This window comes from Amycolatopsis sp. NPDC052450, assembly GCF_044547565.1.
GTDB lineage: Bacteria > Actinomycetota > Actinomycetes > Mycobacteriales > Pseudonocardiaceae > Amycolatopsis.
In genome coordinates this window covers 1-56208 of the sequence record NZ_JBIUAQ010000025.1, presented here as the reverse complement: position 1 = coordinate 56208, position 56208 = coordinate 1, and the positions used below count along the sequence as shown (strand labels likewise).

55 protein-coding genes and 1 pseudogene (1 of these 56 only partly in view) are annotated in these 56208 nt (G+C 68.6%); 30 read left to right on the top strand and 26 right to left on the bottom strand.

Annotated elements, in window-relative coordinates; genetic code table 11:
- A protein-coding gene (locus tag ACIHAO_RS31615) for a hypothetical protein (protein ID WP_396564007.1) crosses the window boundary here: on the bottom strand, window positions 1–760 show its beginning. It extends 1535 nt beyond the left edge of the window; the window shows 760 of its 2295 coding nt (coding positions 1–760); it begins with the start codon at window positions 758–760; its stop codon lies beyond the left edge, outside the window.
- A gap of 92 nt (window positions 761–852) precedes the next feature.
- Between ACIHAO_RS31615 and ahcY the strand changes: the two genes are divergently transcribed.
- Window positions 853–2325 carry an adenosylhomocysteinase gene (ahcY, locus tag ACIHAO_RS31610; protein ID WP_396564005.1) on the top strand — a complete coding sequence of 491 codons (1473 nt, stop codon included), beginning with the start codon at window positions 853–855 and terminating at the stop codon, window positions 2323–2325.
- Window positions 2326–2388: 63 nt separating this feature from the next.
- Here the strand turns inward: ahcY and ACIHAO_RS31605 are convergent, their stop codons facing one another.
- Window positions 2389–3426, bottom strand: coding sequence for a hypothetical protein (locus tag ACIHAO_RS31605; RefSeq protein ID WP_396564003.1), 1038 nt, complete (start codon window positions 3424–3426; stop codon window positions 2389–2391).
- Window positions 3427–3676: 250 nt separating this feature from the next.
- On the opposite strand from ACIHAO_RS31605, the gene ACIHAO_RS31600 reads away from it, so the two are divergent.
- The 3 genes from ACIHAO_RS31600 to ACIHAO_RS31590 all read left to right on the top strand — a co-directional run bounded on the left by ACIHAO_RS31600 (window position 3677) and on the right by ACIHAO_RS31590 (window position 5727).
- A complete protein-coding gene (locus ACIHAO_RS31600) occupies window positions 3677–4246 on the top strand; it encodes a papain-like cysteine protease family protein (RefSeq protein WP_396564121.1) in 570 nt (189 codons plus the stop codon).
- Window positions 4243–5010 carry a hypothetical protein gene (locus ACIHAO_RS31595; RefSeq protein ID WP_396564001.1) on the top strand — a complete coding sequence of 256 codons (768 nt, stop codon included), beginning with the start codon at window positions 4243–4245 and terminating at the stop codon, window positions 5008–5010. The genes ACIHAO_RS31600 and ACIHAO_RS31595 overlap by 4 nt, the downstream gene beginning before the upstream one ends.
- 84 nt (window positions 5011–5094) lie before the next feature.
- Window positions 5095–5727, top strand: coding sequence for a dTMP kinase (locus ACIHAO_RS31590; RefSeq protein WP_396564119.1), 633 nt, complete (start codon window positions 5095–5097; stop codon window positions 5725–5727).
- A gap of 39 nt (window positions 5728–5766) precedes the next feature.
- On the opposite strand, the gene ACIHAO_RS31585 is transcribed toward ACIHAO_RS31590, so the two are convergent.
- The 4 genes from ACIHAO_RS31585 to ACIHAO_RS31570 form a co-directional block, all read right to left on the bottom strand.
- Entirely contained in the window at window positions 5767–6870 is a 1104-nt protein-coding gene (locus ACIHAO_RS31585; RefSeq protein ID WP_396563999.1) for an aromatic ring-hydroxylating dioxygenase subunit alpha, read from the bottom strand.
- Window positions 6867–8012 (bottom strand): N-methyl-L-tryptophan oxidase, encoded by a 1146-nt coding sequence (solA, locus tag ACIHAO_RS31580; RefSeq protein WP_396563997.1) that lies wholly within the window; start codon window positions 8010–8012, stop codon window positions 6867–6869. Before solA ends, ACIHAO_RS31585 begins: the two co-directional genes overlap by 4 nt.
- Entirely contained in the window at window positions 8009–10447 is a 2439-nt protein-coding gene (locus ACIHAO_RS31575; RefSeq protein ID WP_396563995.1) for an FAD-dependent oxidoreductase, read from the bottom strand. Before ACIHAO_RS31575 ends, solA begins: the two co-directional genes overlap by 4 nt.
- A gap of 235 nt (window positions 10448–10682) precedes the next feature.
- Complete coding sequence (locus ACIHAO_RS31570; RefSeq protein ID WP_396563993.1) at window positions 10683–11468, bottom strand: IclR family transcriptional regulator; 786 nt, start codon at window positions 11466–11468, stop codon at window positions 10683–10685.
- A 153-nt stretch (window positions 11469–11621) separates the two neighbouring features.
- On the opposite strand from ACIHAO_RS31570, the gene ACIHAO_RS31565 reads away from it, so the two are divergent.
- The 8 genes from ACIHAO_RS31565 (at window position 11622) to secA (ending at window position 22686) form a co-directional block, all read left to right on the top strand.
- On the top strand, window positions 11622–11939 hold the full coding sequence (locus tag ACIHAO_RS31565) for a bifunctional 3-phenylpropionate/cinnamic acid dioxygenase ferredoxin subunit (protein ID WP_396563991.1): 318 nt from the start codon (window positions 11622–11624) through the stop codon (window positions 11937–11939).
- Window positions 11936–13072 (top strand): NAD(P)/FAD-dependent oxidoreductase, encoded by a 1137-nt coding sequence (locus ACIHAO_RS31560; protein WP_396563989.1) that lies wholly within the window; start codon window positions 11936–11938, stop codon window positions 13070–13072. Before ACIHAO_RS31565 ends, ACIHAO_RS31560 begins: the two co-directional genes overlap by 4 nt.
- A 111-nt stretch (window positions 13073–13183) precedes the next feature.
- Complete coding sequence (gene mtrA / locus ACIHAO_RS31555) at window positions 13184–13861, top strand: MtrAB system response regulator MtrA (protein WP_005150760.1); 678 nt, start codon at window positions 13184–13186, stop codon at window positions 13859–13861.
- A gap of 43 nt (window positions 13862–13904) precedes the next feature.
- Window positions 13905–15584, top strand: a complete 1680-nt coding sequence (mtrB, locus tag ACIHAO_RS31550) for an MtrAB system histidine kinase MtrB (protein WP_396563986.1) — start codon at window positions 13905–13907, stop codon at window positions 15582–15584.
- Complete coding sequence (locus tag ACIHAO_RS31545; protein ID WP_396563984.1) at window positions 15581–17311, top strand: LpqB family beta-propeller domain-containing protein; 1731 nt, start codon at window positions 15581–15583, stop codon at window positions 17309–17311. The genes mtrB and ACIHAO_RS31545 overlap by 4 nt, the downstream gene beginning before the upstream one ends.
- A gap of 436 nt (window positions 17312–17747) precedes the next feature.
- Entirely contained in the window at window positions 17748–18386 is a 639-nt protein-coding gene (locus ACIHAO_RS31540) for a ComF family protein (protein ID WP_396563982.1), read from the top strand.
- A 543-nt stretch (window positions 18387–18929) separates the two neighbouring features.
- Window positions 18930–19619 (top strand): ribosome hibernation-promoting factor, HPF/YfiA family, encoded by a 690-nt coding sequence (gene hpf / locus ACIHAO_RS31535; RefSeq protein ID WP_005150753.1) that lies wholly within the window; start codon window positions 18930–18932, stop codon window positions 19617–19619.
- Between the two features lie 235 nt (window positions 19620–19854).
- The gene (gene secA, locus ACIHAO_RS31530; RefSeq protein WP_396563979.1) at window positions 19855–22686 is read left to right on the top strand and encodes a preprotein translocase subunit SecA; all 2832 of its coding nucleotides are present in this window, start codon (window positions 19855–19857) and stop codon (window positions 22684–22686) included.
- A 65-nt stretch (window positions 22687–22751) separates the two neighbouring features.
- On the opposite strand, the gene ACIHAO_RS31525 is transcribed toward secA, so the two are convergent.
- Window positions 22752–23255, bottom strand: a complete 504-nt coding sequence (locus ACIHAO_RS31525) for an Rv3235 family protein (protein ID WP_396563977.1) — start codon at window positions 23253–23255, stop codon at window positions 22752–22754.
- 112 nt (window positions 23256–23367) lie between these two features.
- On the opposite strand from ACIHAO_RS31525, the gene ACIHAO_RS31520 reads away from it, so the two are divergent.
- Window positions 23368–23772: an HAD-IA family hydrolase gene (locus ACIHAO_RS31520; protein WP_396563975.1), complete on the top strand. Its 405-nt coding sequence runs from the start codon at window positions 23368–23370 to the stop codon at window positions 23770–23772.
- Here the strand turns inward: ACIHAO_RS31520 and ACIHAO_RS31515 are convergent.
- The gene (locus tag ACIHAO_RS31515; protein WP_396563973.1) at window positions 23747–24526 is read right to left on the bottom strand and encodes a TrmH family RNA methyltransferase; all 780 of its coding nucleotides are present in this window, start codon (window positions 24524–24526) and stop codon (window positions 23747–23749) included. The genes ACIHAO_RS31520 and ACIHAO_RS31515 overlap by 26 nt on opposite strands.
- A gap of 34 nt (window positions 24527–24560) precedes the next feature.
- Here ACIHAO_RS31515 and ACIHAO_RS31510 point away from each other — a divergent pair, with 34 nt between their 5' ends.
- Together ACIHAO_RS31510 and ACIHAO_RS31505 are read left to right on the top strand one after the other, a co-directional pair.
- The gene (locus ACIHAO_RS31510) at window positions 24561–25967 is read left to right on the top strand and encodes a wax ester/triacylglycerol synthase family O-acyltransferase (protein ID WP_396563971.1); all 1407 of its coding nucleotides are present in this window, start codon (window positions 24561–24563) and stop codon (window positions 25965–25967) included.
- Window positions 25964–26455, top strand: a complete 492-nt coding sequence (locus ACIHAO_RS31505) for a DUF6912 family protein (protein WP_396563969.1) — start codon at window positions 25964–25966, stop codon at window positions 26453–26455. Before ACIHAO_RS31510 ends, ACIHAO_RS31505 begins: the two co-directional genes overlap by 4 nt.
- A 70-nt stretch (window positions 26456–26525) precedes the next feature.
- Here ACIHAO_RS31505 and ACIHAO_RS31500 read toward each other — a convergent pair whose 3' ends face one another.
- The 5 genes from ACIHAO_RS31500 to rsgA form a co-directional block, all read right to left on the bottom strand.
- Window positions 26526–27410, bottom strand: coding sequence for an NAD-dependent epimerase/dehydratase family protein (locus ACIHAO_RS31500; RefSeq protein ID WP_396563967.1), 885 nt, complete (start codon window positions 27408–27410; stop codon window positions 26526–26528).
- A 60-nt stretch (window positions 27411–27470) separates the two neighbouring features.
- Window positions 27471–28265 carry a hypothetical protein gene (locus ACIHAO_RS31495; RefSeq protein ID WP_396563965.1) on the bottom strand — a complete coding sequence of 265 codons (795 nt, stop codon included), beginning with the start codon at window positions 28263–28265 and terminating at the stop codon, window positions 27471–27473.
- Window positions 28266–28338: 73 nt separating this feature from the next.
- Window positions 28339–29019, bottom strand: a complete 681-nt coding sequence (locus ACIHAO_RS31490) for a hypothetical protein (protein WP_396563963.1) — start codon at window positions 29017–29019, stop codon at window positions 28339–28341.
- Window positions 29020–29166: 147 nt separating this feature from the next.
- Window positions 29167–30063: a hypothetical protein gene (locus ACIHAO_RS31485; protein WP_396563961.1), complete on the bottom strand. Its 897-nt coding sequence runs from the start codon at window positions 30061–30063 to the stop codon at window positions 29167–29169.
- A 61-nt stretch (window positions 30064–30124) separates the two neighbouring features.
- Window positions 30125–31135, bottom strand: coding sequence for a ribosome small subunit-dependent GTPase A (gene rsgA / locus ACIHAO_RS31480; protein WP_125788387.1), 1011 nt, complete (start codon window positions 31133–31135; stop codon window positions 30125–30127).
- 101 nt (window positions 31136–31236) lie between these two features.
- Here rsgA and ACIHAO_RS31475 point away from each other — a divergent pair, with 101 nt between their 5' ends.
- Both ACIHAO_RS31475 and ACIHAO_RS31470 read left to right on the top strand, forming a co-directional pair.
- A complete protein-coding gene (locus tag ACIHAO_RS31475) occupies window positions 31237–31995 on the top strand; it encodes an SOS response-associated peptidase (protein WP_396563958.1) in 759 nt (252 codons plus the stop codon).
- A complete protein-coding gene (locus ACIHAO_RS31470; RefSeq protein WP_396563956.1) occupies window positions 31992–32600 on the top strand; it encodes an alpha/beta family hydrolase in 609 nt (202 codons plus the stop codon). Before ACIHAO_RS31475 ends, ACIHAO_RS31470 begins: the two co-directional genes overlap by 4 nt.
- Here the strand turns inward: ACIHAO_RS31470 and ACIHAO_RS31465 are convergent.
- Together ACIHAO_RS31465 and ybaK are read right to left on the bottom strand one after the other, a co-directional pair.
- Window positions 32550–33113 (bottom strand): hypothetical protein, encoded by a 564-nt coding sequence (locus tag ACIHAO_RS31465; protein ID WP_396563954.1) that lies wholly within the window; start codon window positions 33111–33113, stop codon window positions 32550–32552. The genes ACIHAO_RS31470 and ACIHAO_RS31465 overlap by 51 nt on opposite strands.
- A 179-nt stretch (window positions 33114–33292) precedes the next feature.
- The gene (ybaK, locus tag ACIHAO_RS31460; protein ID WP_396563952.1) at window positions 33293–33769 is read right to left on the bottom strand and encodes a Cys-tRNA(Pro) deacylase; all 477 of its coding nucleotides are present in this window, start codon (window positions 33767–33769) and stop codon (window positions 33293–33295) included.
- Between the two features lie 190 nt (window positions 33770–33959).
- Here ybaK and ACIHAO_RS31455 point away from each other — a divergent pair, with 190 nt between their 5' ends.
- The gene (locus tag ACIHAO_RS31455) at window positions 33960–34598 is read left to right on the top strand and encodes a sigma-70 family RNA polymerase sigma factor (protein ID WP_026466946.1); all 639 of its coding nucleotides are present in this window, start codon (window positions 33960–33962) and stop codon (window positions 34596–34598) included.
- Window positions 34595–34918, top strand: coding sequence for a mycothiol system anti-sigma-R factor (gene rsrA, locus ACIHAO_RS31450; protein ID WP_034305173.1), 324 nt, complete (start codon window positions 34595–34597; stop codon window positions 34916–34918). Before ACIHAO_RS31455 ends, rsrA begins: the two co-directional genes overlap by 4 nt.
- A gap of 70 nt (window positions 34919–34988) precedes the next feature.
- Here rsrA and ACIHAO_RS31445 read toward each other — a convergent pair whose 3' ends face one another.
- Window positions 34989–35063 (bottom strand): 50S ribosomal protein bL37, encoded by a 75-nt coding sequence (locus ACIHAO_RS31445; RefSeq protein WP_369299112.1) that lies wholly within the window; start codon window positions 35061–35063, stop codon window positions 34989–34991.
- 106 nt (window positions 35064–35169) lie between these two features.
- Here ACIHAO_RS31445 and ACIHAO_RS31440 point away from each other — a divergent pair, with 106 nt between their 5' ends.
- Window positions 35170–36693: a sensor histidine kinase gene (locus ACIHAO_RS31440; RefSeq protein ID WP_396563949.1), complete on the top strand. Its 1524-nt coding sequence runs from the start codon at window positions 35170–35172 to the stop codon at window positions 36691–36693.
- 319 nt (window positions 36694–37012) lie between these two features.
- On the opposite strand, the gene ACIHAO_RS31435 is transcribed toward ACIHAO_RS31440, so the two are convergent.
- Both ACIHAO_RS31435 and ACIHAO_RS31430 read right to left on the bottom strand, forming a co-directional pair.
- Window positions 37013–37267: a WhiB family transcriptional regulator gene (locus tag ACIHAO_RS31435; RefSeq protein WP_026466945.1), complete on the bottom strand. Its 255-nt coding sequence runs from the start codon at window positions 37265–37267 to the stop codon at window positions 37013–37015.
- A gap of 273 nt (window positions 37268–37540) precedes the next feature.
- Window positions 37541–38467: a diacylglycerol/lipid kinase family protein gene (locus ACIHAO_RS31430; RefSeq protein ID WP_396563947.1), complete on the bottom strand. Its 927-nt coding sequence runs from the start codon at window positions 38465–38467 to the stop codon at window positions 37541–37543.
- A 280-nt stretch (window positions 38468–38747) separates the two neighbouring features.
- On the opposite strand from ACIHAO_RS31430, the gene ACIHAO_RS31425 reads away from it, so the two are divergent.
- Window positions 38748–39251 (top strand): hypothetical protein, encoded by a 504-nt coding sequence (locus ACIHAO_RS31425; RefSeq protein WP_396563945.1) that lies wholly within the window; start codon window positions 38748–38750, stop codon window positions 39249–39251.
- 19 nt (window positions 39252–39270) lie between these two features.
- Here ACIHAO_RS31425 and ACIHAO_RS31420 read toward each other — a convergent pair whose 3' ends face one another.
- Complete coding sequence (locus ACIHAO_RS31420) at window positions 39271–39756, bottom strand: GNAT family N-acetyltransferase (RefSeq protein ID WP_396563943.1); 486 nt, start codon at window positions 39754–39756, stop codon at window positions 39271–39273.
- 1 nt (window position 39757) lies between these two features.
- Window positions 39758–40351 carry an acid phosphatase gene (locus ACIHAO_RS31415; RefSeq protein ID WP_396563941.1) on the bottom strand — a complete coding sequence of 198 codons (594 nt, stop codon included), beginning with the start codon at window positions 40349–40351 and terminating at the stop codon, window positions 39758–39760.
- Window positions 40352–40413: 62 nt separating this feature from the next.
- On the opposite strand from ACIHAO_RS31415, the gene ACIHAO_RS31410 reads away from it, so the two are divergent.
- Window positions 40414–40884: a hotdog fold domain-containing protein gene (locus tag ACIHAO_RS31410; protein WP_125788396.1), complete on the top strand. Its 471-nt coding sequence runs from the start codon at window positions 40414–40416 to the stop codon at window positions 40882–40884.
- 83 nt (window positions 40885–40967) lie between these two features.
- On the opposite strand, the gene ACIHAO_RS31405 is transcribed toward ACIHAO_RS31410, so the two are convergent.
- Window positions 40968–41645: a hypothetical protein gene (locus ACIHAO_RS31405; protein WP_396563938.1), complete on the bottom strand. Its 678-nt coding sequence runs from the start codon at window positions 41643–41645 to the stop codon at window positions 40968–40970.
- Window positions 41646–41965: 320 nt separating this feature from the next.
- Between ACIHAO_RS31405 and ACIHAO_RS31400 the strand changes: the two genes are divergently transcribed.
- The gene (locus ACIHAO_RS31400) at window positions 41966–43573 is read left to right on the top strand and encodes a GMC oxidoreductase (protein ID WP_396563936.1); all 1608 of its coding nucleotides are present in this window, start codon (window positions 41966–41968) and stop codon (window positions 43571–43573) included.
- A 1-nt stretch (window position 43574) separates the two neighbouring features.
- On the opposite strand, the gene ACIHAO_RS31395 is transcribed toward ACIHAO_RS31400, so the two are convergent.
- Window positions 43575–44180: a dTDP-4-dehydrorhamnose 3,5-epimerase family protein gene (locus ACIHAO_RS31395; protein WP_396563934.1), complete on the bottom strand. Its 606-nt coding sequence runs from the start codon at window positions 44178–44180 to the stop codon at window positions 43575–43577.
- 377 nt (window positions 44181–44557) lie between these two features.
- On the opposite strand from ACIHAO_RS31395, the gene ACIHAO_RS31390 reads away from it, so the two are divergent.
- Window positions 44558–45733, top strand: coding sequence for an NADP-dependent malic enzyme (locus ACIHAO_RS31390; RefSeq protein WP_396563932.1), 1176 nt, complete (start codon window positions 44558–44560; stop codon window positions 45731–45733).
- 96 nt (window positions 45734–45829) lie between these two features.
- Here the strand turns inward: ACIHAO_RS31390 and ACIHAO_RS31385 are convergent, their stop codons facing one another.
- Complete coding sequence (locus ACIHAO_RS31385; RefSeq protein ID WP_396563930.1) at window positions 45830–46570, bottom strand: septum formation family protein; 741 nt, start codon at window positions 46568–46570, stop codon at window positions 45830–45832.
- Window positions 46571–46626: 56 nt separating this feature from the next.
- The gene (locus ACIHAO_RS31380; RefSeq protein WP_396563928.1) at window positions 46627–48030 is read right to left on the bottom strand and encodes a bis-aminopropyl spermidine synthase family protein; all 1404 of its coding nucleotides are present in this window, start codon (window positions 48028–48030) and stop codon (window positions 46627–46629) included.
- A gap of 256 nt (window positions 48031–48286) precedes the next feature.
- Between ACIHAO_RS31380 and ACIHAO_RS31375 the strand changes: the two genes are divergently transcribed.
- The 4 genes from ACIHAO_RS31375 to ACIHAO_RS31360 are packed head-to-tail and all read left to right on the top strand — an operon-like array spanning window position 48287 to window position 51640.
- A complete protein-coding gene (locus ACIHAO_RS31375; protein WP_396563926.1) occupies window positions 48287–49375 on the top strand; it encodes an ABC transporter ATP-binding protein in 1089 nt (362 codons plus the stop codon).
- Window positions 49375–50058 carry an ABC transporter permease gene (locus ACIHAO_RS31370; protein WP_396563924.1) on the top strand — a complete coding sequence of 228 codons (684 nt, stop codon included), beginning with the start codon at window positions 49375–49377 and terminating at the stop codon, window positions 50056–50058. The genes ACIHAO_RS31375 and ACIHAO_RS31370 overlap by 1 nt, the downstream gene beginning before the upstream one ends.
- Entirely contained in the window at window positions 50055–50744 is a 690-nt protein-coding gene (locus tag ACIHAO_RS31365) for an ABC transporter permease (RefSeq protein ID WP_396563922.1), read from the top strand. Before ACIHAO_RS31370 ends, ACIHAO_RS31365 begins: the two co-directional genes overlap by 4 nt.
- Before the next feature lie 8 nt (window positions 50745–50752).
- On the top strand, window positions 50753–51640 hold the full coding sequence (locus ACIHAO_RS31360; RefSeq protein ID WP_396564116.1) for an ABC transporter substrate-binding protein: 888 nt from the start codon (window positions 50753–50755) through the stop codon (window positions 51638–51640).
- Window positions 51641–51719: 79 nt separating this feature from the next.
- Here the strand turns inward: ACIHAO_RS31360 and ACIHAO_RS31355 are convergent, their stop codons facing one another.
- Window positions 51720–52235, bottom strand: coding sequence for a GNAT family N-acetyltransferase (locus ACIHAO_RS31355; RefSeq protein ID WP_396563920.1), 516 nt, complete (start codon window positions 52233–52235; stop codon window positions 51720–51722).
- Window positions 52236–52628: 393 nt separating this feature from the next.
- On the opposite strand from ACIHAO_RS31355, the gene ACIHAO_RS31350 reads away from it, so the two are divergent.
- Both ACIHAO_RS31350 and ACIHAO_RS31345 read left to right on the top strand, forming a co-directional pair.
- The gene (locus ACIHAO_RS31350; RefSeq protein ID WP_396563917.1) at window positions 52629–54191 is read left to right on the top strand and encodes a S8 family serine peptidase; all 1563 of its coding nucleotides are present in this window, start codon (window positions 52629–52631) and stop codon (window positions 54189–54191) included.
- Between the two features lie 132 nt (window positions 54192–54323).
- Complete coding sequence (locus ACIHAO_RS31345) at window positions 54324–55040, top strand: hypothetical protein (protein ID WP_396563915.1); 717 nt, start codon at window positions 54324–54326, stop codon at window positions 55038–55040.
- A gap of 529 nt (window positions 55041–55569) precedes the next feature.
- Here the strand turns inward: ACIHAO_RS31345 and kgd are convergent.
- Window positions 55570–56208: pseudogene (gene kgd, locus ACIHAO_RS31340) on the bottom strand (multifunctional oxoglutarate decarboxylase/oxoglutarate dehydrogenase thiamine pyrophosphate-binding subunit/dihydrolipoyllysine-residue succinyltransferase subunit); the annotation flags it as partial.

Below are 56208 nucleotides of genomic sequence, written 5' to 3'. Positions count from 1 at the left end.
AGACGATCAGGTCGAACGTCACCGTCGGCAGCCGGAACGGCCCGCCGAGCAACGGGAGCGCGACACAGGTCAAGGCGGCGACGGTGTGCAGCGTGCGCAGGCCCGGCGTCCGCGGCAGGTCCTGCGGTTGCAGCGGGCTCGAACTGTGGGCGCGGTGCCGCCTGTTGCGTGACCGCCAGTCCGACGACGGGATCCGGTCGAGCACGAAGATCAGCACCAGTAGCGGGACCACCCCGATCGCGATCCGCAGCGGCGCGAAGTCCCGCAGGAACGACGGCGCTCCTTCGAGACAGGTCGAACCCGGGGCGAGGCACTGCGCGGCGAACAAGTCGAGTGAGACCACCGCGAGCTGGCTGATCAGCAACATCGTCAGCAGCAGTGAGGCCACCCGCAGCAGCCCCCGGCAAACCGCGCCGAGCAGTGCCGCGGACCGCCTGCCGTCCGGGACCGGCGGCAGCATCCAATGCGCGACGTTCGCCAGCGAGAACGGGAACAGCAGCGCCCACGTCGCCTTCGCCGCGCCACCTGAGGTCATCCCGCTCCACAGGTAGCCTTCGAGGATGCGCGGGATCGAACGGCCGAGCGCGGGCAGCACCGGACCGGGAGCGGGACGGCGCAGCCGGTCCGACGGCCGGATCAGCCTGCCGACCCCGTCGCCCGCTACGTCGACGACAGACGTCGAATCCAGCAGGCTTTCACCGCTCGTGCCCACTAGCCCGGGTACGCGTATTTCGACGACGCGGGTATCGGGACCCGGCATGACCACGGTGAAGGCCTCCAAACCGTTTCAGTGGGGACTGAGCCGACAACGGTACTGTTCCGATGTCATCCAACCTTGGAGGAAGCGCGCATATGACCCCCGAAAGCGTTGCCAAGCGGCACGACACCCGCAACGGCATCGAGTTCGCCGTCGCCGATCTCGAGGCCGCCGAGTTCGGCCGCAAGGAGATCCGCCTCGCCGAGCACGAGATGCCGGGCCTGATGGCGCTGCGCCGCGAATACGCCGAGGTGTATCCCTTGCGGGGAGCCCGGGTTTCGGGCTCGCTGCACATGACGGTACAGACCGCGGTCCTGATCGAAACCCTCGTCGCACTGGGTGCCGAGGTGCGCTGGGCCTCCTGCAACATCTTCTCCACCCAGGACCACGCGGCCGCGGCGATCGTCGTCGGCCCGCACGGCACCCCCGAGGAGCCCAAGGGCGTTCCGGTGTTCGCCTGGAAGGGCGAGTCGCTGGAGGAGTACTGGTGGTGCACCGAGAGGATGCTCACGTGGGACGGTGAAGGTCCCAATATGATCCTCGACGACGGCGGCGACGCCACCATGCTGGTGCACAAGGGAACCGAGTTCGAGAAGGCGGGCGTCGTCCCCGCCCCGGACGAGGACACCTCGGACGAGTTCCGCGTGTTCCTGCAGCTGCTGAGTGCTTCGGTCGCGGCCGACACCGGCAAGTGGACCAAGATCGGCGAAGGCATCCGCGGCGTCACCGAGGAGACCACCACCGGTGTGCTGCGGCTCTACCAGCTCGCGGCGGCCGGTGAACTGCTGTTCCCGGCGATCAACGTGAACGACGCGGTGACCAAGTCGAAGTTCGACAACCGCTACGGCATCCGGCACTCGCTGATCGACGGCATCAACCGCGGCACCGACGTCCTCATCGGCGGCAAGGTCGCGGTCGTCTGCGGTTACGGCGACGTCGGCAAGGGCGCCGCGGAATCGCTGCGCGGCCAGGGCGCGCGGGTGATCATCACCGAGATCGACCCGATCTGCGCGCTGCAGGCGGCGATGGACGGCTACCAGGTCAAGAAGCTGGAGAACGTCCTCGGCGAGGCCGACATCATCATCACGACCACCGGCAACAAGGACGTCGTGCTCGTCGAGCACATGGCGCGGATGAAGCACCAGGCGATCCTGGGCAACATCGGCCACTTCGACAACGAGCTCGACATGGCAGGCCTCCAGCGCTACCCGGGCATCCGGCGGATCACCATCAAGCCGCAGGTCGACGAGTGGGTCTTCCCGGACGGCAAGAGCATCCTGGTGCTGTCCGAGGGCCGCCTGCTGAACCTGGGCAACGCGACCGGGCACCCGTCGTTCGTGATGTCGAACAGCTTCTCCAACCAGGTGATCGCGCAGATCGAGCTGTTCACCAAGCACGAGGAGTACGACAAGGAGGTCTTCCGCCTCCCGAAGAAGCTCGACGAGAAGGTCGCGAAGATCCACCTCGACGCGCTCGGCGGTGAGCTCACGAAGCTGACCAAGGAGCAGGCCGAGTACATCGACGTGGACGTCGAAGGCCCGTTCAAGACCGACCACTACCGGTACTGACGGCTGCAATGAAAGGCCCCTTCATTGCAAAATTTGCAATGAAGGGGCCTTTCATTGCACGCGCTAGCGCCACTCGACCTCGATGCCGGCCAGCCCCGGCCCGGCGTCGCTGAAGAAACCACTGGTCACGCCGCCCATGTCGAGCGGCAGTTCCTCGGACTCGACGGGTACGGCGTCGTCGCGGGTCCGGAACTGCCGCGTGCAGCGGGCGGGCAGCGCGCCGAGCGCGAACTTGAGCTGCACCAGATAGCTCGAGCACTGGTCCCGCAGCATCCGGAAGTAGCCGGGCGACGCGGTGCCGGAATCGTCGCGGACCTCGAAGCAGAACACGTGGATCTCGCCCTCGGCGAGCTTCCGGTCGAAGAGCAGCTCGGTGGCCATCGTCTCGGCCTCGGCGTTGCGCCGGATCCGGCCGACGCGGCAGCCCTCGGCGGTGATCAGTTCGACGTCGCCGATGTTGCAGCCGGGGTCGCCGTTGTAGACGGTGACGTACCGGTCCGGGCCGTGCCGCCGGGCCCGGCACACCAGCCGGGTCTGGAGGCCGACCTGCCGGTGCGCGGCGTCGAAGGTGATCGTGTCGTGCACCGCGAGCATCTCGAGGTCGGCGTTGTAGCGGTTGGACGACGGGTACGCGCCCAGTTCGGCCAGCAGCTGGTCGACGATCGAGCCCATGTCGCCGGACCGGATGTCGTGGAACGACGCGGCCATCTGATGCCCGCGTGCCCGCGTGGCCCGCGGCCCGATCAGTACGACGAGCGCGTCCGCGGGCAGTTGCAGCACCGATTCCAGCGCACGCACGGCCGGGAGCGCCTTGGGTACCTCCGGCTGGCGCAATCCGCGCTGCCAGTAGCTCAACGTCGACTGTCCGATTTGGACACCGCGGAGCCCGAGGTGGGCCCGGAGCCGGGCGAGGGACAGCCCCCGGTAGGCGATCGCCTGCCGCAGGGCGTGGTGGAACTCGCCGCTGCGGAGGGCCTCGACGAGCTCTCTGGGCAGGGCTTCGAGCGATTGACGGCGCGTGCCGTCGATGATCGTCGGGGTGTCGGCTCTAGTCGAGGCATGCTCTCCCGCCGAGAACGCATCGACACCGTCTCGTGTCACCGCTCGTCCCTTCACCAGACCAGTGTGTGCGCTGAGCGTGAACGCCGCGGAACGTTCACGTTAGCAGCGCACTGTGAACACTACGTCCCCCGTTCGGGGTGGTTGACCCCGGAAGAGTGACCGTTCCGGGGTGTGGAAACGCCCCGGAACGGTCCGTTCCGCCGAGTGCCCATCTTGCTCTGCGTGAACCTTCTGTTCACCGTTGTGACCACATTGGTTCGCCATGGTGACCAGGAGGCCCGTCGTGCCTGTGTTCTCGAGCAGGGTTTGCGCCGCCGGCGCCGCGAGTCTGGCGGCGTGGCTGGCGATCCAGACCCCGGCGAGCGCGCTGCCCTCGCCTGCCGCCGTCCGGCACCCCGTCGCCATGCAGGCGCAGGAGAAGTCCCAGTGGTGCTGGGTGGCTTCCGGCAACACCATCGCGGCACACCACGGCGTGGCCCTCACCCAGAACGAATTCTGCCGGATCGCCCACGACGAGCGACGCCGGGAGTGCGCCGACAAGCCGGGAACGCTGGGCGACGTCCGGCGCGCCTTCGGCAAGCTCGGCTTCTCGGCCCCGGGGAACTACGTCAAGGGCCGCATCCCCTTCGCCACCGTCCAGGCGCAGACCGGCGCGGGCGAGCCGGTCCAGACGCGGGTCGGCTGGGCCGCGGGTGGCGGCCACATGCACGTGCTCTACGGCGCCGAAGCCGGCCGGAAGTGGGTCTCGTGGGGGGATCCACTGCCCACCGGGAGCCGCCACAACCGGTCGACCTACGACTTCTACGCCGGCAACAAGTCGTTCACCTGGACCCACACGCTTTCCGGGATCCGGCGATGAGCGCGCGGCGTTTCCTCGGCCTCGCCGGGCTGGTCGCGGTCGCGTTGCTGGTCTCAGCGCCCGGAGCGCGCGCGGATCACCTGTCCAGTGAAGATCTCGCCGCCGCGAAGGCGGCCGCGGACGACCCCACGCTGCGTGCCGAAATCGGTCGCTTCCTCACCCAGACGAGTGGTTCGAGCCAAACGCCGTCGGTTAGCGTCGTTGACGAATCCTTCCCGGTTTACGAGCTTTCGAGGGACTTCGTCGCCGGGGACGGCGCGGTCGCCGGACGGCTCGCCTACGTCGCGGTCCCGGTGACGGCGTCCGACGGGCAGACCGCGACCCTCTGGTCTGTCCGCGGCGACGACGGCGCCTGGCGCGTCGGCAACATCGCCTCGGGTGACCGGGAAAGCGCACTGGCCCGGCGGCTGCCCGCCGGCGCGGCGTTGCTCCACGAACCCCAGGTCGACGCCTGGTACGCGCTGCGCGATGGCCAGGTGACGTTGCTCGACTCGGGCGCCAGCGGTTCCGCGGCCGGTGCTTCGGTCACCCTCGCGGAGTACCAGAAGACGGTCTCCGGGCGCTATGGCGACCTGCTCGCGAACTCGCCGTACGCCCAGGAGGGCAAGGCCGGCGGTTACAACGCCCAAGTGATGCCCCGCGGCGACGGTGGCCCCGCGCCCGACGCGCAGGACACCGGCTTCGTGCCGCTGCTGATCTTCGGCGGCTTGCTCCTCATCGGTGTCGCCGGCTTCTTCCTGCACTCGAAGAGGCGCGTCCCCTAGCGGACCGGTGGGCCGGACGTGTGCTGACCCCGTCTGGCCCGCCGGTCGACCACGGCGCCTTAAGGTAGGCCCGTGGGACGACTCGTGGTGATCGAAGGTTTGGACGGCGCGGGCAAGCGCACCCTCGCCGACGCGCTGACCGGTGCGCTGAACGCGGCCGGGGCGAGCGTCACGTCCATCGCCTTCCCCCGTTACGGCGAAAGCGTGCACGCCGACCTCGTGAAGGAAGCACTGCACCGCGGCCACGGCGACCTCGCCGACTCCGTCTACGGCATGGCGATGCTCTACGCGCTCGATCGGCGGGGCGCGGCCGGCGAGATCCGCGCCCGGCTCGGCGAGCACGACGTCGTACTGCTCGACAGGTACGTCGCGTCGAACGCGGCGTACGGTGCCGCCCGGCTCCATCAGGGCGCGGACGGCGAGTTCGTGCGCTGGCTCAAGGAACTCGAGATCGACCGGTTCGGCCTGCCGGTGCCCGTCGCGCATCTGCTGCTCCGGGTCACCGCGGACGTCGCCGCCGATCGTGCGCAGCGCCGCGCGGAGAGCGACGCCGACCGCGCGCGGGATTCCTTCGAGACCGACGACGCCCTCCAGAAGCGGTGCTCGGTGGTTTACGACGAACTCGCCGCGACGGGCTGGCTCGCGCCCTGGCACGTTCTCGACGGCGTCGCCGGTGTCGACACCGCCGCTCTCGCCACCTCCCTCCTCCGCAATTAGTCACCTGCTTGCGATGTTTCGCATGCGCAAGGATCGCAATCAGGTGCCGAGTTGCGTGAGTAGCCAGGAGTGGAACTCGCCGATGTGGTGCTCGGACGGCATCAGCACCCCGCCGCCGCGGTAGGCGCGGGACGCCATCGCGGGCTGGCAGCGTTCGCAGGCGCCGAAGTCCTGCTCGTTGACGCGGTGGAACAGCTCCACCGAGCGTGACACGTCCCGGCCCGAGGCCACGACCTCCTCGGAATAGAGCCAGTCGCATTCGACGACCGTCCGGTCCGGCGCGAGCGGGTACATCCGGTGGAAGATCACGTGGTCCGGCACCAGGTTCACGAACACCTGCGGCCGGATGGTGATCGCGTAGTACCGCCTGTCCTGTTCGGTCGCGACGCCGTCGAGCCGGTCGAACCCCGAACCGCCGTCGATGGTGAACCCGTCGACGGCCTCGCCGAACTCGGCGCCGTGCCCGACGTAGTACTGCGCCGCGTACCCGTCCGCGAACTCCGGCAGCACCTCGGTGAGCTCCGGATGGATGGTCGCGCAGTGATAGCACTCCATGAAGTTCTCGACGATCAGTTTCCAGTTCGCCTTGACGTCGTAGGTGATCCGGCGGCCGACCGAGAGCCGGTCGAGGCCGTAGCGCTCGATCGATTCCAGATCGCCCAGCCGTTCCCGCACCGCGCCCTCGACGCCGGCCTCGAACGACGGCGGGTCCGCGGCGAGGCACACCCACGCGTAGCCCAGCCATTCCCGCAGCAGCACGGCGTGCAGCCCGTACTCGGCGCGGTCGATGTCCCGGAGGTTCGCCAGGTTCGGCGCCGCGATCAGCTTCCCGTCGAGCCCGTACGTCCACGCGTGGTACGGGCACTGGAACGCGCGTTTCACCGTGCCCGACTCCTCGGTGCACAGCCGGGCGCCGCGATGGCGGCAGACGTTGAGGAAGGCCCGCAGGCCGCCGTCCCGTCCGCGGCTGACGATCACGCTCTCCCGTCCGGCTCGGACGGTCCGGAAGTCGCCCGCGAACGGCAGATCCGCCGCCCGTACCGCGCAGAACCACTGGCGTTCGAAGATCTTTTCCTGCTCGGCCGCGAAGATCGCGGGATCGGTGTAGTAACCGCCGCCGAGTGTCGGGATGAGACTCGTCATCCCGGGACTCCGGCGAACCGGGCGGGATCGAACAGGGCGACCGGATGCCCGGTCGTGCCGTCCACGACCAGGTCGGCGAGGATCTCACCGACCACCGGGACGAACTTGAAGCCGTGCCCGGAGAACCCGCAGGCGACCACCACACGATCGCGGGTGGGATGGCGGGAGATGACGAAATGCTCGTCGGGGGTGTTCGTGTACATGCAGGTCGCCGCACGGAGGAACGCGCCGGGCAGCGATGGCATCTTCCGCCCGACGAACTCCGAGATCTCGTCGACCTCACCGGGGTGCACTGTCCGGTCGATGGTCTCCGGCGTGCACGTCTCGCCGCCGCGGAAGAACGCGACCTTCACGCTCCCGGCGTCGTCGTGTGAGGGGAAACCGTAGAACTGGCGGCCGTTCTCGCCTTCCCAGACGTAGATCGGATGCCGTCCGGCGCGGAACGGCTCCGCCCCGCCCGACGGCGCGAACCAGTACTGGACCTGGCGTTCGATGGTGAAGCCGAGCCCGAGTTCGGCGAGCAGCTCCGGTGCCCAGGCGCCGGGGCAGATCACCAGCTGTTCCGCCGTGTAGAAGTTCTGTGACGTGCCGACCCGGACACCAGTGGAAGTCTGCCGCCACGAAAGGACCTTCTCCTCGTGGTGCAGCTCCGCTCCGGCACGGGCGGCGAGCTGGAGGTGCGCCGCCACACTGCCTTCCGGCACCACGAACCCGGCGTTCTCCTCGTACAGCGCGATTTCGTGGTCCGCGGGGCGCATCGTCGGAAACCGGCGCCGGATCTCCGCCGCGTCCAGCAGTTCATGCGGCAGCCCCCATTTCCGGGCGCTGGCCAGGCTTCCCGCCACCGTCCGCGAATCGGGGCCGCCGAGCATGATGCCGCCGCAGCGGGTGAAGATCTTCCGGCCGGAGTCGCGTTCGACGCCGTCCCACAGTTCGTGCGCCCGCAGCAGGAGCGGCACGTACGCGGGATCCTCGAAGTACGCCTGCCGGGTGATCCGCGAGCCGCCGTGGCTGGACCCGAGGTTGTGCACCGGCGCGTACCGGTCGATGCCCAGCACGCGCTGTCCTCGCCGGGCGAGCCGGTACGCGGCCGCGCTGCCCATCCCGCCGAGGCCGATGACGATGACGTCGTAGTGGCTCATGCGGCGCTCCTGATCCGGGTCATGCCGGGGTCGAACAGCGGTTCACGCGCGACGACGGCGGGGATCCGCTCGCCGAAGTACTCGATCTCCAGTGGCCTGCCCGGCTGCGTGAACTCCACCGGAAGCCAGGCGTACGCGATGTTCTTGCCGACGGTGTAGCCGTACGCGGCGCTGGTGACGTACCCGGCCGGACGGCCGTCGGCGTACACCGGTTCCTTGCCGAGCACGACGGAGTACGGATCGTCGACGGTGAGGCAGGTCAGCTTCCTGGTGACGGTGTCCTCAGAGCGGCCAGCCAGCGCGTCGCGTCCGATGAAGTACCCCTTGTCCATCCGCACGGCGAAACCGAGCCCGGCCTCGTACGGATCGTGTTCGGCGGTGACGTCCGTGCCCCACAGCCGGTAGCCCTTCTCCAGGCGCATGCTGGAGAAGGCGTCCCGTCCGGCGGCGATGATCCCGTGCGCCCGCCCGGCTTCCCAGAGCGTGTCCCACAGCAGACGGCCGAGGTCCGCGCTCGTGTACAGCTCCCAGCCGAGTTCGCCCACATAGGACAGTCGCATCGCGGTCACCGGCACCTGACCGACGTACGCCTGCTTCGTCTTGAAGTAGCCCATCGCCTTGTGTGAGAAGTCCGTTGTGGACAGTGGCTGGAGTACCGCTCTGGCGAGCGGGCCCCACAGTCCGACGCAGCAGGTGCCCGGAGTCGTCTCGTGGATCTGCGCGGCGCCGTCGCCGGGGAGATGGCGCCGCAGCCAGTCGATGTCGATCGGGCTGTTGAGGCCGACCTGGAACCGCTCGGCACCGAGCCGGGCGACGGTCAGGTCGCTGCGCACGCCTCCGTCCTCGTCGAGCAACAGCGTGTACGTGACCGAACCGGGCTTCTTGTCGAGCTGGTTCGTGGTCATCGTCTGCAGGAACGGCAGCGCGCCGGGACCTGTGACCTCCACGCGTTTCAGCGACGTCATGTCGAACATCGCCACCCGCTGCCGCGCTACCAGCGCTTCGGCGCCGCCGATCGGCGACCAGTACCGCGCGGCCCAGTCGTTGCGTTCCGGGATGAGAGCGACCTCCGGGAGATCCGCGTTCGCCTCGTACCAGTGCGGCCGTTCCCAGCCGCTCGCTTCGAGGAAGAACGCGCCGAGCTCCGCTTGCCTCCCGTGGAAGGGACTCGTTCGCAGCGGCCGTGGTTCTTCCATGGGCTGTAAGGGATGAACGACGTCGTAGACCTCGACGAAACTCTGACAGCTACGCGCCATGACGTAGTCCGGGGCCAGCTGCACCCGCTCGAACCGCGCTAGGTCGCAGCCGTGCAGATCCGCGCCAGGCCGCCCGTCGACCAGCCACCGCGCCATGGCCCTCGCGACCCCGGCCGAATGCGTGATCCAGACGGCTTCGGCGACCCAGAAGCCGTCGAGGTCCGGATGCTCGCCCAATAGCGGCATACCGTCCGGGGTGAAGGAGAACAGGCCGTTGATGCCTTCCTCGACCTTGGTCTCACCCAGCGACGGCAGCAGGTCGACGGCGGCAGCCCAGGACGGCTCGAAGTCCTCCGGGGTGAACGCCAGTTCCGACGGCATGCCCTCGCCCGCCCCGATCTCCCCGGCGGGCAACGGCATCGGCCGGTGCCCGTACGCGCCGATGCCGATCCGGTCGACGTGTTCGCGGAAGTAGAGGTCGGCGTCCTGATGCCGCAGGATGGGCCGGGTGGCCTCCTCGGTCACCCCGGCGAGTGACGGCAGCGGGCTGGTGCGCGCGTACTGATGCGCCATCGGGACCAGCGGGATCGTGAGGTCCACCAGTTCGCCGAGCAACGGTCCCCACATCCCGGCGCACGAGAGCACGATGTCCGCGCGGAAGTTCCCCGTCTTGGTGGTGACGCCGGTGACCCGGCCACCCGACCGTTCGATCCCGACGACCTTCTGGCGCGAGAGGAACCTCGCGCCGCGTCCGATCGCGCGGCGGGCCTGCGCCTCGGCCGCCCGCAAGGGTTTGGCCAGCCCGTCGGAGGGGATGCGGAACCCGCCGAGCACCTTGGCCGGATCGAGCAGCGGATGCAGCGCGGCGCATTCGGCCGGTTCGATCAGCCTGCTTTCGACACCCGACGCGGTCGCCCAGCCGTGACGGCGCTTGAGGTCGGCGAGCCGTTCCGGCGTCGTGGCCACCTCCAGCCCGCCGACGGGGTGGAAACACGGCTTCCCGTCGAGGTCGAGCGCGCCGTACTTGGCGACGGTGTACTGGGCGAACGACGTCATCGTGCGGCAGGCGTTGGTCTGGAAGACCAGCCCTGGCGCGTGCGAACTCGACCCGCCGGTGGCGAACAGGTCGCCCTGGTCCAGCACGGTGAGGTCGGTCCAGCCACGCTCGGTGAGCTCGTCGGCGATCGCGCAGCCGACGATGCCGGCGCCGATCACGACGACGCGGGGTCCTGGGGGCATGGTGAGGGGTACCTCCTGCCTGCCCTGGAGAGTCCACAAAGGACACAGGGCATCGGGGTGACAGGCGCTGTTGCGGATGAGGCACGTTGTTCCGTCTTCAGCAACAAAGTGCGGCACGTGCGGGCACGCTGTCAAGAGCCCCGCAATTGGTCACCTACTTGCGGCGGTCGAGGGGAGTGCGGCGCGAGATGGGGTGTCGCAAGTAGGTGACCAATTGCGGAGGGGACAGGTCGCGTCAATCCGCGAAGTGGCCCAGCTGTGCCGAAAGATCCGCCGCCGCCTCCGCGAGCGGCCGCACGATCTGCCGCACCCGCTGTTTCGAGAGCCGGTACGACGGACCCGAAGCGCTCATCGCCGCGATGACCTCGCCGCCGGGGCCGTGCACCGGCACCGCGACCGCGTGCATCCCCAGCTCCAGCTCCTCGAAGCAGGCCGCGTACCCGTCCTCGGCGACCCTTTCGAGTTCCGCGGTCAGCTGCTCCGGATCGGTCGTCGTCCGGGGCGTGAACTGTTCGAGTTTCCGCCGGAGCAAGCGTTTGCGCTCGGCGTCGCCCAGGTACGCGAGCAGCACCTTCCCGCTGGACGTCGCGTGCAGTGGCGTGCGCTGGCCGGTCCAGTTCTGCGTGGAGATCGCGGCCGAGCCGCGAGCCTGGCTGATGTTGATCGCGACCCCGTCGTCGGCGATCGCGATGTTGACCGTTTCGCCGAGCGTCTCCGCCAGGCTCAGGCAGGTCTGCCTGCCGATCTTCGCCAGGTCCATCCGGCCGGCGGCGGCGCCGGCGAGCCGGACGATGCCGAAGCCGATCGCGTATTTGCCGCGTTCGCCGAGTTGCTCGACGAGGCCGCGGTTCTCCAGGACGCTCAGCAGGCGGGACGCCGTCGACTTGTGCACGCCGAGCTCGCCCGCGATCTCGGTGATCCCCGTTTCCCCGTTGCGCGCCAGCAGTTCCAGCACGCTGATCGCGCGGTCGACGGACTGTACCTGGCTGGGCGTTGCGTTCCCCGCGTCCTGGTTCCGCATGACGCAACAGTAGCCGTTTCGCCCGCATCCGCTCGGCTGAGTGGGCGAATCCCTTGACTCGACGGCCCCTCGGGGGTGATTGTTGCGCAGAGCACGTTCCGTCTCGTAATACGCAACATCAACAAACCGTCGGTCCTTTCCCCGGAGGCCCCGATGATCCGTGCCTGCTCCGTTTCCGACCTGCCCGAAGGCGAAGCCCTCCGCCTGGACGGCCCTGTGCCCGTTTCGGTCTTCCACACAGAGGGTGGCTACTACGCCCTCGACGACACCTGCAGCCACCAGGACGCGTCGCTCGCCGACGGCTGGATCGAGGGCTGCTTCGTCGAATGCCCGCTGCACGCCGCGCGGTTCGATCTGCGGACCGGCGCCCCGGACCGCCTTCCCGCCAAGAACCCCGTGCGCACCTATCCGGTCGTGGTCGCCGACGGCGTGATCTACGTCGACACCGAGGCGCGCCGGGAAGTGGCTTGAGATCGGTCGCCGTCGTCGGCACCTCGCTGGCGGGACTTCGTTCGGCACAGGAGTTGCGCGGTCGGGGTTTCGACGGACGGCTGGTGATGATCGGCGCCGAACCGCCGTACGACCGGCCGCCGTTGTCGAAGGAGTTCTTGCTGGGCAAGGCTTCCGCCGACGATCTCGCGCTCGCCGGACAGGACGACCTCGACGCGCTGGCCGCCGAATGGCATCTCGGTGTCCGCGCCGAAAAGTTCGGCCGCGAAGGCGTGACGCTCGGCGACGGCACCACGATCACCGCCGACGGCTACGTCATCGCGACCGGCGCGGTGGCCAGAACCCTTGGCGCGGCAAGGAAGCTGAACGGCGTCCACACCTTGCGGACGCTCGGCGACGCAGCCGCGCTGAAACGGGATCTCGCGGCGGGGCCTTCTTCGGTGGCCGTCATCGGCGCGGGATTCATCGGCGCGGAGGTCGCGTCCGCGTGCCGCCTGCTCGGCCACGAGGTCACCGTGATCGAAGCGCTGCCCGTGCCGCTCGCCGCCGTCCTCGGCGCGCGGATGGGCGCGGTCTGCGGGGAACTGCACACCGGGAACGACGTCCGGCTGATCACGGGCGTTCCCGTCGACGGCTTCACCGGGACCGGTCGCGTCACCGGTGTGCGGCTCGCCGACGGCAGGGAGATCCACGCCGATCTCGTCGTCGCCGGCGTGGGGGCGCGGCCCGCCACCGGCTGGCTGACCGGTTCCGGGATCGCCGTCGACGACGGGGTGCTGACCGATTCCGGCTGTGTCACAGCGAATCCCCGAGTGATCGCGGTGGGTGACGTCGCCAGGTATCAATGCCGTCTGCGTGGCAGAAGGGTCCGCGCCGAACATTGGACGGCGGCGGGCGAACAGCCGCGCGTCGCGGTCGCGAACCTGCTCGCCGGTTCGACCGTCACGCATTTCGCACGACACGGTTACTTTTGGTCCGATCAGTACGGAAGGCGGCTCCAATTCGCCGGAGTGGCCACGGAAGACGTGCGGATCGCCGAAGGTGACGTCGCCTCGAAGCGCTTCGTCGCGACCTATCACCGCGACGACGTCCTGACCGGCGTCTTCGCGATCGACTCCCCACGGCCGTTCACCAGGCTCCGACGTGCTCTCTAGAGCCCGAAGACCCTACTCGGATGGAGCAATTTGCCCGATTCGATGATCTTTCTGGTGGTCACATCGCCGGGTCGCGCGCCTGCGCGGGGAAACTAGTGCGAACATAGGTTTATGAAGGCACGCGTTCTGGTCGTCGACGACGACCCTGCTCTCGCGGAGATGCTCACCATCGTGCTGCGTGGGGAGGGGTTCGACACAGCCGTCGTCGCCGACGGCTCACGTGCGCTGCCCGCGCTCCGGGAGCTGAAACCCGACCTGGTCCTCCTCGACCTCATGCTGCCCGGGATGAACGGCATCGACGTCTGCAAGGCGATCCGCGCCGAGTCCGGGGTGCCGATCGTGATGCTCACCGCCAAGAGCGACACCGTGGACATCGTCCTCGGGCTCGAGTCGGGGGCCGACGACTATGTGGTCAAGCCCTTCAAACCGAAGGAACTCGTGGCCCGCGTCCGCGCCAGGATGCGCCGCACCGAGGCCGAGCCCGCCGAGTCGCTGACGATCGGCGACCTCGCGATCGACGTCCCCGGCCACGAGGTGACGCGGGAGGGCAAGGCCATCCCGCTGACCCCGCTGGAGTTCGACCTCCTGGTCGCGCTCGCCCGCAAGCCGCGTCAGGTGTTCACCCGCGAGGTGCTCCTCGAGCAGGTGTGGGGTTACCGCCACGCCGCCGACACCCGTCTGGTGAACGTGCACGTCCAGCGGCTGCGCTCGAAGGTGGAGAAGGACCCGGAACACCCCGAGGTGGTGTTGACCGTTCGCGGCGTCGGGTACAAGGCCGGCCCGCCGTGATCACCCCATGAGCGGACGCTTGCGAAAGCTTGCCCAAACCACGATGCGCCACCTCCGGCGCATCGTGGTTTTCGTGCGCCGCAAGATCGTCTCGTTCAACGAACTGTGGCGGCATTCGCTGCAGTTCCGGGTCACCGTGTCCACGCTGGCGCTCTCGTCGGCCGTGGTGTTCGTACTGGGCATGGTGCTGCAGAACCAGATCACCGAACGGCTGCTCGAGACCAAGCAGAACGCGGCGATCGCGCAGACCAGGGCGGTCGTCGAGACCGCGGCCAGTGAGCTGGTCGGCGTCGGCACCGAATCGCCGGACGCGATGACGGCGCGGCTGAACAACGCGCTGAAGAAGATCACCAGCACCACGACAGCGAAGGACGGCGCCGGATCGGCGGCGGGCACCTTCGATCCGGTGCTGGCCGCGGGCGGCCGCGACCAGTCGAGCAGGCCCGCCGCCGCGGGCCCGTACGACAAGGTGCCGGTGCGGCTGCGCCAGTTCGTGGAGACCGAGCAGGTCAGCTTCCTGATGCACACGGTCACCGAGGCCGACGGTGGCAAGACGACGTATCTGATCGTCGGCGCGCCGGTGACCACGATGATCAACCCGCTCCAGCTCTACCTGCTGTACCCGCTGACCAGCGAGCAGAACACCGTCTCGACCGTGCAGAACACGCTGCTCGTCGGCGGTCTCGTGCTGCTGCTCCTGCTGGCCGGGATCACCAACCTGGTCACCAGACAGGTGGTCCGGCCGGTCCGGCAGGCCGCCGCGGCGGCCGAACAGTTCGCGGGCGGCGAGCTCGACCAGCGGCTCGCCGTGCTCGGCGAGGACGATCTCGCCAAACTCGCCGTGTCCTACAACGAGATGGCCGCCAGTATCCAGCGGCAGATCCGCCAGCTGGAGGAGTTCGGCGGGTTGCAGCGCCGGTTCACCTCCGACGTCTCGCACGAACTGCGCACCCCGTTGACCACCGTCCGGATGGCCGCCGACGTGCTCCACGCGTCGCGCGAGCAGTTCCCGGCCGGGCTCGCCCGCTCCACCGAACTGCTCGTCGACGAACTCGACCGGTTCGAGGCGCTGCTCGGCGACCTGCTGGAGATCAGCAGGCTCGACGCCGGTGTCGAGGAGCTTTCGGCCGAGCTGATCGACGTCCGGCCGATCGCGACCAGGGCCGTCGAACAGGTCCGGGTGATCGCGGGCAACGCGGGCAGTTCCGTCGAGCTGATCCTGCCGGACGAGGAGGCGCCCGCCGAGGTCGACGCGCGCCGCGTCGAGCGGATCCTGCGCAACCTGCTGGCCAACGCGGTGGACCACAGCGAAGGGAACCCGGTGGTGCTGACACTGGCGGTCAACGAGACCGCGGTCGCCATCACGGTGCGTGACCACGGTGTCGGGCTCCAGCCCGGCGAGGCGGAACTGGTGTTCAACCGCTTCTGGCGGGCCGACCCGTCCCGTAACCGCCGGACCGGCGGCACCGGGCTCGGCCTCGCGATCAGCCAGGAGGACGCCCGGTTGCACGGCGGCCTGCTCGACGCGTGGGGCGAGACCGGCCACGGCGCCTGCTTCCGGCTCGTGCTGCCTCGGCAGCAGGACACGCCGATGGGGGAGAGCCCGCTGGTCCTGCCGCCGCCCGATCACCAGGGGACCGATCCGCACGGGTCGTCAGGACTACTCGAGGTCCGCCCCGCGCCCGACGCGATCCTCGCCGAACCCGAGGAGGTGGGCCGGTGAAGCGGCTGCTGCCCCTGCTCGCGGCGTTCCTGCTGGTCGCGGGCTGCGCGAACATCCCGCTCGAATCCCAGCCCGTCGCCGTCCCCGGGGAAAAACCGGGACAGGCACCGGCGGACGTCGCCGAACCGGTGGCCGGGATCGACCCGCTGACCGTCACCCGCCAGTTCATCCGCAACTCCGCGACGCCGGGCACGGCGAACGCCGACGCGCGGGTCTACCTCGACGAAGAGGGCCGCCGCAACTGGAAGCCGTCGCCGGGGCTGACGATCATCGACAACACCTTCGGCACCGTTTACGACACTTCGTCGCCCTCGGCGAACCCGGACGAGCAGATGGTGAACGTCCGCGGGTTCAAACTCGGCAACCTGAGCCCCGACAGCGCGTTCATCCCGGTGAAGGCCGAGTACTCGCAGCAGTTCAAGCTGCGGAAGCAGCCGAACGGCCAATGGCGGATCGTCGACCCGCCGCAGGAACTCGCCGTCACCGACGAGGATTTCGCGACCAACTACTTCCGGGTGCCGATCAGCTTCTACTCGCCCGATTCCGGCGCCTTCGTCCCCGACCTCCGGTACGTCGCGGCGAAACCGCAGGCCGGACTGCCCGGCCGGGTGATGGACCTGGTGCTGCAGGGACCGTCGGAAGGGTTGAAGGGCGCGGTCAAGGACCTCCTCGGCGACCAGGTCACCACCGAGTCCAACGTCCGCAGCACGGACGACGGGACCCTGGACATCAACCTGACCGGCGTCGGCGGGGCCAGCTTCGCGGACCGGAGCCTGATCGCCGCGCAGATCGTCCTCTCGTTGCAGACGGTGACGCTGAGCCGGATCCGGCTGCTCGCCGACGGCACCGCGCTGGTGCCCGAACACGAATACTGGCGCTCCAGCGAACTGCCCAACTACAACGTGGACATCGCGCCCAACTCGGAGCTGCTGGGCCTGATGACCGTGAACGGGCGGGTCCGGTCGCTCGGCGACGGGGCGCCGGTCGGCGGGCCCGCGGGCAACGGCGGGTACAAAGTCGTCAGCGCCGCGCAGTCCGTCGACGGCAAACGGCTCGCGGTGGTCGAAGAACGCGAAGGCAGGCAGTGGCTGCGGGTCGGCGACCTGGGGCACGACCTCGGTTCGGTGGACCTGTTCGGCGGCAGCCTGAGCCGTCCCACCTGGCGGCCGGTCGCCCGCGGTGGCGGCGGGGTTTCGGGCGAGGTCTGGACGGTCGTCGACCACAACACCGTCGCCAGGGTCACCCTGGCCGCCGACGGCCGCTGGGTGAAGGCCGGCGTCGACGCGACCATGCTCACCAGCCTCGGCCAGATCACCGAACTGAGGCTTTCGCGCGACGGCTCACGGCTGGCCGCGGTCGTCAACGGGCAGCTGGTGGTCGCCTCGATCGTGCGGACGGCGGATTCGGTGGCGCTGCGGGCGCCGCGGAAACTCCAGGAACGCGACCTCAAGGACGTCGTCGACGTCGACTGGGCGACCCAGGACCACCTGATCGCCGCGACGTCGTCGAGCACCCTGCCGGTGGTCAAGGTGCCGCTGGACGGGCAGCGGATGGACACCTTCAGCGGCTCGAACCTGACCCCGCCGGTGCACGGCGTCACCGCGGCCCCGAGCAGGCAGAACCTGGTCGCGGACGCGGGTGGGCTGTGGGTCGCCTCCGAACTGGGCGAGGTGTGGCGGCCGCAGGCGCACACCGTCACCGACGCGGACCCGTTCTACCCGGGCTGAGCACTCTTCTGAAGTACATGAAGGCCCCCTTCCTTGCGCCAGGCGCAAGGAAGGGGGCCTTCATGTACTTGGCGCGGTCTTCGAGGCGGGGCTGCTGGGGGAGCAAGGGACCTTTAGTATCGCTAGCTTTCCTAGCGACGCTAGCAAGATCTGGGCGCCGGAAGTCCGTGAAGGACTCCTTGAGGGACCCAGAGTCCCTCAAGGAGTCCTTCACGGACCGCACCCCAGGGTGGGCTAGGACGGCCAGGAGGTGCGAAGGTGCGAAGGCGCGTAGCGCGAAGGCGTCAGAAGCGGCGAAGGTGGACTCCACAACACGCGCGGCCTTCTCCGGAACTGCTGTCATGACTGGCCCCTTCAGGCCGGAAAGCGTCCAAACAGGACCTGTCACGACATAACGGGCCCAGGAACTGTCGGAGCCCCGGCCGACACTCACCTCATGTCCAAAATCCTCGATCTCCTCATTCCCGCCCGCTGCGCGTCCTGCGGAGTGCCGGGCGCGCCCTGTTGCGCGACCTGTCAGGCCGTCTGGGGTTCGCTCAGCGAGATCACCCGAGGCCCGACGGCCGGTCTCGTGCCCGTCTACGCACTGGCCCGGTACGCCGACGAAGCCCGCCGCCTGATCCTCGCCTACAAGGAACGCGGCCGCCGCGACCTCGCGCCGTCTCTCGGGCGGGCGGTCGCCGACGTCCTGGAGCAGCTGCCAGGCGAGCCACGAGGCCCTTGTCTCGTTCCTGTCCCGTCGAGACGGCACGCCTCGCGAGTCCGAGGTGGACCGCACGTCCAGCGTGTCGCCGAAGAATGCGCGAAAGTGCATGCGAGCAAAGGGAAATCAGTGACAGTGGCACCGGTCCTCAGGCTCGGGGCCGGGGTCCGCGACGCCGTCGGGCTCACCCGTGCCGAGCGGGCGGCGAACCTCGACGGCCGCATTCGCCTCCTCCGTGGGGACTGTCCGAAGGAGGTCGTACTTCTTGACGACGTGATCACAACCGGAGCGACCGTCGCCGCTTGTGCGCGCCTTTTGGGGGTAAACGGAATTCATGTTTCCGCGGTGGTCGCACTGGCCGCCACCGGGTGATCGGGACGTCACCTACAAGAGTGATGAATGATCGGGAACGCGAATGGGTACATGGGCGTTGACGGGATATGAGGGACCTTCCGGGGAACACTCCAACGGCCCGCCACTCCACCGGGGTGGCGGCGGTTTCCCCCGGGAGCGTCACCCTCGGCTTTTTCCTGTCCGAAGGCTTGCGCCGTCCGCGTGAAAACAAATCACGGGGACGACGCCCGACAGGCCGGATTGTCCCGCTGGCCGCACCCTCGCCGTCGCATGCGGTGACGAGGTCTCACGTCCTGATATCCCCCGGCTCGGGGGCTGTTGCTCGCGGCGTGTTAGAGCTAACGTGCAGCGCTATCAGCAATCCCGGCAGGCAGGGAGGTGACCAGCCCATGTCCCTGGCGCCGGAGCCGCGCTGAGTCCGCGCTCGGACATCCGACACGAGACGTCGTGACCGTATGCCGAGTTCCCTCATCGCCCGCGATCCGGGCTTCGTCCCCGCATTACCGGCGCCCTAGTGAACACATCTACAGCTCGCAGTCATTTCAGCGAGGGAGGTCGTGTATGGACATCGTCGTTAAGGGCCGCAACGTGGAGGTGCCCGACCACTATCGGGCACTTGTCAGCGAAAAGCTGGCCCGGCTAGAGCGCTACGACAAGAAGGTCATCCGTTACGACGTGGAGCTCTTCCACGAGCCCAATCGCCGGCAGTCGAAGAACTGCCAGCGCGTCGAAATCACCGGGAAGGGCCGAGGCCCCGCCGTACGCGCCGAAGCGTGTGCCGGCGACTTCTACGCAGCGCTGGATTCCGCACTGAACAAGCTTGAGAACAGGTTGCGGAAGACACACGACCGCCGGCGCGTGCACTACGGCCGCAGCCGCCCGGAATCCGTCGCCGAGGCGACCTCGATGGCGGCCGCCGGTGGTATGACCACCGACACCCGGCATCTGGCGGGAACCGCTGTACTCGAAGCGCCCGAGGCCGAACCCCTGGCCAACGGTTTCGCTGTCGAGAGCGGTGAAGAGTTCGAGATGCCCCAGCAGCGCTGGGATGACGGGGTGACCGAACACCAGCCCGGTCGCGTCGTCCGCGAGAAGAAACACGACGCGGAGCCCATGACGGTCGACCAGGCTCTCTATGAGATGGAACTGGTCGGTCACGACTTCTATCTGTTCAACGACTCCGACGCCGGGTGCCCGAGCGTCGTCTACCGGAGGCGAGGCTTCGACTACGGCGTCATCCGGCTGAGTTAGCCGGCCCCTACGTCCATGACGGCGGCCCGCACGTGTCCCGTGCGGGCCGCCGTCGTGTCCGGATCAGGCGGGATACGCCCCCGCCCGGTCAGGTACCGACCGACGGTGCGTGCGCGAACACCGAGGTGTTCCCTACGATGGGGTCGGACGGTGGTGCGTTACCCGGCACCACCGCGTACGAGATTGCCCGGGACCGGCTCGGGTGCGATCACAATCAGCTAGTGAGGTCGACCGGATGGTGCTGAACCGCCTGCTCCGCGCGGGCGAGGGCAAAATGGTGAAGCGGCTGCGACACATCGCCGATCACATCAACACCCTCGAAGACGACGTCAAGGAACTTTCGGACACCGCGTTGCGGGCCAAGACCGACGAGTTCCGTAAACGGCACGCGGACGGCGAGTCCCTCGACGACCTCCTGCCGGAGGCCTTCGCGGTGGCGAGGGAGGCGGCCTGGCGCGTGCTCGGCCAGCGGCCCTACGACGTCCAGCTGATGGGCGGCGCCGCGCTGCACCTCGGCCAGGTCTCCGAGATGAAGACCGGTGAGGGCAAGACCCTGACCCAGGTGCTTCCCGCGTACCTGAACGGGCTGTCCGGCAAAGGCGTGCACGTCATCACGGTGAACGACTACCTCGCCAAACGTGACGCCGAGTGGATGGGCCGTATCCACCGCTTCCTCGGCCTCGATGTCGGCATCATCCTGGCCGACCAGACGCCCGAGGTCCGCCGCCAGCAGTACGCCGCCGACATCACGCACGGTACGAACAACGAGTTCGGCTTCGACTACCTCCGCGACAACATGGCGTGGAGCCTCGAAGACTGCGTGCAGCGCGGCCACAACTTCGCGATCGTCGACGAGGTGGACTCCATCCTCATCGACGAGGCCAGGACGCCGCTGATCATCTCCGGCCCGGCCGACCAGTCGTCGCGCTGGTACGTCGAGTTCGCCCGCATGACCCCGCTGATGAAGCCGGACATCCACTACGAGGTGGACATCCGCAAGCGCACCGTCGGTGTCACCGAGAAGGGTGTCGCGTTCGTCGAGGACCAGCTCGGCATCGACAACCTCTACGAGGCCGCGAACACGCCGCTCGTCGGCTACCTGAACAACGCGCTGAAGGTCAAGGAGCTCTACAAGCGCGACAAGGACTACATCGTCCGTGACGGCGAAGTCCTCATCGTCGACGAGTTCACCGGCCGCATCCTGCACGGCCGCCGCTACAACGAGGGCATGCACCAGGCGATCGAGGCCAAGGAAGGCGTCGAGATCAAGGCCGAGAACCAGACGCTCGCCACGATCACGCTGCAGAACTACTTCCGGCTCTACGACAAGCTGTCGGGCATGACCGGTACCGCCGAGACCGAGGCGGCCGAGTTCCACCAGACCTACAAGCTGGGTGTGGTGCCGATCCCGACCAACAAGCCGATGGTCCGCGCAGACCAGGCCGACCTGATCTACAAGACCGAGCAGGCCAAGTTCGAGGCCGTCGCCGAGGACATCGCCGAGCGGCACGAGAAGGGCCAGCCGGTGCTGGTCGGCACCACGAGTGTCGAGAAGTCCGAGCACCTGTCGAAGCTGCTGCTCAAGCTGGGTGTCCCGCACGAGGTCCTCAACGCCAAGCACCACGACCGGGAGGCGCTGATCGTCGCCCGCGCGGGGCGCAAGGGCGCGGTCACCGTCGCCACCAACATGGCGGGCCGCGGTACCGACATCGTGCTCGGCGGCAACCCGGACATCATCGCCGACGAGGTGCTGCGCGCCCGCGGTCTCGACCCGGTGGAGCACTCCGAGGAGTACGAGGCCGCCTGGCCGAAGGTGCTCGAAGAGATCCAGGCGGAGACCAAGGCCGAGGCCGAGGAGGTCCGCGAGGCAGGCGGCCTGTACGTGCTCGGCACCGAGCGGCACGAGTCCCGCCGCATCGACAACCAGCTCCGCGGTCGTTCCGGCCGTCAGGGCGACCCGGGCGAGTCCCGGTTCTACCTGTCGCTGGGCGACGAGCTCATGCGCCGCTTCAACGCGACGATGGTCGAGCGGGTCATGACCACCATGCGGCTGCCGGACGACGTGCCGATCGAGCACAAGATGGTCTCCAAGGCGATCAAGAGCGCGCAGACGCAGGTCGAGCAGCAGAACATGGAGATCCGCAAGAACGTCCTCAAGTACGACGAGGTCATGAACGAGCAGCGCAAGGTGATCTACGCCGAGCGGCTGCGCGTCCTCGAGGGCGAGGATCTTCGCGAGCAGATCGAGCACATGCTGGTCGACGTCATCAACGCGTACGTCACCGAAGAGACCTCTTCGGGTTACGCCGAGGACTGGGACCACGAGAAGCTGTGGACGGCGCTGAAGACGCTGTACCCGGTCAAGGTCACCTGGGAAGAGCTCACCGAGGACGACGACCTCGACGCCGACGGTCTGCGTCAGGCGCTGCTCGAAGACGCCCACCGCGCGTACGACGAGCGTGAGGCCGAGATCGACGCCAAGGTCGGCGAAGGCGCGATGCGCAGCCTGGAACGCCAGGTGATGCTCACCGTGCTCGACCGCAAGTGGCGTGAGCACCTCTACGAGATGGACTATCTCAAGGAGGGCATCGGCATGCGGGCCCTTGCCCAGCGCGACCCGGTCATCGAGTACCAGCGCGAGGGCTACGACATGTTCCGCGCGATGCTGGAGTCGCTGAAGGAGGAGGCCGTCGGCTTCCTGTTCAATCTCCAGGTCGAGCAGGCCGAACCCGCCACGCCGTCGCCGGAGTCCGCGTCCGCGCTGCCCGCCGGTGTCGGCTCCGGGAACGGCCAGGCCGCCAACGGCGACGGACGGCACGCCCGTCCGACGCCGCCGCAGGGTCCGGCGACCGACACCGAATCCGTGCCGTCCGCCTTGCGGGGCAAGGGACTCGGTGGCGGTTCGCAGTCCGGGCTGACCATGTCGGGCCCGTCCGAGGACGGCGGCGTCGAGTCGCATTCGGACGGTGGCGCGAGCGACGCCGGTGACCAGAGCGGAACCCGCCGGGAGCGTCGTGCCGCGCAGCGCGCCTCCCAGAAGAAGGGCAAGAAGGGCCCGCGCCGCTAAAGCATCCAAGCGCGTCAAGGCCCCCTTCCCTCGGCTCGACCGAGGGAAGGGGGCCTTGACGCGCATCAGGCCGCGAGCGCGGAGACCCGGCGCGGCGGCTTCAGCAGGTGGAAGCGGGTGCACACCCAGCCCGACGGCGTCCGCTCGAAGCGGGCCGCCAAGGCGAGACAGCGGTCGTTCTGCTCGACGGTCGCGCAGGCCTCGATGACGCCGTCCGCGGGATGGCACAGGTGGATCGATTTCGGCCGGTAGCCGCCCGGTGGACGGCGCCGGCCCCGGTCGAGCAGCGCGCTGTGAAGCGCGGGGTCGAGGATCGGCCGCACCTGGACCGCCGGACGGCGTCCGTCGCAGGCTTCGAGGATGGTGGTCAGCAGCCTGCCGATCTGCCGCCTGTCCGGGGTGCCGGGCCGTGGCTCCGGTACCTCCACGATCTTTTCGCCGGACAGCGGCAGATCGAGTACGAGCTGGTTGTCCGGCGGCGCCACCCGGTGCACCGCCCTGCCCGGCCTGCCGGCGAGCCGGTACGGCGGTTCGAATGGCTCAAGCCGTCTCAGTACGTACGAACCCATCAGACAGTCCCCCTCCGCGGCCCCCTCGGCCACGCCCAGCAAGTAAGGGACCGGCGGCGGGCCGACCGGCGACAGGGACCGCCCGAGAGGATGAACCGTGCGGTGATCGCTTGTGTACGGTGGGCCGGTGCTGAAAGGGCTGGTCATCGACTACGTCGGAGTGCTCACGGACGACGGCGCGGACGAGCTGTACGCCTATCTGCGGGCGGCCAGGGGGCGCGGTATCAAAACGGCCTTGCTGTCGAACGCCCCCGGCGCGTCGGACGAGGCCAAGCGGTCGCTCGCCCCGTTCTTCGACGCGCTCGTCTTCTCCGGCGAGGTCGGTGTGGCCAAACCCGAACGCGAGGTCTACCTGCTCACGGCGGGGTTGCTCGACCTGCCGGCCGACCGGTGCGTGTTCGTCGACGACGCGGCGCACAACGTCCGCGCCGCGGTGTCGGCCGGGATGGCGGGAGTGCACCACACGTCGGTCGAGGAGACGCTGAGCGAGCTCAGCGCTTTGTTCCCGAAGCCGTAGACCGGCGCACCAGCTCGAAGGACAGCACCGCGGCGGCGGCCGAGACGTTGAGCGACTCGACCTCGCCGGGCATCGGGATCGACACCCATTCGGTCACCAGTTCGCCGACCTCGGCGCCGACCCCGTTCGTCTCCCCGCCCAGGACGAAGGCCGCGCGCTGCGGCAGCTCGACGTCGAACACCGAACTGCGCGCCGAAGCGCCCAGCGCGTAGATGCCGTACCCGGCTTCGGTGAGCATTTCGGCCGCTTCGCGCGCGCTGCCGCATCGCAGCACCGGCGCGCGGAACGCGACCCCGGCCGAAGCCTTGACCACCATCGGGTCGAGGGCGGCGACCCCGCGCCGCGGCACCACGACCCCTTCCAGCCCGGCGGCGGTCGCCGTGCGCAGGATCATCCCGACGTTCGCCGGGGTGGTGATGCCGTCGAGCAGCAGCACCCGCGACGGCGGCCTGCCGTCGGAAAGGGCCGCGTGCAGCGACCGCATTCGCGGGGCGACGACGTCGGCCAGCACCCCTTGGTCCTGTTTGCCGTTGCCGGCCAGCACCTTGACGCGGTGCGCGCTCGCCCGCTGCACCGGCACCCCGGCGGCCTTGGCGGCACGCTCGATCTCGGCGGCGTTCGGCCCGCGCACGGTGTCGGCGAGAATCACCTTGTCCACCTCGAGCGCCGCGTCGTCCAACGCCTCGAGCACCGGTTTGCGCCCGTACACCGTCAGGAACCGGTCCTTCGGCGAGATCACCGACTCATCACCCACACCGGCGAGTGTCCCACTATGTAAGGATCGGCCCATGCCCGACCGCCTCTCCGCGCTCGACGCCTCGTTCCTGTACGTGGAAGACCACTCGACCCCCATGCACGTCGGCGGTGTGGCGGTCTTCGAGCGACCGCGCGACGGCTTCACCCACGAGCAGCTGCTCGACCTCATCGGGCAGCGGCTGGCGTTCCTGCCGCGCTACCGGCAGCGGGTGCTGGAGGTGCCGGGGCATCTCGCGCGGCCGGTGTGGGTCGACGACGTCGACTTCGACCTGAACTACCACGTCCGCCGGTCCGCGCTGCCGCAGCCGGGTTCCGACGGCCAGCTGTTCGATCTCGTGGCGCGGCTGATGTCGAGGCGCCTCGACCCGGGAAGGCCGCTTTGGGAGGCGTACTTCGTCGAGGGGCTCGCGGGGGATCGCGTCGCGCTGGTGACCAAAACGCATCAGTCGGTCGTGGACGGGCTCGGGACCATCGAGCTCGGCCAGCTGATCCTCGACGCCACCCCGCAGGAGCCGGAACCGTTCGACGACAACTGGCATCCGCGCCGGGAACCGAGCCGGACCCAGCTGATCCTCGACGCGGTCGCCGAGACCGTGCAGCGGCCGACGGAGCTGGTGGAGAACGTCCGGTCCATCGCCCACGACGCCACCGCGATGGCGGGCAAGGTCACCGAAACGGTCGGTGACGTCGCGTCGGCGCTGAAGACGATGGTGCATCCGGCGCCGTCCGGGCCGCTCAACGTCCGCACCTCCGGCGGCCGCATGTTCGCCGTGGTCCGCACGCGGCTGGAGGATTTCCGCAAGGTCCGCGCGGACCACGGAGGCACGGTCAACGACGTGGTGCTCGCCGCGATCACCGGCGCGCTGCGGGAATGGCTGCTCTCGCGCGGTTCGAACCTGACCGCGACGACCACCGTGCGCGCGCTGGTGCCGATGGCCGTCCGCGACGCCGAGACGGCCGAATACTCGACGCCGGCCCTGGTCGGGAACCAGGTCGACGCCTATCTGGTGGATCTCCCGGTCGGCGAGCCGAACGCGGTCCTGCGGTTGCAGCACATCGGCCACGCGATGGCGGACCACCTCGACTCCGGCCGTTCGGTCGCCGCGCGCGGGCTGCTGACGGTCGGCGGCTTCGCGCCGGCGACGCTGCATTCGCTGGGCGCGCGGACGGCCGGGTCGATGTCGGGGCGCATCTTCAATGTGCTGATCACGAACTCGCCGGGCCCGCAGGTGCCGCTCTACGCGGGACAGGCGAAGATGGTGGAGATGTTCCCGGTCATGCCGCTGGTGCGCAATCAGGCGCTGGCGATCGGGGTCACCTCGTATCACGGGGGTGTCTACTTCGGACTGAACGGCGACCGCAAGGCCGTGTCCGATGTGGACCTGCTCGCCGGGATGATCGAGGAATCGTTGGAAGAGCTGAAGGGTGCGCACTGGTGAGGGTCTATCTACCGGCGACGATCGCGATGCTCCGTGAGCTCGAAACCTCGGGAGAGTTCCGGGCACGCAGCGGCACGGGATTCGCGCTGACCCCGGCGCTGCGGGAGTCCTACGCCAGCGGATCCGACGAAGAACTCGAGTACGCCGCGCTGCTCGACGCCGCCAGGGCGTCGCTCCGGCTGATCGAGGCCGAGGAGAAGCCCGAGCCGCGGCGGGTGGTGATCTCGGCCGACGTCGAGGAGGTCACGCTGCGCCCGGACCTCGACGCCGCCGTCGTCCGCCTGTCCGGGCCGGTGAAGATCGCCGACATCGCCGCGATCCACGTCGACGCCGCGGAGGCCGCGGAGTCGGTGCGGGCCGCCGCCGCGGTGATCGACCAGGCCGACCTCGGCGACCCCGACGCGGAGTTCACCCTCGGCGACGCCGAAGACCACGAACTCGCCTGGTACGCGCCCCAAGAGCTCCCGTTCCTGCTGGAACTCCTGTAGCCCGTCTGCGTTTCGTCCTCTGAACGCGGTCCTTGCACGGGCAACTACCGCATTCAGAGGACGAAACGCGTCAGAACCAGGACGGGCCGGGCACGGGGCGTTCGGGCCGCCAGCCGGTCGCTTCGGTGAGCCGGGCCGAGACGACCCGCTGCGAACGCGCCAGCACCGACATCAGGCCCAGCCGGTTCGCCAGCCACTTCGGCACCGCGTGCGGCCGCCGGACACCGGCCGCGACGGCCATCGCCTCGCCGAGTTGCTGCTTCCGCACCGGATCCGCGGCCAGGTTGTAGACGCCGCTCGGTGCCCGCAGCGCCGCGATCGCCCCGGCCGCCGCGTCGTCCGGGTGGATCGGCGCGGTCCAGTCGGTCCGGCGGCCGAAGATCAGCGGCGAGCCGCGGCGCGCGGCCGCCAGCATCGTCGTGGTCATCGCGTCGTCTCCGACCAGTAGCCCGATCCGCAGCCGGATCGCGGTGCGGCCCTCGTCCGCCAGTTCCGCGATGTTCGCGTGCGCCACCGTCGAAGACGCGATGTTGCCGCGCAGCGCGAGAGGCGCGTCCTCGTCCAGCTCTTCGTCGCCGCCGTCGGCGTAGACGAACGAAATCCCTTCCTGCACCACGATTCCCAGCTCGTCGACCCGTCGGGCGGCGTCGGCGAGGGTCCGGCTGCCGTTGATCCGCACCCGGTCGTTCTCGGCCCACCCGGACAACGTCATCGCGTGGCGCGCGTCCGGGATCCGCGTCGCGACGTTCACCACCGCGTCGTGCCCGTTCAGCGCGCCTGCCAGCGAATCGACGTCGAACAGCGAACCCTGCACCGGTTTCGCCCCGGTCTCCCGCACCGCCGCGACGCGGTCCACACCGCGGGCCAGCCCGCTCACCTCGTGGCCTTCGGCCAGCAGCCGACGCACCAGCGGACGTCCCAGCACCCCGGTCGCCCCGATCACCATCACGCGCATGTTCATTCCTCCTGTCGACTTCACCAGGGGGACGAGACGGGTCCGGGGAACGTGACAGGGTCAGCCCGCGGGGATCTCCCCGATCTCCTCCGGCGGCGGCGCCTGGATGTCGGCCTGTGTGCCCCATTCGCGGTAGCGGGCGACGATCCGGGCCATCGCGCTGTCCGGGACGCCGGAAGCGGCGAGGACGGGGGCGAGGTCGAGCACGATCTGCAGCGGCTGGTGCGCGTCGTCGAGCCAGACCTCCATGGGGATCTTCCCGAGCTTGCCGTGCAGCTCGCCGACGGCCTCCGCCGACAACCCGGCGGGCAGGTCGCCGCCCAGCGCGGCCATGTCGACGTCGAGCCGGTAGCGCTCGGCGGACACGCCGTCGAGTTCGACGTGTCCCGATTCGGTGAGCGTGCCCGCCCGCCGGACCTGGTCGAGCGCGCGGGCCGGATCGTTCTGCTTGGCCAGCTGGTCGATGCTGCCGCCGGCGACCTGCGAGAACGGGTCCGCGCCGTCGGGGGACACCTTGACCCAGGACTTTCCGCCGGGAACGTCCTCACGGGCGGCCTCGGGAACCTTGGCGAAGACGGTCTTGCCGACCAGCCGGAGTTCGAGCGCCTCGCCGAGGAAGTCCGTGGTCATGGCCAGTGCGGTGCCCGTCCCCGCGACCCGCGCCTGCCCCTGGCTCTTCGACCGCATCGTGCCCGCCGTGACGTCCGTGGCGAACTTCGCCGCCTTGCCGTCCATGGCGGACATGGCCCCGTCGGCGAGCGCGCGGGCGTCGGCGAACGAGACGGTCTGGCTGTCGCACGCGCCGAGCAGCGTGCCGAGTACGAGCACGACGGTCGACAGAGCCGTTCTTCGCATGAGGACCTGCTTTCACAGTGCGGGCACCCCAGCGAAACACAGCGGCGGACCGCGCCCCGATCGGGGGAACGGCTCAGCGGCTGTCGCCGACCGCCTCGGGCGGCGGCGCGATGATCACCACGTCCGAAGCCCAGCTCTCGTACTTCACCGTGGCCTTGTCGACGCTGACCTGCACCGGACGCTGCTCGGCGTCCAGCCACACCTCGGCGGGGGCGCCGCCGAGATCGAGGACGTAGTGCGTGGCGGCCGTGCCGTTCACGTCGGCGGGTCCGGACTTGGTGACCTTGCCCGATTTCGCGATCCGGTCGATCGTGCGGGTCGGATCCATCGTCTCGACGACCTTCGTCATCACCGCGCCGTTGGCCGCGGAGAGCGCGTCCTTGCCGTCGGCGGTGATCTTGACCCATTCCTTGCCGGTCTTGTTCTCCTGGAGCTGGGCGTCCGACAGGTGGTAGTAGAGGACACCGTCGGCGAAGATCAGGTCCCGTTTCTCACCGGCGATCTCGGCGACCATGGAGAATTTGCTGTTCGGGCCCTCGTAGAGCCCGGAACTGGTGACGACGACCTTGCGGCCGTCCTCCGCGGTGGTCTCGAGCGCGACCTTGGACGAACGGGCCTTCTGGGTGCCCGCGGCGGCGGCCGAAGCCAGCTGCGCCGCGTCCCGCGCCGGTGGCGCCGCCGGTTCCTCTCCACCGGAACAGCCGCCCAGCAGCAGGAGAGCGGTACAGACGACGGCGAATCCGGTGGCACGCATAGGACTCCCTCGGGTGAATGGTCTGTACCACCACCGTAGTGCCTGTCGCGTGAATTTCCACCGTCCGAATGTCGGGGTACGCGTGAAGGCCCCCTTCCCTCGGCTGAACCGAGGGAAGGGGGCCTTCACGTGCGAGCAGCTGACCGGTTACCGGCCGCCGGCCTTCTTCATGATCTCCGCCAGGTCGCCGACCTGGTCGGCGGGCGGGGCGGTGACGGTGATCGGCGTACCCCAGTCGGTGTACTTGATCGTGGCCTTCGCCGAGCCCTCACCGGGAGCGCCCAGCGCCTTCATGAACGCGGTCTGGTCCATGGTGACCTGCAGCGGCAGGTTGTCGGCGTTGAGCCACAGCTCGGTGGGGATGGTGACGTTCTTGCCCTTGAGCTTCGCGTCGATCTGCTTCTGCGCCTCGGGCGGGAGCGGCACACCGGCCTCGCCGACGACGAGCGCGATCGCCTTCTCGACCTCGATGTCGATGAGGTAGTGGTTGGTCAGCTCACCGTTCAGCTGGACCTGGTCCGACTTCGTGATCTTCCCGGCCTTCGCGACCTGCTCCAGGGTGCGGGACGGGTCGCTGTCCTTGACGGCCTTCGACATCATCTTGCCGAGCAGCTGCGACATCGGGTCCTGGCCGTCGGCCGAGACCTTCACGTACTCCTTGTCGGTCTTCATCTCCGCCTTGTCGGCGGCGTCGAGCTTGAAGTACAGCGCCTTGTCGACGAACAGGATGTCCATCTTCTTGCCGTCGCTGTCCATCGACATCGAGAACTTGCTGTTCTCGCCGTCGTACAGGCCCTGACCGGTCACGGTCATGGTCTGGCCGCCGGAGGAAGCCTCCATGGAGACCTTCGACGACTTGGCCTTCGTCGTGCTCTCCTTGGTGAGAGCGGCCAGCTGGACCGCGTCGCCCAGCGGTGACGAAAGCATGCTCTTCGCTTCGGAAGGAGCGGGGGCAGCCGCGCCGGGCTGCTTCTCGCCACCGCAGGCGGACAGCGCCAGGACGGCGGCCGTGGTGATGGCGGCGAGCGTGATTACGCGCTTCAAGTGGACCCCTCAGAAAAAGTTGATCTAATCCGAATGGGTTATCGCGCCAGGCCGGATTTAGTTACCGATCGTCGTCATGCCCAGCTCGGGAGCCCAAAAGTCGGCGCAATGAGCCCAGTCGCTCGGGGCTGGCGTGACCGTCGGTGACCACGTCGTCGAGCGCGCAGTCGGGATCCGAAGGCGGCCCGAGGTGGCCGCAGCCGGAGGGGCACTCCTCGGCGGCCTCGGCGAACTCCTCGAAGGCGAGCACGATGTCGTCGGCGGTCACGTGCGCGAGCCCGAAGGAGCGGATGCCCGGCGTGTCGACCACCCAGCCGCCGCCGGGAAGGGGGAGCGCGACCGCCGCGACGGACGTGTGCCTGCCCTTGCCGACCGCGCTGACCACGCCGGTCGCCAGACCGGCGTCCGGCACCAGCCGGTTGACCAAAGTGGACTTCCCGACGCCCGAATGCCCGACCAGCGCGGTGACCCGGTCCTTGAGCCGCCCGGTCAGTTCCTCCGGATGCTCGTCGTGCCGGGTGACCACGGCCGGGATGTCGAGACCCGCGTAGCCGGCGAGGAGTTCGTCCGGGCTCGCGAGGTCGGCCTTCGTGAGGCACAGGACAGGTTCGAGGCCGCCCGCGTAGCAGGCGACGAGGCAACGGTCGATGAACCCGGTGCGCGGCGGGGGATCGGCCAGCGCGGTGACGATCAGCAACTGCTCGGCGTTGGCGACGACCACCCGTTCGAAGGGATCTGTGTCGTCCGCCGTCCGGCGCAGCACACTGGAACGTTCGTCCACCCGGATGATTCGGGCGAGCGTGTCCGGCTTGCCGCTCACGTCACCGACGATGCCGACGGTGTCGCCGACGACGACCGAGACCCGGCCCATCTCGCGGGCCCGCATCGCGGTGACGACGCGCTCCGGATCCGAGTCGATCGCGCAGGTCCAGCGCCCGCGGTCCTTGCCGATGACCATCGCCGTGGAGGCGTCGGCGTGCTCGGGACGGCGTTTGCTGCGCGGCCTGGTGCCCTTGCCGGGACGGATCCGCACGTCGGTTTCGTCCAGCCTGCGCCAGTCCTTGCCAGCCAAACCGCCTCCTGCTCTTCGAACACCGCGGAACAATGATCCCATGCTGCTCGCCATCGTCCGGCCGGCGTGTAACGATGACGGTCGATCAGGGAGGTTTTCGCATGTGCGGGCGCTATGCCGCCACCAAGGATCCCGCGGCGCTGATCGACGAGTTCGCCGCGGTGGATCTGACCGAGGGCCGGATCCGGACCGATCACAACGTGGCGCCGACCAAGGACGTCCCCACCGTGGTGCAGCGGCATCCGCGGGACGCCGACGGCGCGGTGCTCGAGGACGAGCCCGCCGTCCGGTCGCTGCGGATGATGCGCTGGGGACTGGTCCCGTTCTGGGCGAAGGACCCCGGAGTCGGCTCGAAGATGATCAACACGCGTGCCGAGACGGCCAAGGAGAAGCCGTCGTTCAAGAAGGCGGTCTCCGCGCGGCGTTGCCTCGTCCCCGCCGACGGCTGGTACGAGTGGCGGCGTGACGGCAAGGAGAAGCAGCCCTTCTTCATGACCGGACCGGACGACGGTTCGCTCGCCTTCGCCGGTATCTGGGAGACCTGGCGGCCGAAGGACGACAAGGAAGCCGATCCGCTGATCACCTTCTCCGTGATCACCACGGACTCGGTCGGCAGGCTCACCGACATCCACCACCGCATGCCGCTGCTGATGCCGCGCGAGAAGTGGGACACCTGGCTCGACCCCGACCGGACCGACGTCACCGACCTGCTCGTCCCGCCCGCCGGGAACCTGGTCGACACGATCGAGCTGCGGCCGGTGTCCAGCCTGGTCAACAACGTCCGCAACAACGGCCCGCAGCTGCTGGACCGCGTCGAACCCGCCGCCGAGAGCGCGCTCTTCGACGTGCCGAAGTCATGACGAAACTGGAGATCGACACCACCTACGGCCCCGCGCGGGCCGAGCTGCACTGTGCCGAGGAAGGCATCGCGGTGCTGATGCTCGGGCACGGCGCCGGCGGCGGGATCGGCGCGAAGGACCTGGTCGCGGTCACCCGGGCGGCACAGGCGGCCGGTGTCCATGTCGCGCTCGTCGAACAGCCGTACCGGGTGGCGGGCCGCCGCGCTCCCGCACCCGCCACCCAGCTCGACACCGCCTGGCTCACCGTGGCCGACGAGATCTCCGCGCACTTCGACGATCTCCCGATCGTCTTCGGCGGCCGGTCCTCCGGGGCCCGCGTCGCCTGCCGGACCGCCGCGGCGGGACAGGCGGTGGCGGTGCTGTGCCTGGCCTTCCCCGAGCATCCGCCGGGGAAGCCGGAGAAGTCCCGGCAGGGCGAGTTGGACGCCGTCGAGGTCCCGACGCTCGTGGTGCAGGGCGAGCGTGACCCGTTCGGCCTGCCCAAGGCGGGCCCGCATCACGAGATCGTGGTCCTCAAGGGCGACCACAACCTCAGCGCGGACCTGGAAGGCGTGTCACGCGCGGCCGCCGAGTGGCTGGAGCGCGTGCTGCGGCCGCTTGCCTGAGAGCCGTCGCCGGGCGTAGTGCACGGTGACCGCGGCCAGTAGCGGTCCCCAGAGCAGGAGCGGCGCGTAACAGGCGGCCATGACGGCGCCGTAGACCGGCGAGTTCTCCCAGCCCCCTTGCGCCAACGAAGAACCGGCCTCCGCCCAGCCGAGCAGGCCCTGGACACCGATCGCGGTCAGTGCGATCGCGCCCGCGGCCGCCGGGACGATCGCGGCGAGCGGCGGGATCGGACGGCCGCGCAGCCCCGGTATCCAGCGCGGCCACACCTCACCCCACGGCCGGACGAGACCGAGGGTGAGGAACGCGAGGGCTTCGGAGAGGAAGCTCAGGCCGAAGACGTAGGCCGTGCCCCAGCCGGGGATGCCGAACTCCGCCAGCCCCTGCGTGGTGAACCCGACCGGGAGGCCGAGCCCCATCGCGATCCGCCACAGCCCGGACGGCAACGTCACCAGTAGCGTGGCGTGGGCGGCGAGGTGCGCCCATCTCGGTACGCCGGGCACGGTCTCGGTCATTTCGTCGCTCCCAGGAATCGTCGTTCGCTTGCCGATGACGATTCCCGAGCGCGACCGCGTGATCTTCCCGCTGCGGACCGACCCGCCTCCCTCGCGAGAGTGAACCGACCCCCCGCAATTAGTCACCTACTTGCGGCAGGCGCGTGAGCGACCATCGCAAGTAGGTGACTAGTTGCGGGTCAGCCGGCGATCGGGGCGACGACGGCACCGGTGAGCCGCACCAGGTCGCCGGGCGCGAGTTCGACCTCCAGGCCGCGGCGTCCGGCCGAGCAGTGCACGGTCTCGAACTTCTCCGCCGAGGCGTCGATCACCACCGGCAGCCTGCTCCGGTGCCCGAGCGGCGAGATCCCGCCGAGCACGTATCCCGTCGCGCGCTGCGCGGCGGAGGGGTCGGCCATCTTCGCCTTCTTTCCGCCCACGGCGGCCGCCAGCGCCTTCAGATCCAGCTGACCGGTGACCGGGACCACGCCGACGGTCAGTTTCCCGTCGACCTCGGCGACCAGTGTCTTGAAGACGCGCGCGGGGTCGAGCCCCAGCGCTTCGACGGCTTCGAGGCCGTACGACTCCGCCCGCGGGTCGTGGTCGTAGGCGTGCAGCACGTGCGTCACTTTCTGCTTCGCCAGCAGCGCCGTCGCCGGGGTTCCCTTGCCTGCCATGGGCGGAGTCTACGAGCGCGCCGGGAATGCCCGGCTGGGCCGCACTGTTGGAAGGGACGTGTCCACCACACTCGAAGCTCCCCGAATCCTGATCCCGCGCACGCCGGGCGGCCAGGTGATCCGTCCGCGCGTAAACTCGTCGTCGTCTCATGCGCACAAGCGCATCGACGCCGATCGAGAAGGGAACGGTTTGCCGAGCACGCAGAATCCCGCGCCGGACACGGGCACGGACGCCGAAGAGGCGGCCGCGCGGGCCGAGCGCTTCGAGCGGGACGCGATGCCCCTGCTCGACCAGCTGTACTCGGCCGCCATGCGGATGACCCGGAATCCCGCCGACGCCGAGGACCTCGTCCAGGAGACGTATCTGAAGGCGTACGCGGCCTTCGCGTCCTTCAAGGCGGGTACGAACCTCAAGGCGTGGATGTACCGCATCCTCACGAACACCTACATCAACGGCTATCGCAAGCGTCAGCGCCAGCCGGTGCAGCAGCCCACCGAGGAGATCACCGACTGGCAGATCGCCAAGGCGGAGAGTCACACCTCCAGCGGGCTGCGCTCGGCCGAGGTCGAGGCGATGGACAACCTGCCCGACGCCGACGTCAAGGAAGCGCTGCAGAAGCTGCCCGAGGAGTTCCGCCTCGCGGTCTACCTCGCCGATGTCGAAGGTTTCGCGTACAAGGAGATCGCCGAGATCATGGACACGCCCATCGGCACCGTGATGTCCCGGCTGCACCGCGGCCGCGCCCAGCTCCGTGACCTGCTCGCCGATGTCGCCCGCGAGCGGGGCTTCATCCGCGCGGGCAAACAGCAGGAGGTGGCGGGGCGATGAGCGAGGACTACTGCGCCGGCGCGGACGACAAGGTCAGGTGCGAGGAAGCTCTCGCCGACATCTACCTGCTGCTGGACAAGGAGTGCAGCGCCGAGCGCGACGCCGCCCTGCGCAAGCACATCGAGGACTGCCCGCCGTGCCTCGAGGAATACGGCATCGACGAGCACATCAAGCAGCTGCTCGCCCGTAAGTGCGGTGGCGACCACGCGCCGGACGACCTCAAGTCCCGGCTGCGGGCCTCGATCCGCCAGACCGTGCAGACCAAGGGCGCGATCACCATCGAACGCACCGAGGTCAAGATCGAGCAGACCTTCGAATAACCCTGCTCCGAGACACACGAAGGCCCCCGTACCGGATCGGTGCGGGGGCCTTGTGTGTCTGATCGAATGATCAGGAGTTGGGCTTCTTGCCGTGGTTCGCGCCGTTCTTCTTACGGTCGCGACGCTTGCGGGCGCGCTTCGACATGTTTCACTCCTCGTCCGAGTGGCCCTCGCGGGGTGATACGACACCGCTGGGCCAGGGTCAACCTCTCCAGTGTGTCATGCGGCCCTCACCCTGCTTGGATGGGGACGTGTCCACCCTTTCCGATCTGCTCGCGGAGAACACCGGCATGTCCGGCGAGGCCGCGGATCATCTCCAGACCGTGGTCGCCGAATGGCAGCTGCTGGCCGACCTGTCCTTCGCCGACTTCCTGCTTTGGGTCGCCGTCTCGGAGGAGTTGCAGCCCGACGGCGGCGACTACGTCTGCGTCGCGCACGCGCGCCCGACGACGGCGCCGACCGCCCATCCGGAGGACGTCGTCGGCTCCCGGTTCACCGTCGACGAGCATCCGCAGCTGGCGAAGGCGAGCCGTGAGGTGCGGATCTGCCGCGAAGAGGACCCACACTGGTATCGCGACCTGCCGATGCGCCGCGAGGCCATTCCGGTGGTGTTCGCGGGCACGGTGATCGCAGTTCTCAGCCGCGAGACCAACCTGGCGGCCTCGCGGGTGCCGAGCCCGCTCGAAATCGCCTACCTCGGGAGCGCGGGCGACCTGTGCCAGATGATCGTCGACGGCACCTTCCCCAGCCCGGGGAACCAGACGGACACGCACACCAGCCCGCGGGTCGGCGACGGCCTCATCCGCCTCGATCCGACCGGCACCGTGGTCTTCGCCAGCCCGAACGGGTTGTCGGCCTATCACCGGATGGGGCACGAATCCGACCTCGTCGGGCAGCGCCTCGCGCCACTGACCCGCTCGCTCATCCGTGACCCGTTCGACGCGACCGAGGTTTCACACCGGATCATCGAGGCGCTCGACGGCAAGCCCAGCAGCCGCACGGAGGCCGATTCCCGCCGCGGCGCCGTCGTGCTGTTCCGTGCGCTGCCGCTGCGCCCCGCCGGGCAGGCCGCGGGCGCGCTCGTCCTGGTGCGCGACGTCACCGAGGTGAAGCGCCGTGACCGCGCCCTCCTTTCGAAGGACGCGACCATCCGTGAAATCCACCACCGGGTGAAGAACAACCTCCAGACCGTCGCCGCGCTGCTGCGGCTCCAGTCGCGCCGGACGTCCAGCGAGGAGGCGCGGCTCGCGCTCGGCGAGTCCGTGCGCCGGGTCTCTTCGATCGCGATGGTGCACGAGGCGTTGTCCATCTCGGTGGACGAACGGGTCGATCTCGACAAACTGCTCGACAACGTCCTCCCGATGGTCGGCGAGGTCGCGACGGCCGAATCGCAGGTCGGGCTTTCGCGCAAGGGCTCGTTCGGCGTCGTCGTCGCCGAGATCGCGACGCCGCTGGTGATGGTGCTGGCCGAACTGGTCCAGAACGCCATCGAGCACGCGTTCCCCGGCGGACGCCCGGGCAAGGTCGAACTCGAGGTGGAACGCTCCGCCCGCTGGCTCGACGTCGTCATCCGCGACAACGGGCGCGGACTGCCCTCGGGTTTCTCGCTGGAACGCAGCGACGGCCTCGGGTTGCAGATCGTGCGGACCCTGGTGGAGTCGGAACTGCGCGGCTCGCTGTCGATCCGCGGACTGCGCGGGGAATCCGAGGAGACCGGCGGCCGCCGTGCGGGAACCGAAGCGGCCTTGCGGATCCCGTTGTCGCGACGGCTGTGAGCCCCGTCGCTACGGCGTCCGGAGTGGACTGTCGCGTTTGACCATCCCTTGTGGACAGTCTTACCCGGACACGTTTTAGGGCCGGCGCCCGAAGAGAAAGTTGGCGCCGGCCCTGTAACGGTTCCGCGGGAGGACTTGGGAAAAGTCCGGTGAAGCCATACCCCCGTGAGGGCGTGTCGGCCTCGCTTGTTAAGCTCAAGTCGGGTACGTGTCACCTCACGGCGCACGGCCATACAGCCATTGCGCCGCGGGAGTTCCCGAAGCTTGGGGTCTTGCTTAGTTGTGAGTAATACGATGAAGCGTGCTGAGTCCGAAAGACTCAGGCAGAGGTACGCGTGCCGATGTGCGTACGACGGCGCTTCAGGGCCCGTCGCTCGTCCTCGCTCATCCCGCCCCAGACGCCTGCGTCCTGCCCACTGGCCAAAGCCCAGGCCAGGCAGTCGGAAGCGACGGTGCAGCGGTGGCACACGGATTTCGCCTGAGTTACCTGCGACAGAGCAGGACCGCTGGTTCCCACCGGGAAGAACAGCTCGGGGTCCTCGTCTCGGCAGGCCGCGTCATGGCGCCAGTCCATGTTTCTGAGCTCCTTCATAACGGCGCGGTACTCCGCGCCATAGTCGTCATGGCGGTCGTTTTTTTGGGTGCTTGTGAATGCTTTCACGAAGCACCCGTTTCGACAAGGGTTTTCTGAAGATCGGTGAGTCAGCTCACCCGGCCGAGCGACGCTTCTGACCTGCGGTTTCGTTCCGAAACAGCCTCCCGAAGGGAAGGCCGATGCGGTGAGCGGAGGTTCTGCGTCGATGAGCGGCAGGTCGTACTTTGCCGCAGGCGATCAGCGGTCCGGTCGTCAGACGATTACCGTCAGTGCTCCCGGGACGCTGAAGAACTCCACCCTCTTCCGCTGGCCGACGAGGTCGCCGTCCACCTGGAAGTTTACCGGTTCAGCAGCGTCTATGCGGATCATCGGCAGGTCATCGTGACGAAGGAGACGTCGCCCGCGTTGGTCGCTCTTCGTGAGCAATGCCTGCCGTACATGCTTGAACACGGTGGGCAATCCCAGACCGTTCAACGCGAAAAGGCCCAGTCCGGTGTCGAACGAGCTGCCCGGGTTGAGGTGGACGGGACGGTCTCCCAGGTAACTCCACGGATCGGTGTTCGACACGAAAGCGGTCAGCACTTCGGTGGGCTCTTCACCAGGGATCCGGACCGTGAGGGGCGGACGGCCGAGCGGAGGCCGCAGATGCGACACCACGGCGGCCCTCAGATAGAGCCCGGCGGTGGTCTGCTTGCCCCGTCGCTTGGCCACCCGGCCGACGACGTCGGCGTCCCAGCCGAGGCCGGCGTTGAAGGTGAACCAATGGCCGTCGGCGATCCCGAGGCCGACTTTGCGGCTCCGGTCGTTCTCGATGGCGTTGAGAAGCTGATGGGTCGCTTCCACGGGATCGTGCGCGATCCCCAGCGCGCGGGCGAAGACGTTCGCCGAGCCGCCCGGCACGACACCGAGCATGGGGACGTCGCCGACCTTCGCCGGATCGCCGTCGGCGTCCGCGAGCAGCCCGTTGACCACCTCGTTGACCGTGCCGTCGCCGCCGTGGGCGACCACCAGGTCGATCCCGTCACGGGCGGCGGACCGGGCGACGGCCATCGCGTGGCCGCGGTAGTCGGTCTCCACCACGTCGAGTTTGACCTGGCTGGCCAGTGCGTGCGCCAGCACGTCACGGCCACCGGCGGTGGTCGAGGTGGCCTGGGGATTCACGACGAGGATGGCACGCACATACCGCAGGGTAAGCCTCTTCGGCCCGAAGAGGGGAGCGTCAGGTGACGCGAAGCTCAATGGCCGTGCGTCCTCGAGGTAGCACCTTGTGACCCTGTGGCGGGCGTCCCTCCTCACTGCCGGTGAATGACAGCGTGTCGTGACAAGTGCACCCGGGCCGACCGCCCGCTCATCGACGACGCCTCCAATTCTTCCCATACGGCGGTCCGGGGAAACCGGCCGACCGGGTGGCATACGATCGAAAGCGCTCACGTACGGTGACCCGCCCTGGTGGAGTGCCGTGACCGGAAGCCTGGAAGGCTGTTTCGCCGTGTCCATCGCAGACAAGCTCTCGCCCGCGCCCCGTGAAGTCCGCCTCGCCGGGGCCGTCACCGCGCTGCCGGGGCTCGCCCTGATCGTGTTCGCGATCCTGCTCCTGGTCAACGGGCAGGCCGGACCGGAGAACCTGCTGGCCGAGGTCGCCTACTACCTCGTCCTCGCCGCCGGAACGCTGGCCTGCGCGGTCGGGCTGGCGATGGGGAAGACGTGGGCTCGCTCGCCCGGTGTGGTCGTCGCGCTGATCCTGGTGGGGGTCGGCTGGTACGGCGCGGGTCCGTCCGGGCAGCCGCTGTGGGGAGTGCCGCTCGGGCTGATCGGCGTCGCCGTCATCGTGCTGCTGTTCCGCCGCCCTTCGCGCGCGTGGGCGCTCGGGATGCAGGACGGCGAGAGCGAAGAGGAGGCCGCCGAGCGCGACGGCGCCGCGGGTCGTGCGGCGCGTCGCGAACGCGAGGAGCGGGACCTCTGATCAGGGGCCGGACAATCCCCTACCGAACCTGGGCGGCGAGGGCCTTCAAGGGCTCGTCGGTGAGGCGGTCGACGGTCCATTCGTCCATCGGCACCGCGCCGAGGGACTTGTAGAAGCCCTGCGCCGGGTTCCAGTTGAGCACCGACCATTCGAGGCGGGCGTAGCCGCGCTCGACGCAGACCGCCGCGAGAGTGGCCAGTAGCGCCTTGCCGAGGCCGGAGCCGCGCTGCTCGGGGCGGACGTAGAGGTCCTCCAGGTAGATGCCGTGCACGCCGCGCCAGGTGGAGAAGTTGAGGAACCAGAGCGCGTAGCCGACGATCTCGCCGTCGACCTCGGCGACGTGCCCGAACAGGCCGGGAGCCTCACCGAACAGCGCGGTGCGCAGCTGCTCGGGTGTGAGGTGGCATTCGTCCGGGGCGCGTTCGAACTCGGCGAGGTCGTAGACGAGCTGGACGACGGCGTCCACGTCTTCTTCGCGGATGCGCCGGATGCGGTCGTCGCCCATTTCAGTCCTCTGTGGTGGGGAGCAGGTTGAGGTGTTCGATCTGCGGCTCGCCGCGTTCGTCGCCGAGCACCGCGACGCCGGCCGGGTCGAGTCCGAAATGGACGCCCGCGGTCGACGGCAGGCCGACCCAGCGCGCGACCAGGACGCGGCTGAAGTGCCCGTGGCCGACGAGGATCACGTCACCCCTGCCGAGCGGTTCGCGGACGCGTTCGATCAGCTTGTCCGCGCGGGCGTTGACGTCCTCCGCGCTTTCACCGCCGGGGATCGGATGCGACCAGACCGTCCATCCGGGAACGGTCTCGCGGATCACCGGCGTGGTGACGCCCTCGTAGTCGCCGTAGTCCCATTCGCCCAGCTCTTCGGTGACCTCGTCGACGCGCAGCCCGGCCAGCTCGGCCGTCCGCAGCGCGCGGGTGCGGGGGCTGGACAGGACGAGGGCGGGAGAGCCGCCGAGCACCGCGCGCAGGGTGCCGCCCGCCGCGCGGGCCTGCCCCTCGCCGGCGGCCGTGAGCGGGATGTCGGTGCGTCCGGTGTGCCGTCCGTTGACGGACCACTCGGTCTGACCATGCCGGAGGAGGAAGAGCCGATGTGCCACGTTGCGAATATAGCCTGCGGTCCGGTTATGCTACTGGTGAGTAACATGATGAGGAGACCGTGATGGCGCAGAATCCGACCTACGCGATGTGGAACCGGCTGGCGGGCAAGCCGGTCGGCAAACAGCTGTTCTCGGCGGCGATGTGCCTGCGTGTGCCGTACTTCCGGACGGTGCTCCCGACGGTGCGCGATCTGCGTCCCGGCCGGTGCGAGGTGACGTCCCCGAAGTGGTGGGGTGTTTACAACCACATCAAGACCTTTCACGCGATCGCGGCATGCAATCTCGCCGAGATCGCCATGGGCATGCTCGCCGAGGCGACCGTCCCGGCGACGCATCGCTGGCTGCCCAAGGGGATGACGGTCGAGTACGTGGCGAAGGCCGAGACGGGTCTGCGCGCGGTCGCCGAGCTGCCGGAGTTGCCGGAATTCGGCGACGAGGGCTTCGAGCTCCCCGTGCCGGTGACGATCACGGACACGAACGGGAAACCCGTCGTGACCGCGACCATCACCATCTGGGTGACCAAAAAGAAGTAAAGCGCTTCCGCTCCCGCAATTCGGCACCTGGTTGCGATCCTTGCGTGTGCGAACCATCGCAACCAGGTGACTGATTGCGGTGGTCAGAGCGGCTTGAACTGCACGTAGGTCGTCTGCTTGAAGATGTTCTTCCCGCTCGGCGACGGCAGGCCGAGCAGCTGGTCCGCGACCGGCGCCAGCCTGCCGCAGCCGGTCGTGGCCGGCAGGGCGAGCCGCGAGTCGACGACGCCGAACTTCACCGTCGTCGGGTTCTGCGAGATCACCTCGAAGGGCACCGCGGGATCGTCCTTGACCACCGAGTGGAGCGGCGCTTCCAGGGTGCCGACCGTGCATTCCTTGGGTAGCAAGGGATGCCGCAGGGCGGCGTAGAGGTCCAGCTCGCCGCGGCGTTCGTCATTCGACTGGAAGTCCGAGTAGCCGCCGTACTTCAGCTGCATGCTCGCGCCGAAAGTGCCGCGGATCCGGGCGGGCGCGTGCCGCAGTTCGCCGAAGACCTGCGCGAATTTCCCGTCGATCTCGCCTTCGGAGAACGTCAGGCGCATCTCCCCGAGCGGGATCTCCCGATCGCCGATGGTCAGAACTCCTTGGGAGACAAAGGCTTCGCAGCGCCAGGTCCCGGGGTCGGCGTTGACGGGCGGCGCCGGGCATGCGGAGAAGTCGAAATCGGGCACGGGCGACGGTGTCGCGGCGGCGTGGCCGGGAAGGGCGAGGAGGGCGGCTGCGGACAGTGCGGCCGCGGTCGCGGCGAGAAGACGTCTCATGACTCGAAAGAGTGGCCCGCGGCGGCGTGGGTCACATCGGGGAAGGCCCCCAGGGGACCCCTGGTATCCCATGCCAGGTAGCTTAAGTTGATCTTGGACGGGTTTTGACCGTAAGTGGTGACGGTTTCCGCAGGCCAAGCGTTAAGGGGTCGTGAGTGGCAAAGGTCGTTCTAACGCTCATTGCCACTCACGACAGGCTGCGTGGCATCGCCCTGGGATCGCCACGTTCGAGTGAAAATAAACGGTGTTTATCCAGCTGACGCGAATCTGCTTCGGATTCGGCCTTGAAGGTGCGCCGAACGGCGGGCGATCATCGGCCCATGTCCCCACTGTCGCGCCGCAAGTTCCTCGGGTTCACCGCGCTCAACTCCGCCGCGGCTCTCGGGCTCACCACGATTTCCACCGCACAGGCCCGAGAATCGTCTCCGGGTTTCTCGACGGCCGTGGTCGTCGGCACCGGTTACGGCGCCGCGGTCACGGCGCTTCGCCTCGGTGAAGCCGGGATTCCGACGGTCATGCTCGAAATGGGCAAGCTGTGGGCCGATCCCGGGCCTGACGGCAAGGTCTTCTGCGACATGCTCCGGCCGGACCGGCGGGCCATGTGGTTCAAGGACCGCACGCAGGCCCCGCTCGCCTCCTTCCTGTGGATGGATGTGGCCAACCGCGACATCAAGCGGTATCCCGGAGTCCTCGACAGGGTGAACCACGGGGACATGTCCGTCTACGTCGGACGAGGGGTCGGCGGCGGTTCGCTGGTCAACGGCGCGATGGCCGTGACACCGAAGCGGTCGTACTTCGAGGAGATCCTGCCCGCCGTCGACGCCGACGAGATGTACCGGACGTACTTTCCGCGGGCCAACCAGGCACTCGGCGTGAACCACATCGATCAGCGGTGGTTCGAGACCTGCCGTTCTTACCGCTACGCGAGGGTTTCCCGGAAGGCGGCGGCGCGAGCGGGGCTCAAAACGGTGTTCGTGCCCAGCGTCTACGACTTCGAGTACATGAAGCGGGAAGAAGACGGCACGGTGCCGCGGTCGGCGCTCGCGTCGGAGGTCATCTACGGCAACAACCACGGCAAACGTTCCCTCGACAAGACCTACCTCGCGGCCGCGCTGGGCACCGGGAACGTGACCATCAAGACGCTGCACCAAGTCCGCGGGATCACCCGCCAGACCGATGGCACCTACGTCCTCACCGTGCACGAGACCACGGAGGACGGCGTGGTCGTCGCGAGGAAACAACTCGGTGCGAAGTACCTGTTCCTCGGCGCCGGCAGCCTCGGTTCGACGGAACTGCTCGTGCGGGCGCGGGAGACCGGGACGCTGCCCGGACTGAACGACGAGGTCGGCCGCGGCTGGGGCACCAACGGCAACGTGATGCTGGGCCGCGCCAACCACGCGTGGGATCTCGGCGGCCCGCTGCAGTCGGGGATGCCCGCGCTCGGCATCGACGCGTGGGACGACCCGGTGAACCCGGTCTTCGCCGAGGTCGCGCCGGTGCCCGCCGGAATCGAGACCTGGCTGAGCCTGTACCTGGCGATCACGAAGAATCCCGAACGCGGCCACTTCACCTACGACGCCGCCACCGACTCCGCGCGGCTGCGCTGGAACGCGGCGCAGGGGCAGCCGTCGATCGACGCGGCGAAGTCGTTGTTCGACAAGGTCAACCGCGCGAATCGCACGATTTACCGGAGTGACCTGTTCGGGGATACGCGGTCGTTCGAGAACCGGTTCACCTATCACCCGCTGGGTGGATTGGTGCTGGGTGAGGCCACCGACCTGTACGGCCGGGTGAAGGGCTGTCGGAACCTCTACGTGACCGACGGATCGCTGATCCCGGGCAGTACCGGGGTGAACCCGTTCGTCACGATCACCGCGCTGGCCGAGCGGAACGTGGAACGGGTGCTGAGGGAGGACTTGGCGCGCTAGCTCAGTTCGCGGCCCGCAACTTCTCGTAGTACGCCACGCAATCGTCGTATCGCGGCAGAGATCCCTGCTCCAAGGCCTCTTTCAGATGGGGCGCGGCGGTGTCCTTTTCGGACACCACGGGTTCGATGTCCCGCGGCCACGGCAGCGCGAGATCGGTGTCCATCGGGTTGACGCCGTGCTCGCCGGCCGGGTTGTACGGCTCGGAACAGAGATAGGCCATGACCGTTTCGTCTTCGAGCGCCATAAAGGCGTGGCCGAGGCCTTCGGCGATGTAGACCGCTTTGTATTCGGCGCTGTCGAGCAGCACGGACGCCCATTCGCCGAAAGTGGGCGAGCCGACCCGGAGATCGACGATGACGTCGAGCAGCGAACCGCTCGGGCAGTACACGTATTTCGCCTGCCCGGGCGGCGTGTCGGCGAAGTGAACGCCGCGGATGGAACCGCGCCGCGAGACGCTGGTGTTGGTCTGCCCCAGCCGAAGCCGGTGCCCGACCGTTTCGACGAACACCTCTTCCTGGAACGGCGCCACGAACAGGCCGCGGTGATCGGGGAAAACGCGAGGGGTGAACTCGAAACAGTCGGGGATGCCGAGGCGCCTGGCTTGCATGACCTCCATGCTAACGAGACGTTCTCAAGCCGGACGGACGTCTTGCTATACCTCTCTTGAGCTGCGGAAAGCCGGGCCGGTTTGTGACATCAACCGCACCAGAGGGGCACACTGGTCCGCATGCCTGTCACAATGATCTGACCGCTGCGTCCGCGGCCGTCGCCACACCCACGGCACCGATGGCCGATTGGACGCTTCGCCGACAGGCCGGCGCTACCGCGCTGGGCTGCCGTGTCGGAGGACGAGTTACCCCAGGTGGCCGGGCCATGCCCAGTTTTGGCCTGCTCACCGGCCAGTTCCCCCGCTCGCAGTCCCAGGAGAATCCCATGACCTTCGCTCGAATCGAGACTTCGCCGTCCTTAGACACGGCGGAAGCAATGACGGGAACCACGATGACCACGCCAGTGACGGACACCGAGATCTTCGAGGGCCACGAGGGCGGCAAGCTCTCCGTGGCCGCGACGCGCCCGATCTCCTCGCCCCGTGACCTCGCGGTCGCGTACACGCCTGGGGTGGCGAAGGTGAGCCGTGCGATCGCCGAGGACGCGGCCAAGGCGAAGCGGTACACGTGGGCGGACAGGCTGGTCGTGGTGGTCAGCGACGGTACGGCGGTGCTCGGCCTCGGTGACATCGGCGCGAGCGCTTCGCTGCCGGTCATGGAGGGCAAGTCGGTCCTGTTCAAGACCTTCGGCGGCCTCGACTCGATCCCGCTGGTGCTCGACACCACCGACGTCGACGAGATCATCGAGACCCTGGTCCGGCTGCGCCCGTCGTACGGCGCGGTGAACCTGGAGGACATCTCGGCGCCGCGCTGCTTCGAACTGGAGGACCGCCTCAAGGAGGCCCTCGACTGCCCGGTCATGCACGACGACCAGCACGGCACGGCGATCGTCACGCTGGCCGCGCTGCGCGGGGCGAACCAGGTCCTCGGCAAGGACATCGCCGGCCAGCGCGTGGTCGTCTCGGGAGCGGGCGCGGCCGGGGTGGCCTGCGCCAGGATCCTGCAGAACGCCGGCGTCGCGGACGTCACCGTGCTCGACTCGCGCGGCATCATCCACGAAGGTCGCGAGGGCCTGAACCCGATCAAGCAGAAGCTCGCCGAGACCACCAACACGGCCGGTCTGCGCGGCGGCCTCGGCGAGGCGCTGAAGGGCGCCGACGTCTTCCTGGGCCTGTCCGGGGCGACCATCGACGAGAGCCTGCTGGCCGGGATGGCCGACGACGCGATCGTGTTCGCGCTGTCGAACCCCGACCCGGAGGTTCACCCGGCCGTGGCGTCGCGGTACGCCAAGATCGTGGCGACCGGGCGCAGCGACTACCCGAACCAGATCAACAACGTGCTGGCCTTCCCCGGTGTCTTCCGCGGCGCGCTGGACTCGGGCGCGCGGGCGATCACGGAGAACATGAAGCTGGCCGCGGCCGAAGCGATCTTCGCCGTCGCGCAGGACGACCTCGGCCCGGACCGGATCGTCCCGAGCCCGCTGGACCCGCGGGTCGCGCCCGAGGTGGCCGCGGCCGTCGCGAAGGCCGCCGAGGCCGACGGCGTGGTGTGACGGTCCCTTTCACGCTTGCTCAAGCGCTATGAAAGGCCCCTTCATTGCAAAATTTGCAATGAAGGGGCCTTTCATAGCGTGTGGGGGTTGCGCACGTCAGCCGGTCGGGATGGACAGATCGGCACCGGGGACGAGTGCGGAACCGGTCAGCTCCGAGCCGGGCGAGTGAAGCGTGCAGAAGACGGTGCGCACCCCGTGTTTCCAGGCGTCGCGTTCAGGCTTCAAGTAGCTCAGATCGGTGTAGACGCCTTCCGCGTCGAGTCGCGGCTTGTCCACGTTCTTGGCCATGATCCGCTGACAGTGGTCCAAGGCTTCCGCTTTCAGTTCTCCGCCACTGGGCCAGGGGCCGTCCGTCGCAGTGAAGGTTCCGATCACCTGGGTGGTGTGCGCGTTCCCGCACGTGGTGAGTTCGACGCTGGTGAAAGTGCCCGTGACCGCGGACTGCTGGAAGCAATCGCCCGGCTTCAAGGTGCAGGCGTTGGCGTGCCCGGAAGGCGGGGTCGCGCAACTCGCGCTGGGAGCGCCCGGCGTGCTCGCGGTGTAGCTGTCCGGGTTCCCCATGGTGTTCCCGAGCAGGGCGATCCAGCCGACGGCCCAGAATCCGGCGGCCGCGAGACCGCCGATCGCCAGGCCCCGGCCGGGCCGTTTCCCCGGGCCGGTCTGGGTGAGCGCGATGATGCCCATGATGATCGCGGGCAGCAACGGCAGCGCCAGGCAACCGGCCAGGCCCAGTACGAGTGCGGCGATCGCCAGGCCGCTGGTCTTGGGACGGTGTGGCGGGTAGGCGAACCCGTACGGCTGTGCGATCGGCGTTCCGGGGCCTTGAGGTCCGTGCATGGGACCGAATCTAGGAAGAGCGCATGAAGTTCCGATGACATGCCGGAGCGTGCGGCTCAGCCGAGCAGTTCCGCCAGCCGGTGCCTCGGCAGGTCGATCAGCCGCGCGTCCGTCAGGTCCGACGGTACGTCCAGCGACACGTTCGCCAGCCGCGCGTGCGCACGGGTCAGGAGTTCGTCCGGATGCTCGACGGCGTCCGCGACGACGATGGCGTGCCGGTTGTCCGGGGTGCTCCGCAGCAGCCGCAGCTTGTACTTCGCCCCGACCAGCCGGTTGAGCGCGCCCTGCGCTTCGGCGTTCGTCAGGTCGGGATGCGAGTTCGGGAGCAGCAGCGCCAGCCGTCGCGCGTTGGTGCCCAGCAGGGTCCGCAGCAGCCACGGGCCGGGGTCGGCCGAAAGGTCCATCGCGACCGCGTCACCCTCCGGCCCGGAAACGGACCAGTCGACCGGCCGCGACTCCAGCGCCAGCCCGCCCTCCGTGGCGGTTTCGTGCAGCTTGTCCAGCAGCGACGGCTTGGCCGCGCCCGCGGATTCCACCGACTGCGGGCCGTGGGTGTAGATCGCGGCCTTTCCCTTGCCGCCGCGGTTCTTCTTCGACTTCGCGGTCGGCTGACAGACGTAGAGGTCCGCCGCGCTCCCGATCGCCTGCGCGCCGAAGTACCGGTTGAAGTCCGGCAGGATCGCTTCGAAGGTCAGCCCGAGCGTCGCGAGCGCCCGCTGCACCTGCGCGCCCAGCGCGGGATGGCGCGGGCTGTAACCGTAGGCGAGCAGCAGTCGCCCCTCCGAGGGGTCGCTGAGCGCCTGGACCCCGCGCGCCGCGAACAACCCCATTCCTTCGGGGGTGTAAGGCGGATCACTGAACACGAGATCCATCCGCCCGGTCACCGAGGGTGGCAGGCCGACGCGCAGATCCGTGTGCAGGGTGCGGATCGACCGCTCGCTGAGTTCGTCGATGTAGGCGAGGACACGATCGTCGAGGTCGACGACGGTGAGGTCCGCGTCGGGCCGCAACGCGCGTACGGCCAGCGAAGTGAGGTCATGGTCACCCAGGAACAACAGCTTCGCCGTCGAAAGGTCGTAGCGCTCGTCCAGCCACAGCGCCCGGTTCAGCACGGTCTCCGGCGTCGCCTGCACGTGGTCGAGAGCGGCCAGCGGCGCCGGTACGTTCTCGACGTAGCCGGTGATGGTCTTCAGCAGGCCGGGATCGGATTTCCGGTCCCGCGCCTCGAAGCGCGCGTACTTCTCCCGGGTGGCGGGGGCGAGCCGGACACGGGACTCGTTCCGCTCGAGGTCGTCGCCGAGCGCGTTCAGGACGTCTTCGACACTCCGGCGTGGCGCGGTGCTGAGCCGGACCAGTTCGCCGAGATCACGCCAATCCGTCCGGAGCAGGGAAATCACCTGATGGAGCGGTCGCACGTGGACACCGTGCGCCGCCAAGACGTCATCGACGGAGGAACTCACAGTCAGCAGCCTAGGCCGTGTCCTGTGAGACACGCTCGCGGTCTCCGCGCCCAGGCGGTCCCTGGCGGTACGGGCGGACGCGGCCGAGTACGACCCGGTACGAGGCCGATCCGCCCGCACCGCCAGGAACCACCTGGATCACGAAGCCCATCGGGCGTGTCTCACAGGACACGGCCTGGTGACCCGCCCCCTGAGACACCGTGCCAACAGGCAGGATGTGGGCTACGGTTTTTCGACCAGACATGGGGAGAGACGCGTGACTATCGAGTTCCGTGGCGTGACGAAGCGGTATCCGGACGGGACGGTCGCGGTCGACGACCTGGACCTCACCGTGGAGGACGGCACCATCACCGTCTTCGTCGGGCCGTCCGGCTGCGGCAAGACCACGTCGCTGCGGATGATCAACCGCATGGTCGAGCCGACGTCGGGCACGGTACTGCTCGACGGCAAGGACGTCAGCGAAGGCGACCCGGCGCTGCTGCGCCGCGGCATCGGTTACGTCATCCAGCACGCCGGCCTCTTTCCACACAGGACAGTCCTCGACAACGTCGCGACCGTGCCGCTGCTGTCCGGCTGGGACAAGGGCAAGGCGCGCAAGCGTGCCGCCGAACTGCTCGAAACCGTCGGCCTGCCCGCGGAACTCGGCAAGCGCTACCCCGCCCAGCTTTCCGGCGGCCAGCAGCAGCGTGTCGGGGTCGCCAGGGCGCTCGCGGCGGATTCGCCGGTGCTGCTGATGGACGAGCCGTTCTCCGCCGTCGACCCGATCGTCCGCGAGGAACTGCAGGACGAATTGCTGCGCCTTCAGTCACAGTTGGGGAAGACGATCGTGTTCGTCACCCACGACATCGACGAGGCCGTGCGGCTCGGCGACAAGATCGCGGTGCTCCGCGTCGGCGGGGTGCTCGCGCAGTACGGCACGCCGTCCGAGGTGTTGCGTCATCCCGTCGACGACTTCGTCGCTTCGTTCGTGGGCAAGGACCGCGGCTACCGCGGGCTTTCGTTCCTGTCGGCGGAAGGGATCGTCGTCGAAGAGGTCACGCGGGTCGAGGTCGGCAAGCCCGCCCCCGGGCCGGCCGACGAGTGGCGGGTCGCGGTCAACGCCGACGGACAGCCGCGCGGCTGGCTGCGTCCCGGGTCCACTGTGGACGGGGAACTCGCCGAGACGGACCTCGTCGCGGGCGGGTCGCTCTACGTCCAGGGTTCACCGATCCGCGGCGCGCTCGACGCGGCGCTTTCCTCGCCCGCGAGCCTCGGTGTCGTGGTCGACGCCGAGCAAAAGGTCGTCGGAGTGGTCAGAGCCCAGCAAGTCCTCCAAGTGATCGAAACGCCGTCGCTGAGCTCCTGATGGGCGACTTCTTCGCGGAACTCGGCCGCTACCTTGGCAGCGCCAACAACCGCTCGCAGTTCTTCGGCGACCTGCTCGACCACATCTATCTCTCGCTGGTCCCGCTGGTGCTGGGCCTGCTGATCGCGGTGCTGGCGGGCTGGCTCGGCCACCGGTTCGCCGCGGCGCGTTCCGTGCTGCTCGTGGTGTCGAACCTGCTGTACACGATCCCGTCGCTCGCCCTGTTCGTGGTGATCCCGGGCATCATCGGTTCGAAGATCCTCGACAGCGTCAACGTCATCGTGGCGCTCACCGTCTACACCGCCGCGCTGCTCGTGCGCCCGGTGCTGGACGCGCTCGACGCGGTCCCGCCGCACGTCGTCGCCGCGGCCACGGCCATCGGCTACAAACCCGCGCGCCGCTTCCTCGCCGTGGAGCTGCCGCTTTCGGTGCCCGTGCTGGCGGCGGGCGTCCGGGTGGCCTCGGTCAGCAACATCAGCCTGGTCAGCGTCGGCGCGCTGATCGGCACCGGCGGGCTCGGCGTGCTGTTCACCGACGGCTTCCAGCGCGAGTACTTCTCGCCGATCGTCGTCGGGATCGTCGCGACGCTGCTGCTCGCGCTGGTCGTCGACCTGCTGCTGGTGCGGCTCCGGAATCTCCTCACACCCTGGGACCGGGTGGCGACCGCGGCGGGGGCGAAATGATCGGCGACGTCCTGAACTGGTTCGGGGATCCGGCCCACTGGCAGGGCACGAACGGCGTCCCGGCCCGGCTGCTGCAGCATCTCGGCTACACGGCGCTGGCGCTGGTCTTCGCGCTGATCATCGCGATCCCGCTCGGGCTCTACGTCGGGCACACCGGTCGTGGCGCGGTGCTGCTGGTGAGCGGCGGCAACGCGATCCGCGCGCTGCCGACGCTGGGGCTGGTGACCTTCCTGTTCCTGCTCTTCACCGAAAGCGAGCTCTCGACGATCATCGGGCTCGTGGTGCTCGCGATCCCGCCGATCCTCGCCGGGACGTACGCGGGCTTGCAGGCGACCGACCACGGCTTGGTCGACGCGGCGCAGGGCATCGGAATGACCGGCTGGCAACGGTTGTGGAAGGTCGAGGTGCCCATCTCGCTGCCGCTGGTGCTCGGCGGGGTGCGGAACTCGGTGCTGCAACTGGTGGCGACGGCCGCCGTGGCCGCTTACGTCGGGCTCGGCGGGCTCGGCCGGTTCCTGCTCGACGGACTGGCCATTTTGGACTATCCGCAGGTGGTCGCGGGCGCGCTCCTGACGACGTTGCTGGCCGTCGTGCTGGATCTGGTGCTGGCGGGCGTTCAGCGGCTGCTGGTGCCCAAGGGAGTTCGGCTGGCGCAGGCCGCGAGCGGGAAGAAGGCGAAGGCATGAGGCGGAGGATGGCGGCGCTGTTCGCCGGGATCGCTTTGCTCACGGCGAGTTGTGGCAACCCGCTCGCCGGGGGCGCCGAGGGCGGTGCGACCGGCGACATCATCATCGGCGCGTCCGACGTCGGGGAAAGCCTTCTGCTGGCCCAGATCTACGCGGGCGCGCTGCGCAACGCGGGCGCGGAGAACGTCACCGTGCGCCCGCCGGTCGGCAGCCGCGAGGTCGTCGTCAAGGCACTGCAGGACAAATCGCTTTCGGTCGTACCGGATTACAGCGGGAACCTGTTGCGCTACTTCGACAAGGACACTCAGGCGACGACCCCGCAGGACGTCTACGCGCAGCTGAAGCAGAAGCTGCCGCCGGGATTCGAAGTCCTGGAACAGGCCCCGGCGGAGGACAAGGACCTGCTGGTGGTGCGCAAGGAACTCGCCGATTCCGGGGTGCGGACCTTCTCCGACCTCGGCAAGCGGTGCGAGGAACTCGTGCTCGGCGGTCCCGGCCAGTGGAGCAGCCGCTGGAAGGACAAGATCAAGGCGCTGTACGGCTGCGAGTTCGCCGAGATCCGCACGACCGACACCGGCGGCCCGGTCACGGTCGCCGCGTTGAAGTCCGGCGACATCCAGGTCGCCGACCTGTTCAGCACGTCTTCGTCGATCGCCGCGAACGGGTTCGTACCGCTGGTGGACGACAAGAACATGTTCCCCGCGCAGAACATCGTGCCCCTCGCGGCGAAGGGGACGTTGTCGCCGAAGGAGGTCGACGCGCTGAACCGGGTTTCGGCGGCGCTCACGACCGATCAATTGACCGAGTTGAACGTCCAGTTCAGCGAGGAGAAGCGCAACCCGCTCGACGTCGCCGAGGAGTTCCTGCGCCGGAACAACCTCCTCGCGCCCGCCTGACACCCCACGCAATTCGGCACCTGCTTGCGATAGTTCGGCTAACGAACGACCGCAACCAGGTGCCGAATTGCGATCGGTGCTAGAGGCGGTCGAATGCGGGGGAGTAGCGGAACTCGCCTTGGAGATCGGGCGTGTAAGCGCGCAGGGTGCGGACCTGGAAGTGCGGCGCCCATTCGGCGACCGGCGGCGTGATCCCGTGCTGTGCGGCGAGTACGAAGCCGAAGCGGGAGTAGTAATTCGGGTCGCCGAGCAGGACGACGGCGCCGTAGCCGAGGGCGTCCGCCGCGCCGAGAACCGCGTGCACGAGCGCGGAGCCGATGCCGGAGGCGTGATACTCGGGCAGGACACCGAGCGGACCGAGGCCCACCGTCGACTTCACGTCGGAGCCGAGTTTGGCCGGGCTGCAGCAGACATGCCCGGCGACCTTCCCGTCGCGTTCGGCCACGATGGACAGTGCGCCGATCAGGTCGCCGTCCTCCCGTAGTTCGTCGACGAGTTTCGCCTCGACCACCGGGACACTGTGTTTCGCGAACGCGGCCAGATGTACGGCGTGGATCGCCTCGCGGTCGGCCGGGATTTCCTGTCGGAGCAGCATGCGCCCGAGTGTGCTCCATCCGAAGGTAGGATGGAAATCGATTTCCGCCCGGCGAGGTCGCGACTTTAGTAGGCGGCCATCCGTGTGTACTTCCACGCCACTGAAACGTCCGGTGGGCGGGAAAGCGACCACCGGATGTGCGGATTCCCAATTCTTCGTGGGCCGTACGGGCGCAAAACGCGACTAAAGGCGGGGGCTGAACGGTGCCCGAGCTGCGTCGATGACGTGTCCATTACTACCGGGATGTCCGTAATGCAAGGTCTTCCTTGGGGTGAATCGGCGACTTAGTCTCAGCCTGCGCTCCTAAGTGGAACGCGCTTCACCTCTGAGTCACCCCAACGATCCGGCGGGCCGTTTCACGCCCGTGGGTCGACCCTGCCTGGGAGGAATATCTTGAACAATTCCCTGGGAACCTTGAAGAGACGACTGCCCGCCTTCGGTGTGGCCGCGGCCGTCGCCGTGCTGACGGCGCTGGGCGGTACCACCGTCGCGTCGGCGGCGGAGGGTTCGATCGTCAACGCGGGTAGCGACAAGGCGATCAAGGACAGCTACATCGTCGTGCTGAAGGACGGCTCGTCGGTCGAAGCCACCGCGAAGAGCGTGACCAAGCGCCACGGCGGCACGATCGAGAAGACCTTCGCGTCTTCGGTCCACGGCTTCTCCGGTGCGCTGACCGAAAAGCAGGCGAAGCGTGTCGCCGCCGACCCCGCGGTCGCCTACGTGGAGCAGAACCAGACCGTCTCGATCTCGGCGGACCAGCTGAACCCGCCGTCGTGGGGCCTGGACCGGGTCGACCAGCAGAGCCTTCCGCTCGACCAGAAGTACAGCTACAGCACCACGGCGTCGAACGTCACCGCGTACGTCGTCGACACCGGCATCCTCACCACGCACCCCGACTTCGGCGGGCGCGCCACCCACGGCCGTGACACCGTCGACAACGACAACGACGCCACGGACTGCCAGGGTCACGGCACCCACGTCGCCGGCACCATCGGCGGTACCGCGCACGGCCTGGCCAAGGGCGTCAAGCTCGTCGCCGTCCGCGTGCTGAACTGCTCCGGTTCCGGGACGACCGCCGGCGTCATCGCCGGTGTCGACTGGGTGACCGCGAACGCCGTCAAGCCGGCCGTCGCGAACATGAGCCTCGGCGGCGGCGCGTCCGCCACCCTCGACCAGGCCGTCCAGCGGTCGATCGCGGCGGGTGTCACCTATGGTGTCGCGGCCGGTAACGACACGGGCGCCAACGCCTGCAACGTCTCGCCCGCCCGTACGCCGGAAGCGATCACCGTCGGCTCGACGACGAACACGGACGCGCGGTCCAGCTTCTCCAACATCGGCACCTGCCTCGACATCTTCGCGCCGGGCAGCGGCATCACGTCGACGTGGCTGAACAACGGCACCAACACCATCAGCGGTACCTCGATGGCGACCCCGCACGTCGTCGGCGCGGCGGCCCTGTACGCCTCCGCCAACCCGACGGCCACGCCGAAGCAGGTCCGTGACGCCCTGGTCGCCAACGGCACCAAGGACAAGGTGACCAACCCGGGCACCGGTTCGCCGAACGTGCTGCTCTACACCGGCACCGGTGGCCCCGGCCCCGAGCCGACCCCGTGTGGCACGCAGACCAACAGCGGCGTCGTCGCCATCCCCGACGCCGGTGCCGCGGTGACCAGCACGATCACCGTCGCGAACTGCGCCCGCAACGCCTCGGCGACCACCAAGGTCGCGGTGAACATCACGCACACCTACGTCGGTGACCTCGTCATCGACCTGGTCGCGCCGGACGGCAGCTCGTACCGCCTGAAGGGTTCGAGCAACGACTCGTCCGACAACATCAACACCACCTACACCGCCAACGTCTCGACCGAGGCCGCGAACGGCGCCTGGAAGCTGAAGGTGCAGGACGTGTACCGGGTCGACACCGGCTCGCTCAACAGCTGGTCGCTGACCGTCTGATCCACATCTGGAGTACGTGAAGGCCCCCTTCCTCCTGCTGGGAAGGGGGCCTTCCCGTATCCGGAGAGTGATTCGGCGCCCAGTTGCGGCGTTCGTCCACTAAGGACCTTCGCGAGGCTTTACCCTCTCCGCATGCAGCCCGGACCGCCCTATCAGCAGGGACCTCAGCAGCCGTATCCGCCGCAGGGATATCCGGGGTATCCGCCGCCCGGATACGGGCCGCCGCCCAAGAAGTCGAACACCGGACTCATCGTCGGGCTCGTCATCGGCGCGGTGGTGCTGCTCGGCGGTGGCGGTGTCGCGGCCTTCCTGCTGCTGTCCGACGACGGTTCGTCGCCGACCGCGGCGCCGACGTCGTCCAAGAAGACCGGTCCGCCGGACAAGTACACCTCGATGCCCGGCTGCGAGAAGATCGGGAGCAAGATCCGGAACATGCCGCCGCTCGAAACGCCGAAGGGCGAGGAGCCCGCGAGCACGTCGAACGACGACATCACCTACACCCGCTCGTCCTGCAGCTGGCGTGAGCCCAACGCGCCTTCGGCGACCGTCTCGATGTACCTGTCGAAGTCGAAGGAGCCGGGATCGGGCGCCGGTGAGGCGTGGGCCAAGGCGAGTGTCGAGAACGCCGTGACCGATGGCGGCGTGCTGATCCCCAGCATGGCGAAGTCGACCAAGGCCGTGCACACCAAGCTCGACTCGTCGAGCCAGTGCCAGATCAAGTTCTACCAGGGCAACGTCGAGGGCGAGATCATCGTGACCGGCCCCGACGCGTCCGGGACCGTCAACCAGACGGTGTGCAAGGAGAACGCGCTGAAGCTGGCCAAGGCGACGTCCGAAGCGATCGGCTGAAGGACGCTTTCCCCGCATCAGACGCAGGATCCCGGCAAAGTCGAGATCTTGCAGGTCAGGCGACTGTTCCTGCACTGTCGCGGGGCCGCATGTGCCGGTGGTGGGCAAGCCGAGGTGGGGCAAGCCTGGTTCTGGGCGCCGGCGGGGCTTCAGTGTCCACAAGGACACTGTCGGGCGATTGAGTGTCCGATTGATGCCGCTATGTGCGTTTCTGCGGGGGTCGTGAGTGGCAATGAGGGTTAGAACAACAAAAATCACTCACGACCCCCTCGTGAGACCGTGCAAGTCACCCAAACCGGACACCTCTGTGTCGTAAAGGGTCCTTTGTGGACAGTCAAGGGCCGGGTGAGGCTCCTTGCGGGAGCCTGCTCCTGTCGGGTCCACCGCGACACGTTCGCCTTGTTCCGCTCTAGCGGCGGAGCCGACCAGTGGCTATGCGACTTTGCCGGATCCCCGCATCAGACGCAGCGAAGGGGCCCTTCACCGCATGGGATGCGGTAAAGGGCCCCTTTCAGCTCACGTCAGGCGATCAGTCGAAGGCCCGCGCGATCAGCGCCTTCTGCTCGACCTCGTGCACCTTGGACGAACCGGCCGACGGGGCCGCCATCGGACGCCGCGACACGACGTCCAGGTTGGCGAACACCTCCGGGAGCTTCCGCGGCAGGTTCAGGCCGAAGAACGGCCACGCACCCTGGTTCTCCGGCTCCTCCTGGACCCAGACCGCGGGGGCGCCGTTGTAGCGCTCGAGCGCCGCCAGCAGCTTCTTCTTCGGCAGCGGGTAGTACTGCTCGACCCGCACGATCGCGATGTCGTTCGCCTCGCGCTTCGTCCGCTCGGCCACCAGCTCCCAGTAGAGCTTGCCCGAGGTCAGGAGCACCTTGCGCACCTTCGACGGGTCAACGACGGCGTCGTCGATGACCGACATGAACTTCGACTGGCCGGTGAAGTCCTCGACCTGCGAAGTCGCCGCCTTGTTACGCAGCATCGACTTGGGGGTGAAGACCACCAGCGGCCGGTTGACTCCGTCGAGGGCGTGACGGCGGAGGAGGTGGAAGTAGTTCGCCGGGGTCGACGGCACCGAGACGGTCATCGAGCCTTCCGCGCACAGCGAGAGGAAACGCTCGATGCGGCCGGAGGTGTGGTCCGGGCCCTGGCCTTCGTGGCCGTG

Coding starts and splice junctions, on each gene's coding strand:
- ahcY (WP_396564005.1), top strand. CDS start 853: ATGACCCCCGAAAGCGTTGCCAAGCGGCACGACACCCGCAACGGCATC.
- ACIHAO_RS31595 (WP_396564001.1), top strand. CDS start 4,243: ATGAGCGCGCGGCGTTTCCTCGGCCTCGCCGGGCTGGTCGCGGTCGCG.
- ACIHAO_RS31585 (WP_396563999.1), bottom strand. CDS start 6,870: ATGACGAGTCTCATCCCGACACTCGGCGGCGGTTACTACACCGATCCC.
- solA (WP_396563997.1), bottom strand. CDS start 8,012: ATGAGCCACTACGACGTCATCGTCATCGGCCTCGGCGGGATGGGCAGC.
- ACIHAO_RS31575 (WP_396563995.1), bottom strand. CDS start 10,447: ATGCCCCCAGGACCCCGCGTCGTCGTGATCGGCGCCGGCATCGTCGGC.
- ACIHAO_RS31570 (WP_396563993.1), bottom strand. CDS start 11,468: ATGCGGAACCAGGACGCGGGGAACGCAACGCCCAGCCAGGTACAGTCC.
- ACIHAO_RS31565 (WP_396563991.1), top strand. CDS start 11,622: ATGATCCGTGCCTGCTCCGTTTCCGACCTGCCCGAAGGCGAAGCCCTC.
- mtrA (WP_005150760.1), top strand. CDS start 13,184: ATGAAGGCACGCGTTCTGGTCGTCGACGACGACCCTGCTCTCGCGGAG.
- mtrB (WP_396563986.1), top strand. CDS start 13,905: ATGCGCCACCTCCGGCGCATCGTGGTTTTCGTGCGCCGCAAGATCGTC.
- ACIHAO_RS31540 (WP_396563982.1), top strand. CDS start 17,748: ATGTCCAAAATCCTCGATCTCCTCATTCCCGCCCGCTGCGCGTCCTGC.
- hpf (WP_005150753.1), top strand. CDS start 18,930: ATGGACATCGTCGTTAAGGGCCGCAACGTGGAGGTGCCCGACCACTAT.
- secA (WP_396563979.1), top strand. CDS start 19,855: ATGGTGCTGAACCGCCTGCTCCGCGCGGGCGAGGGCAAAATGGTGAAG.
- ACIHAO_RS31525 (WP_396563977.1), bottom strand. CDS start 23,255: ATGGGTTCGTACGTACTGAGACGGCTTGAGCCATTCGAACCGCCGTAC.
- ACIHAO_RS31510 (WP_396563971.1), top strand. CDS start 24,561: ATGCCCGACCGCCTCTCCGCGCTCGACGCCTCGTTCCTGTACGTGGAA.
- ACIHAO_RS31500 (WP_396563967.1), bottom strand. CDS start 27,410: ATGCGCGTGATGGTGATCGGGGCGACCGGGGTGCTGGGACGTCCGCTG.
- ACIHAO_RS31495 (WP_396563965.1), bottom strand. CDS start 28,265: ATGCGAAGAACGGCTCTGTCGACCGTCGTGCTCGTACTCGGCACGCTG.
- ACIHAO_RS31490 (WP_396563963.1), bottom strand. CDS start 29,019: ATGCGTGCCACCGGATTCGCCGTCGTCTGTACCGCTCTCCTGCTGCTG.
- ACIHAO_RS31475 (WP_396563958.1), top strand. CDS start 31,237: ATGTGCGGGCGCTATGCCGCCACCAAGGATCCCGCGGCGCTGATCGAC.
- ACIHAO_RS31470 (WP_396563956.1), top strand. CDS start 31,992: ATGACGAAACTGGAGATCGACACCACCTACGGCCCCGCGCGGGCCGAG.
- ACIHAO_RS31465 (WP_396563954.1), bottom strand. CDS start 33,113: ATGACCGAGACCGTGCCCGGCGTACCGAGATGGGCGCACCTCGCCGCC.
- ybaK (WP_396563952.1), bottom strand. CDS start 33,769: ATGGCAGGCAAGGGAACCCCGGCGACGGCGCTGCTGGCGAAGCAGAAA.
- rsrA (WP_034305173.1), top strand. CDS start 34,595: ATGAGCGAGGACTACTGCGCCGGCGCGGACGACAAGGTCAGGTGCGAG.
- ACIHAO_RS31435 (WP_026466945.1), bottom strand. CDS start 37,267: ATGGACTGGCGCCATGACGCGGCCTGCCGAGACGAGGACCCCGAGCTG.
- ACIHAO_RS31420 (WP_396563943.1), bottom strand. CDS start 39,756: ATGGGCGACGACCGCATCCGGCGCATCCGCGAAGAAGACGTGGACGCC.
- ACIHAO_RS31410 (WP_125788396.1), top strand. CDS start 40,414: ATGGCGCAGAATCCGACCTACGCGATGTGGAACCGGCTGGCGGGCAAG.
- ACIHAO_RS31405 (WP_396563938.1), bottom strand. CDS start 41,645: ATGAGACGTCTTCTCGCCGCGACCGCGGCCGCACTGTCCGCAGCCGCC.
- ACIHAO_RS31400 (WP_396563936.1), top strand. CDS start 41,966: ATGTCCCCACTGTCGCGCCGCAAGTTCCTCGGGTTCACCGCGCTCAAC.
- ACIHAO_RS31395 (WP_396563934.1), bottom strand. CDS start 44,180: ATGCAAGCCAGGCGCCTCGGCATCCCCGACTGTTTCGAGTTCACCCCT.
- ACIHAO_RS31390 (WP_396563932.1), top strand. CDS start 44,558: ATGACGGGAACCACGATGACCACGCCAGTGACGGACACCGAGATCTTC.
- ACIHAO_RS31385 (WP_396563930.1), bottom strand. CDS start 46,570: ATGCACGGACCTCAAGGCCCCGGAACGCCGATCGCACAGCCGTACGGG.
- ACIHAO_RS31370 (WP_396563924.1), top strand. CDS start 49,375: ATGGGCGACTTCTTCGCGGAACTCGGCCGCTACCTTGGCAGCGCCAAC.
- ACIHAO_RS31365 (WP_396563922.1), top strand. CDS start 50,055: ATGATCGGCGACGTCCTGAACTGGTTCGGGGATCCGGCCCACTGGCAG.
- ACIHAO_RS31360 (WP_396564116.1), top strand. CDS start 50,753: ATGGCGGCGCTGTTCGCCGGGATCGCTTTGCTCACGGCGAGTTGTGGC.
- ACIHAO_RS31355 (WP_396563920.1), bottom strand. CDS start 52,235: ATGCTGCTCCGACAGGAAATCCCGGCCGACCGCGAGGCGATCCACGCC.
- ACIHAO_RS31345 (WP_396563915.1), top strand. CDS start 54,324: ATGCAGCCCGGACCGCCCTATCAGCAGGGACCTCAGCAGCCGTATCCG.